Below are 56,372 nucleotides of genomic sequence, written 5' to 3'. Positions count from 1 at the left end.
TGCGCTGGTACTCGCTGGCCTATATTGGCGGGCTCGCTGTCGGCTGGTGGTATCTTAGCCGGCTGATCAAAAAGACGGCGTTATGGCCGAAATCCGGAGCGCCGGTGACGCGCCCGCAGCTTGACGACATTGTCTTCTGGGTCGCCATCGGCGTCATGGCGGGCGGGCGGCTCGGCTATCTGCTTTTCTATGAGCCGCATCTCATTATCGCGCCGTGGGAAAAACTGTTCGGCGTCATCCCCTTTCCACCGGCGCTGATGACGTGGAATGGCGGCATGTCGTTTCATGGCGGGCTTCTCGGCGTGACGCTGGTTGGCGTCTGGTTCGCAAGGAAGCACAAGATCGACATGCTCTCGCTCGGCGACATGTTCGCCTGCGCAACGCCGATCGGGTTGTTCTTTGGGCGCATCGCCAATTTCATCAACGCCGAGCTTTACGGACGTCCGTGGGACGGCGCGTGGTCCATGGTGTTTCCCACCGACCCGCTACAGGTTCCCCGGCACCCGAGCCAGCTCTATGAGGCGGCGCTTGAAGGCGTCGCGCTTTTCATCATTCTGTTTTTCGCCACCCGCAAATTCGGTTTTCTGAAACGCCCCGGCGCGACCATGGGACTGTTCCTCGCCGGCTATGGCGTGTCGCGCATCATCGTTGAAAATTTCCGTGAGCCTGACGCGCAAATGCCGGACTTTCCGCTCGGGCTAACGATGGGGATGATGCTGTCCATGCCAATGCTGGCGCTTGGCGCCTGGCTGATATGGCGAACCTTCAAAACGCCCCAAAAGGCGGCCGCATGAGCAGCGGCATTCCAGAACTGACGCCGCTGGAAGAACGCCTGATCGACCTCATCAAACTGAAAGGGCCGATCACCGTCGCGGACTACATGACCGATGCGCTGACGCATCCTCATGAAGGCTATTACATGCAAGGCATGCCCATCGGCGCAGAGGGCGACTTCACGACAGCGCCCGAGATCAGTCAGGTGTTCGGCGAATTGATCGGCCTGTGGCTGGTCGAGGCGTGGCAGGCCATGGGCTCGCCCGAAGCCTTCAACCTCATCGAACTCGGCCCCGGACGCGGCGTGTTGATGGCGGATATCTTACGCGCAGCGCGGCTGCGCCCCGGCTTTGCGCGCGGCGCGCAGGTCTGGCTGCTCGAAACCTCCGGCAGGTTGCGGGTCGAACAGCAAAAGCGTCTGAAGGTCACGGAAGCAAAACCGCTCTGGGCCGATGACTACGCTGACATCCCGCCGGCGCCGTCGCTGATTATTGCGAATGAGTTTTTCGACTGTTTGCCGATCCGTCAGTTTGAGCGGATCAAGTCGGGCTGGCGCGAACGCCTCGTCGGACTCGACGACGAAACCGGACGCCTCGCCTTTACGCTCGGGAAAACCCCGCCGCCGCCGGATTTTCATCTCCCCTCACTCGAAGAAAGCGAGGAAGGCGATATTTTCGAGATCTCCCCGGAAACAAAAACCTTCACCACCGAAATCTGCAAGACGCTGATGGATCAGGGCGGCCATGCGCTGATTATCGATTACGGCCATATGGCGCGCGGGCTCGGCGACACGCTGCAGGCGGTGAAGAACCATCATTACTGGCCGCCGCTGGCGACGCCCGGCCGCGCCGACATCACCGTGCATGTGGATTTTGAGACGCTCGCCGACGCCGCCATCGAAGCCGGCGCAACCGTGCATGGACCTGTAACCCAGGGACGGTTTCTCGACCGCCTCGGCCTGCCCTTCCGCGTTGAAAGCCTGTGCAAGGGAAAGCCGCAGCTCCAGGCCGACGATATCCGCGCCGCCGCTGCGCGCATTGCATCCCCCGGCGCCATGGGCGAGATCTTCAAGGTGATGTGCCTTTCGTCGCCGAACCTTCCGGTTCCCGCCGGGTTTGAAACCTGATGTCTGCTCCGCACTATCTCGTGTCACCGCTGCTCGATCAGCCAGGCGTCGCGCACGGGTTTTTCTCCCGCGATGGCGGCGTCTCAAAGCCGCCCTATGCGAGCCTCAACACCGGACCCGGTTCCGATGACCGGCCCGAAGACATTGCCGAGAATCGGCGCCGTTGCGCGGTTGCGCTCGGGGTCGCGCCAGACCGGCTGATGACCGCCTATCAGGTTCACTCGCCAGAGGTGCGTGTCGTCGACGCGCCTTGGGAAAACGGTCCGGAAAAGGTCGATGCGCTGGCGACCAAAACGCCCGGCCTCGCGCTTGGCGCCCTTGCCGCCGACTGCATGCCGTTCCTCTTCGCCGACCCCAAGGCCGGGATTGTCGCCGCCGCCCATGCGGGCTGGCGCGGCGCGCTTGCTGGCATTCTGGAGAATACCGTCGCGGCGATGGTTAAGCTCGGCGCGAAACCGGAAAACATTGTCGCCGCAGTCGGCCCTTGCCTGCGCCAGCCGAACTTTGAAGTGGGCCTCGACCTGCTCGAAACTTTCACCGCCAAGCATCCTGAAGCAGAACGGTTTTTTGCTCCCGGCCTCAGTCCGGACAAGCGCCAGCTCGACCTTGCGGGATTTGGCCGCTGGCGGCTGGCGGAGGCGGGTGTCACGCAGCTTGACGATGTCGGCCTGTGCACCCTCGCCGAGCCCGACCGATTCTTCAGCTATCGCGCCATGCGCCGCCGCAACGAGGCCGATTATGGCCGCAATCTTTCGGCGATCGCCCTGCGAGCCTGAACAGACACGGCGGTCGGGACACGCTCCGCGGTTCAGGCTCGCGTTTACTAAGAATCAGCGCCATAGCCGCATCGAGTAGGCGATACGATCTCCCGGCGCCCCGGTTTTCAGAATTTTGCAGCCGAAATTTCACGGTAAGGCGCTGGAAGAAATATGATTTCAAAAAGGCCGCCGCCGCGGGTTGCGCATCCTTCAAGAAACCGTCATGAAACGCGCGCTGTCGATGGCTAGCGAGGGGTCGCTTCATGAAACTGATCGCCGGAAATTCCAACCGCCGGTTAAGCGAATCCATTGGGCGAAAGCTCTCCACTCCTCTGTCTCAGGCCGAGATCAAGACCTTCAAGGATGGCGAGGTCTTTGTCGAAATTCAGGAAAATGTCCGCGGCGAGGATGTGTTCGTCATCCAGTCGACGGCCTATCCGGCGAATGACAATCTGATGGAGCTCCTGATCACGATGGACGCGCTGAGCCGCGCTTCGGCAAGCCGCATCACCGCTGTGATCCCTTATTTCGGTTACGCCCGTCAGGACCGTAAAGCAGGCCCCCGGACGCCAATCTCGGCGAAGCTCGTCGCCAATCTCATCACCACCGCCGGCGCCGACAGGGTGTTGACCGTCGATCTTCACGCCGGACAGATTCAAGGCTTCTTCGACATCCCGACGGACAATCTTTACGCCGTCAAAGAATTCGAGCGCCGCATTCGCGAATTGCATAATGGCGACCTCGCCGACGTCACCGTGGTCTCTCCCGATGTGGGCGGTGTGGTGCGCGCCCGGGCGCTGGCCAAACGGCTCGAAGACCGCCCCCTCGCCATTGTCGACAAACGCCGCGAAGGGCCCGGCCTTTCCGAAGTCATGAACATTATCGGCGAAGTCAAAGGCCGCCATTGCGTGATCTTCGACGACATCGTCGATTCCGGCGGCACGCTCTGCAACGCCGCACAGGCGCTGATGGACAAGGGCGCGTCATCGGTCACCGCCTGCATCACTCATGGCGTTCTTTCCGATCATGCGGAAAACCGGGTGATGAAGTCGGAGGCGCTGACTCGCCTGATCATCACCGACTCCATCGAAGCGCGCGAAGGCGTCGCCGACTGTCCGAAAATCGAGCAAGTCTCCATCGCGACGCTCTTAGCCGAAGCGATCCGCCGCATCGCCAATGAAGAGTCGGTGTCGAGCCTGTTCGACTAAGCCCGACAGGTCTTGGCTTAAAGATTTTCCTCGACCGGAACGCCGTCGCGTTTGTAAACGACGCCGCCCTTCATCACGAAATCCACATGCTGCAAGAGATTGATGTATTCAAGCACATCGCCTTCGACTGCGATGATGTCGGCTTTCTTGCCAGTGGAGACAGTGCCAAGCTCATCATCGACGCCCATCATCACAGCAGGCCAGTAAACCGCCGACCGGATCACGTCCATAACCGGAACGCCCATCACACGCACAAGCACGTCCATCTCGTTCCAGGTGGACTGGCAGTGAAACTTCATGGGAATGCCACTATCGGTGCCCACAAGAAACACGACGCCGGCGTCGCGCAATTGTTGAATCTTGCGCTTTAATGTCGGTTTCCGAAGCGGCGTTAATTGCGTGTAGCCGAGTTGTCCCGGCTGTGAAATCGACTGCTTGATGTCGGCGATGGTGTCGGGCTTCAGCCCTCTCTTCCAGCAATCGGCGTCGAGCTTTTCCGGGTTGGCGACGGTGCGGTCGAAATTCCAGAGCCCTTCGACTGTCGGCGTCCAGAATAGCGGCCCGCCCGCAATACGCCCCGTCGCTGTGCGCTCGCGCAGCGCGGCGATAATGTCGGGCGGATATTCCGGCGCCGTCGTCAGCCCCGTATGTTCGAAATTATCGACACCGATCTGAAGGCCCACACGGATTTCATTAGGCCGGTGGGAATGCGCCACCACTTTCATACCGCGCTTGTGGGCTTCATCAACGATCGCCTGCGCGACACCCTTCGCCATTTTGTCCTGATCGATGAGCTTGACGATATCCATGCCGGCCTCGTCGAGCGTGCGCACTTTCGCGCGCGCGTCAGCGGCGCTCGTCACCGCCCAGCGATAGCTTTTTTGCCAGTCGTCAACATCGGCCTGAAGGAAAGGACCGGACATGAAAAGGCGCGGCGCCGGAATGTCACCGCGCGCTGCGCGTTCTTTCAGACTCTTTGAAGCCTCAAGCGGCGCGCCGAGATCGCGCGTCGATGTCACGCCCGCCAGAAGAAGCTGAACAGCGCTCGCAGGCATGATCTCGTCAGCAAAGCGGTCGCCGTAATTCGCCTGCCAGTGCGGGTAATCCGCATGCCCTGTCAGCTGCAGATGGGCGTGCGCCTCCCAGAGGCCGGGCAGCACATCCATTCCCTCAGTGGAGATAACCTCATATCCAGACGGCACATCCAGCGTATCGACCGTGCCGACTTCGGTGATCGTATCGCCGTCAATCAGAATGACGCTGTTGTGGATCGGCGCGTGACCGAAACCGTCAATCAGACGGCCGCCCACAAGCGCCGTTTTGTCCTGCGCCGCCGCCCCTGCCGTTACAATCCCCAGAGCGGCAACCGTCGCAGCCGCCAGCTTCGCCAAATTCTTCATGAACGCCCCTTACATTTCGCTGGGGACAGTTAAGAGGACGCCGCCTGAGGACGCAAGCCGGGCCGCCTAACCCGGATCTTTCCCGCCCGGCTCCCAGAGCTGGATCGGATTGCCTTCCGGGTCGAAAAGCTGCGCGAATTTTCCGTTCGGATATTCTTCCGGGTCGACTTCAACCTCGATGCCCTTGCCGCGAAGCTGTTTCACCATGGCGTCGAGATTTTTAACGCGGAAATTGATCATCCACTGGTTCTTCATATCGCCGAAATAAGTTGTATCCTGGGCGAACGGCGCGAAGACCGTCGTGCCGGCATTGGTACGCCAGGCGGGCGAGTCGTAATCGCCCGGCACGGTCAGGATTCCGAGAGTGTCCTCATACCATTGCGCGAGTCCGCTCGTATCTTTCGCGCGGAAGAAAAACCCGCCAATGCCGTCAACTGTTTCCATGATGGTGCTCCCTTTTGAACAAAGCACATCATGGCCTGCCTGAGACAGCAAGACTGAAACCGTTGAAAAGTCTTGATTTCACCCTTCCGGGTGATGACGTCACCTGATCCTGTGAGACGTCTTGCGCGCTGAAATTATCAGCCCTTGCCGCGGGTTTTGGTTTTGCCGGGCTTGGCGTTCTTTTCGATCCAGTCGATCAGCAGATCGGCGACATCGATGCCTGTCGCTTTCTCCATCCCTTCGAGACCGGGCGAGGAATTCACCTCCATCACCACGGGTCCATGGTTGGAGCGCAGCATATCGACGCCGCAGAAATTGAGGCCCATGGCTTTCGCCGCGCCCACCGCGGTCGTGCGTTCCTGCGGCGTGATTTTGACCTTCTCCGCGGTGCCGCCGCGATGGATGTTGGAGCGGAAGTCGCCTTCCTTGCCCTTGCGCTTCATGGTCGCAACGACCTTGTCGCCGAGAACGATGCAGCGAATGTCCTCGCCGCCGGCTTCCTTGATGAATTCCTGCACGAGAATGTTGGTGTTGACGCCGCCGAAGGCCTGAATGATTGACTCAGCGGCCTTCTGGGTTTCACCAAGAACCACGCCAATCCCTTGCGTGCCTTCAAGCAGCTTGATGATCACCGGCGCGCCGCCGATCATATTGAGAATCTCGTCAGCCTGGCTTGTTCTGTGCGCGAAGACGGTCACCGGCAGGCCGATGCCTTTCCTCGCCAGCAATTGCAGCGAGCGCAACTTGTCGCGCGAACGTGTAATGGCGACGGACTCATTGACCGGATAGACCCCCATCATCTCAAGCTGGCGCAAGACCGCCGTGCCGTAAAACGTCACCGAGGCGCCGATGCGCGGGATCACTGCGTCAAAATTCGGCAACTCCTCACCGCGATACCGCACGGTCGGTTTGAGCGAGGTGATGTTGATGTAGCACCGCAAATGGTCGACGACATCGATATCGTGCCCTCGCGCTTCCGCCGCTTCGACGATGCGCTGATGAGAATAGAGTTCTGCATTACGGCACATAAGTGCAAGTTTCATCTTGATGGTCCTCTATTCTCTTTCTTTGGGGCCCAGGAGGTAGGATGCGCCCGGGTCGACGATAAATTTCCGGCGCAGCGCGTCACGCCCGATCAGGAGGCGGAACCCCATGGCGTCGCGATTGGTTAAAGTCAAATCGATTTTCCACGTCCTGCCGTTAACACGCAAACGCGTTTCGATGACATATCGTTCCTCTTCCTGACCGTTTGACGACCGGATAACGCGGCGCCCCGCAATGGGCGCGCGGCAGAAGACCTCAGGTTTTTTGCGCCGTTGCAGGGGATGCAGGTAGAACTCCACATGATCGACGCCGTCGAGCACCACTTCACGAATGCGGAAGGCGTGAATCGCGGAGGATTTGGCGCCGGTGTCTATCTTGGCGTTAATGCCCGTGATGTCGAAATCGGGCAGGTCCGCCCATTCACGCCAGCCTATTAACGCTTTTTCTTTTTTCTTTTTTACGCTCTTTTTATTGACGTCGCCGGTCACGCTACAAAACCCCCGCTTCTCGCCAGGATGCAACAAGCCGGTCATCAACGCCGATTTCAGCGAGGATTTCTTCCGCATGCTGGCCCGGCGCCGGAATGGGCCGCGGATCAGCCGGCTCGGCGCCGTCAAAGCGAGGCGCAGCCGCCGCCTGCAACACGCCATTCACATCGCGCAGAATATTACGGGCTTTCATATGCGGATGCGCCGCCGCCTCGGACGGCGCCAGCACCGGCGCAAAACAAACATCACTTCCGTAGAGCAGCGCCGTCCACTCATCGCGGGATTTTGTTTTAAAGAGTTCGGAAAAACGTTTTTTCAACGCCGGCCATTTTGACGTGTCATATTGAGCGGCGAAGTCGGCATCAGCGGAGAGGCCGAGCTTTTCCAGAAGCTCGGCGTAAAATTTCGGCTCCAGCGGACCAATGGAAATCCAGCCGCCGCAAGAACATTGATACGCGCTGTAAAAATGCGCGCCGTCGAGCATGCTTTGCCCGCGCGCGTCGGGCATGCCGCCAATGGCCCGCACCGAATAAAGCAGGTTCATCATATGCGCCGACCCATCGACAATGGCGGCGTCCACGACCGTTCCCTCACCGGTTTCGCGCGCGCGCATGATCCCGGCGAGAATGCCGATCGCAAGATAAAGCGCGCCGCCGCCCACATCGCCCACCAGCGTCGGCGGCGGAACCGGCGCTTCGCCTTCCGCGCCCGCATACCACGCCGCGCCCGAGAGCGACGCGTAGTTGATGTCGTGACCGGCCACAGCGCTCAGCGGTCCGGTCTGCCCCCATCCGGTCAACCGTCCGTAGACCAATTTTTTATTGCGCGCGCGCGCCTCATCCGGCCCGAGGCCGAGGCGCTCCATGACTCCGGGACGCAGACCCTCAATCAGCGCATCGGAATTGGCGACAATGTCGAGGGCGATTTTTCTTGCGTCTTCGTTTTTGAGATCGAGCGCGATAGAGCGCTTGCCGCGTTTATAGATCGCCGCCACGCCCGCATCCGCGCCGCCCTTGCGTTCGATCAGGATGACATCTGCGCCGAGATCGGCCAGCAGCATGCCGCAGAACGGTCCCGGCCCCAGCCCTTCAAATTCGACAATCCTGACGCCTTCCAGCACGCTCATGCGTCACCCTTGCTGCAGAGGCGCGACCATAAGGCGCCCGCCCGCACTAATGCGCATGATCGCCTGCGGAGGCAAGAAAGAAGCGCTGTTATTCGGCTGCGTGGATGTGATGGCGGCGCGCGGCCTTTTCCTTCAGGCGCCCGCCGGTGAAAACAAAGCCCTCGACGCCGGGCACATAGAGCATATTGGTCAGCCGTCCCGACAGCGCCACATATTCTCCGCCCTCGCCTGAACGCATACAGACATGGGGCAGCGCCATGCCCTCGCCCAATTGCGAGAGCGACTTCTCCCCGACAGCGCGGAACAGCGGCATGTCGTCGGGATGAACGATGTCTTTGGTCATGCGCCCCAGCATCAGATAGGCCGGCGCGCCGAACGCCTTTTCCGCCGAAGGACTGGCATAGACAACCTTGCCTTCCGGCGAGAAGATCAACGTAACATCAAGCGAGGATTCCACCAGCGCGCGAAAGCGCTGCTCCGCCGTGTGGGCCGTATCGACCTTGCGGCGCAGGGCGGTCAGCAATTTCTCATTCTTCGTATGCAACAGGATTGAACGATCAATCATGCGCTGGGTGACGAGCGCGAGATATGCGCTCGCCGCGCCGTAAAGAACAACGACGCCTGCAATCGCGAGCCCATTGGCGCTTGACGTATAAGCATAAGTCGCCGCCAGCGGCGCGAGCGCAGGAATGTTGAACGCAAGCACCGCGCGCCACGAAGCGCCGGAGGAGACAATCGCCGCCGCCGTCATCCCGGCAATGACAAAGGGAAGGAAAGCGTGATCGATAACGCCGTGCACAGCGAAAATGGGCGCAAGCGCTCCCCAAGCCATACCATTCAGCGCCATGAAAAAGATGTGCAGCTTTGCAAAATTCGACAAGTGCCGCGCGCCAACACCGCCCATGCGATAATGCAGCCACAAGCCTGCGCGCAAAAGGGCGATGCCGATGACAACGCCAACCCATGTAAACAGAACCGGGTGATCAACGGCGCGCCACGCGACAGCAAGGGTGATCAATGCGTTTATGCTGCTGGCGATAACGGCGGTCGGCGCGCCGCGAAATAAAAGCGCGGCTCTTTCGACTTTGATTTTAACCGCCTCTACCTGCGTCAGCCCTTTCAACTGGGCCTTGCGGCTGGGAACTTTCGAAATGGCGGTCTGGAGCTCCGCGATCATAAGCTCTCCCTCGTTCCCCCGCTGCCCCCATGAAATCACATTCGCGGCCCGGCGCAAAACAAAACTTGCGGCCTGACTGTTTTTCCTCGTTTTCCCCAGCCTGGTAAAAAACCGCCTCACTATGAAGGAGTTAACGGGCACAGCGCCGGTAAATGCTGAAAGAGGCGCCAAAGCTATCCTTAATGTTAGGCATCCTACAGACGCGTCAATTGGCGTTTGAACCGCGCTCAAAATTTGTTGGTTTGCGTCGCAACAAAGCGCTAAACAGCCCCCGCATCAGCCTTGGAACCAGCCATGACCAGCTTTCAGTCGTCGACCGCGCTTCAGCGCATCAAACCTTCCCCGACCCTCGCCGCGACGCAGATGGCGCGCGACCTTAAAGCGCAGGGCCGCGACGTGATTTCGCTCGGCGCAGGCGAGCCGGATTTCGACACGCCCGACTTCGTCAAGGAAGCCGCGATCAAGGCGATCCGCGACGGCAAAACCAAATACACGAATGTGGACGGCATTCCCGAACTCAAAGAGGCGATCATCGCCAAGTTCAAACGCGACAACGACCTCAACTACGAGATCGGCCAGATCAATGTGGCGCCGGGCGGCAAGGCGGTTCTTTACAACGCCTTTGTTGCTACGCTGAATCCCGGCGATGAAGTCATCATCCCGGCGCCCTACTGGGTTTCCTATCCCGACATGGCGCTGCTCGCCGGCGGCCAGCCGGTTATCGTCCCGACGACGCAAGAGCGCAATTTCAAACTGACGCCTGAAGATCTTGAACGCGCGATCACGCCAAAGACGAAATGGTTCGTCTTCAACTCGCCATCCAACCCGACCGGAGCCGCCTATACGCGCGAAGAGGTCAAGGCGCTGACCGATGTTCTGATGCGCCACCCCCATGTGTGGATCATGTCCGACGACATGTATGAACATATTGTTTATGACGATTTTGACTTCACGACGCCTGCACAGATTGAGCCCGGTCTTTATGACCGCACGCTGACGATTAACGGCGTCTCGAAAGCCTACGCCATGACCGGCTGGCGCCTTGGCTATGCGGGCGGGCCGCAGCCCTTGATCAAGGCTATGGCGAAGGTCATGTCGCAATCGACCTCGAACCCCTGCTCGATCACGCAATATGCCAGCGTCGCCGCCTTGAATGGCGATCAGTCTTTCCTGATTGAGCGCAACAACGCATTCAAGGAGCGCCGCAACCTTGTCGTCGACATGCTCAACGAGGCGGAGGGTCTTTCCTGCGCCAAACCGGAAGGGGCGTTCTATGTCTATCCGTCCTGCGCCGGAACCATCGGCAAGACGACGCCGGACGGCGCGAAGATCGCCAGCGATGAGGATTTCACGACAGAACTCATCAAGGCGGAGGGCGTTTCCGCCGTGTTCGGCGCGGCCTTCGGGCTCGCCCCGTTTTTCCGGGTTTCCTACGCGGCCTCTATTGAGGATATGCGCGAGGCCTGCACCCGGATTCAAAGATTCTGCGCGTCTCTGAAATAGGCTCTTTCAGCCGTAAAAGTTCCATCGAAAAATCCGAACAATCATTTTGATATTATCAATTTGATTGTTCTCAGTGGCGTTCCTATGTGTCTGTTGAAGCAGAAATTCAAAGGAGAGGACCATAATGAAAGTTGATATCGGCATCGAAGAAAATGCACGCAACTCGGTCGCGCAGGCGCTGAACGAGACCCTCGCGGACACCTATTCCCTGTATATGAAAACCCACGCCTATCACTGGAACGTGACGGGACCGCAATTCCAGACGCTGCACGTCATGTTCGAAGAACAGTATCGTGAAATGTGGGAAGCGCTCGACGAAATTGCGGAGCGTGTGCGCGCGCTTGGCGTCTTCGCACCCACATCAGGCAAACAATTCGCAGAGCTTTCAGCAATCGAAAACGCCGATACGGCGCCGCCAAAAGCAGCCGACATGATTGAACGGTTATTGTCTGATCATGAAACGCTGATCAAACGCGCCCGCAATGGTCTGGAAACCGCCGAAGAAGCCGGCGACGCGGCGAGCGCTGACCTCCTTACTGTGCGTATTCAAACACACGAAAAAACCGCGTGGATGCTGCGCGCCCTGACCCAGTAATCTCGCGCAGCAAAGCGTCGCAGGAATATAAGGGAACAAACCCCGCGCCGACGCTGTTCACACCCATAAGCGGCAATACGGGTTTCTCTTGTCGCTGGCCGGCTCCTGAGTGTTTAGGGGCCGGTCTTTTTTTGTGGGAAGAGAGAGATGGTGGGGCTAGACGCTGCCAATCAACCGCTTCTTTGTGAACGCCCTGCCTGAATGTGATTTCAAGTATTTTTCAAACGCTAACGCTTTGAGTTTGTCCGGGAAGGCGCTGTACCATAAAATTTCCCATGGAGCATACTTAGCGGTGTGAGAGGATTTGCCCGCATTATGGTCGGCCATGCGTTGTTTCAGATTTTCAGTGGCGCCGGTATATTCTTGCTCGGGTGAGGCCACGCTTCGAATGATATATACATACCACATGCAACCCGTCTTCGCTCTGTGAGCTTCGCCGGGCACTGCTTCGCCCAAGGTTCGCTCTACGCTTGGCTGCGCCACGCGTAGCCCAAAGGGCGAAGCGTGGTGCCCCCAGTCCGACTCGAACGAACGACCTACTGATTACAAATCAGTTGCTCTACCAGCTGAGCTATAGGGGCGTTGGCCGCACCGATACCGGATTGGACGCCGCCTGACTAGAGGGTATAGAGGTCTGATTCAAGTCCCGGGAGTCCCTCATGAAATACGCCATCATTTTCGCCGCCGCCCTCACCCTCGCCGCCTGCGGCGCTGAGAGCGAAAGCGCGGGATCTGGCGAGAATGTCGCGCCGGCCGCCGAGGCGCCCAGCCCAGCCCCCGCCGCAGCGCCGACAACGACGCCAGAGGAGCGCGGGCGCAAGCTGTTTAACGAATGCGCGATCTGCCACACGGCCAAGGAAGGCGATCCCCACCGGGTCGGCCCCAATCTGTTCGGGGTTGTCGGCCGCAGCGCCGGCAAGGCGGACGGCTTCGCCTACTCAAAGGCGTTCACCGATTCGGACGTCGTCTGGACCGAGGAAAATCTCAGCGCCTTTATCGAGAACCCGCAAGCTTTCATGCGCGGCAACCGCATGGCTTATGTGGGCCAGCGCGACGCGGAAAAGCGCGCCGACCTCATCGCTTATCTGAAGACGCTGAAATAACGCCAGAAGACATCTGTATGAGTTCTCCTCCCCCGCTTGCGGGGGAGGTGTCCGCGAAGCGGACGGAGGGGGCATATAGGCCCCCATCGCCTCGCCCTATGGGCTCGGCACTTCCCCCGTAAACGGGGGAAGAGAGACGCTATCTAAACATCATACCCCGGTTTCAGCCTGTTCAGCCTGCGGAGCAATCCGGGCCAGGCGAGATTATCGCCAAGGCCGGGCACAAAGGCTGGCGAGCCTTGCTGCATCACCCGCGCGCTCATTTCCGGGCCTTCCTCGCGCGGCGGTTTGGTGTCCGACTGGGCGAGGATCTGCGCCTTGCAGGCCTGTTCGAGGAAATACATGCGCAAAAACGCAGTCGCGCAATTGGCGCCCACGGTCAGCGTGCCGTGATTGCGCAAGATCACAAAATGATGCGCGCCCATATCGGCGACAAGCCGCTCGCGCTCATCATGGTCCAGCGCGATCCCTTCATAGTCGTGATAGGCGACATCGTCATGCACCACCATGGCGAATTGCGTCAGGCGCTTCAGGCCATCCTGCTGCGCCGACACTGCGACACCATATGGCGAGTGAATATGTAAAACCGCATGGGCGTCTTGGCGCGCCATATGCACCGCCGAATGAATGGTGAAGCCCGCCGGATTTGAGAAATAAGGCGTGTCGCCGACAACCTGACCGTCGACGTCGACCTTGACCAGAGACGACGCCGTCATCTCGTCAAACAAAACTCCATAAGGATTGATCAGAAAACGCGCTTTGCCGTCTTCATCAGGGCAGCGCACGGAGAAATGCGTGAAGATCAGATCGGTCCAGCCATAGATCGACGCAAGACGGTATGTCGCCGCGAGATCGCAGCGCAGCTTCCATTCCTCATCGCTAATCTTGCCCTTCAGCGTCGGCAGGTCGAGCGGATCGGGAATGCTGAAACCGGGGGCTTTGTCGATCCCTGTCGGGGCTTTCATCTGTGCTGTCATGACCGATCCTCCAAGTCTTTTTTGTGAAGGCGATCATATGGGAAGAGCCCGCGCCGCGCCATGATGGAGATCAGTTAATATCCCGGGCGAGACGGAAGCCGGAATATTGCCAGCGCGCATCCGGCGGAAAGAAGTTGCGGTAGGAGACACGCAAATGTCCTGCGGGGGATGCGCAGGACCCGCCCTTGAGCACCATCTGTCCCGACATGAACTTGCCATTATATTCGCCCACCGCGCCGTCCGCGACCGCGAATCCCGGATAGGGAAGATACGCGCTCGCGGTCCATTCCCAGACATCGCCGAAGAGTTGCAACAGCTCATCGCCTTCGGGCTGGGGCGCCGGCGCCGGCGGACGCGGCACGCCCGCTTCCAGAAAGCGGCCTTCCGTCGGAAACAGCGACGCCGCCGCCTCCCACTCGACTTCGGTAGGAAGGCGCGCGCCGGCCCAGCTGGCGTATGCCGCCGCTTCGTAATGGCTCACATGGCAAACCGGGGCATGCGGATTAATTTCGCGTTCGCCGAAGAGAGAATATTGCAACCAGCGTCCGTCTACCTCGCGCCAATAAAGCGGCGCGCGCCATTCTTCCATCCGCACCCTATCCCAGCCATCAGACAGCCAGTGATCGGGCGTTTCATAGCCGCCGTCTTCGATAAAAGCGATAAACTCGGCGTTGGTCACCGGCCGGTTCGCAAGCTCAAACGGATGCAGATAAATCTTGTGGCGCGGGCCTTCATTATCGAAGGCGAACCCGTCTCCATCCCAGCCAATATCGCACAAGCCGCCTTCCATCCGGCGCCAGCGCATTGAAGGCGCCGCATGTGCCACGGCGCCGCCCGCATCCTCATAGATGGCCGGCTTTGTCGGATTGAAAGACATGGCGTGCTGCAAATCCGTCAGCAGCAATTCCTGATGCTGTTCCTCATGGGCGAAGCCGAGCACCATAAGCGCGGCGACATCGAGAAGCTGTTTTTCTTCCGCGTTTTCTATGAAAGCGGTCAACGCCTCGTTCACATGCTTGCGGTAGGCGTAAACCATGTCGAGCGACGGACGGGAGACGAGCCCGCGAATGTCACGGGGATGCCGGTCGCCGACGCCATTGTAATAGGAGTTGAAGAGATAGCTGAAATCCGGGTGAAACTGTTCATAGGAAGGCGCATGCGGCGCCAGAATGAAGGTTTCAAAAAACCAGCTTGTATGAGCGAGGTTCCACTTTGCAGGGCTCGCCGCCTCCATGGACTGCAACAGGCAGTCTTCGGGCGAGAGCGGCGCTGCTAATGCCTCGCTATCCTTCCTGACGCGGCGGAATCTTTCGACTATAGTGGCGCGATCGAGACCTGCGGGCATATCCAGAGGCATAGGCTTCCATGACGTTTGATGACAGACAAGGCGCGTATTGCATCATAACCCGAAAGCCCCAGTGTAATGCAAATTGGGGAGAGGCAAATGCCTGAAGGCGCGCTGACCGCCAAAACGGTGAAAATGTGCTTCATCGGCCATGACAGGCCGGCGGCGCAGGAAACCCTGGCGGAACTTAAAGACCGGTACGGCAATCACGATGTCGAGAAGTGCGATGTAATCGTCCCCGTCGGCGGCGACGGCTATATGCTCGACGTCCTGCGTGCGCATATGCATACGGGCAAGCCGTTTTACGGCATCAATCGCGGCACGGTCGGGTTCATGATGAATGATGCGCGGCTGGAGGAATTGCCGGAGCGGATCGCCGACGCCGAGCCGACCATCATTCACCCCCTCGTCATGACCGCGACGACTATGGGGGGAGAGACCGTCACCGCAACGGCAATCAACGAAGTCTCCCTGTTCCGGGAAACGCGCCAGTCCGCCCGCATCCGCATCTCCGTCAACGGCAAGGTCCGGATGGAGAGCCTGACCTGCGACGGCGTCCTTTTGTCGACGCCGGCCGGCTCCACCGCCTACAATCTTTCAGCCCATGGGCCGATCCTGCCGATCTCCGCCCAGATGCTCGCCCTCACCCCGATCAGCGCCTTCAGGCCGCGGCGCTGGCGCGGCGCGCTTCTGCCGCGCGACGCGTCCGTGACTTTTGAAACCCTCGAAAGCGACAAGCGGCCGGTCTCCGCCGTGGCCGATAATCAGGAAGTGCGTGACGTCATCCGGGTGGAGGCGCGCGAGAATCGCGATATTTCCATGACCCTCCTGTTCGACCGCGGCCAGTCGCTCGAAGAGCGCGTTCTGCGCGAACAATTCGACTATTAAGCTTTTTCCAGACCCGTTAATCAGCGGTTTACCTTGCACCCTGAATCGACGCAGTGTGCCGCCGAATACTTCCGGTTTCTGTTCAGCGAGAATTAACCCGCGCCACGGATTATGGACGGAATGTTAACCGGGGGTCGCAGCCATTTCGGCTGGCGGAAGGGCAATAAGGGATGGGCGCTCAGGCAGTTCGGCTTTCCAATGTCGACATCGACAATGCGTTGAAAAACAAGGACTTCGAAGTCCTGTTTCAACCAGTGTTCGATCTCGGCAACGGCGCCCTCGCCCGGGTTGAATCCTTCGTGCGCTGGCGCCACCCCAAACTCGGCCTGTTGCCGCCGGGCGCTTTCATTTCGTTTTTCGAATCCCAGGGGCGGATGAGCGAGCTCACCCGCTATGTGCTGGCGAGTTCCCTCAAATCCTACATGGAGTGGCGCGGTCCCTGGCCTCCGGGCCTGTCGGTCAATCTCGCCCTTTCGGATCTCAGCGACGAGGCCTTCACCTCGCATTTCGCAAAGCTCTTGCGCGATAATGATTTCCCGGCCGATCTCGTCACCCTCGAATGTCCGATGCCGCCGGTCGATATGTCCATCGAAGCGGCGCAGGTCCATTTCCAGCGTCTAGCCAAAACCGGCGCGCGTCTCGCCATTGAGGTGCGCGGACGCGCTAATGAGTTGTTGCGCTCTCTCGATCCGTTTCCTTTCGACGAAATTAAAACCGGCGGCTCCGCGATCCTCAGATTTGCGCGCACAGTGCGCGGGCCCGGCCTTTCCGCCATCGCCGATCTTCTCGACGTCGCCAACAACGCCAACGCCGCAATCACCGCCGTCGGGGTTGAGGATCAGGCGTCGCTCGCAGCGCTGCGCGGTCTCGGCTTTACGGCGGCGCAAGGCAACCATCTCGCCAAGGTCGGCTCGCTCAAGGAATTCCGGCCGCATCGCATCAACGAGGTGCGCGGCCTTCTCGATCTCGAACCGTTGAGCCAAGCGAACCTCACCGCTCTCTTCCGGACCGAAGCGCCGGCGGCGCAAGCGTCCGAGGCTGAGCCCGCCAAGAAAAAAGAAGGCGCGCCAACCGAAGACGCGCTGATCGAGCGTCTGAACGAACGCGTCGCCCAATATGACGCGCCGGCCCAGCCCGACACGCCAGCCAAGCCCGCATCTGCGGCCAAAGCGGCAAGCCGGACCGACACGGCGCCAAGCGAGGAAGACGCAAAGAAAGCCAAGGCGCGCGAAAAAGCGAAAGCCCTCGCTTTGGCGAAACGCGCCAAGGCGCGCGCCGAGCGAAAAACCGCCGCCATCGAGCGCGCGAAAGCCAAAGCCGCTGCGCGCCCGGCGGACGAGGTCACCGATGTCTCCGCCGATGCGGCAGCCCCTGCGCCGCGAGACATGCAGGACATGCTGACCCGCGCCTTTACGCCGGACGAAAAGCCCTCCGCGCCCGAAACGCAATCACAACCGGAAACGGCGAGCGCGCCAGAACAAACCGCCGAGCCGCAATCACCTGCTGCTGACGCAACGCCTAACGCTGGCGAACCGGCCGAACAGGGAACGCCGGTTTTCATCACGCGCGAAGACATTGCGCCGCCTAAACAAGAGCCGGCGCAAAAGCCGGCCGCCCAAAAGCAAGTCAAAGAAGACGCCGCGAAGCCCTCTATCATCGAACGCGCCATGGCTCAGGAAAGTCGAGCGCAAGAGAGCAGCGCTCAGGAGAATGCGGCGCAGGCTGCAGCAGCGGCTGCGTTCGCCAATCCCGTCTCGCTCGCGGTCGGCGCCTCCGGCGCCTATTTCCAGCCCGGCATTCGCGTTGGCGCGCCAGCCCTGTTCGGCGAACCCGACACGCCGATCGAGCCAAGCGGTCTCAACCTGCCGCCGCAAAGACCTGCGCCGCGCGAAGCGCCTGCGCCACGCGCCCCGGCGCCCGTCGCGCCGCCTGTGCAATCCGCCCCCGCGCCGCAACAGGAAGCGCCAGAAGAAGCGCCGCTATTCGCCGACCCGTCCAGTGAGTCCATGCTCGGCGATCTTAATCGCGAAACCGCAGAAGCGGCCGCGCCTGTTCGCCGCCGCAAGCCGTTCCTCAAGCGCACGGTCGTTCCGATCTCATCGCATTTCTGGCCGAAAAGCTGGAGACGTTCCTGGAAACGGCGCGCCGCCGCGCGCGCCGAACAACGGCGCGAGCAGGAAACGGTCGAGCCGCAAGCCGCGGAATAAGCAGACAAACAACCGATCAAGGCAAGGCGCACATCACACGCCTTGCGCCCATATTCCATGAAACCCCGCAGGGACGCGGCAAGGGAGTTGCACTTTCGCAACCGGCGGCGCGGAGAAATTCCGCGCGTCGATGACATGCGCCTCTGAGTTGCCATCCATGTCCGCAGTAAACGTCACAAGCCAGCCGTCGTCTTCTTCACTGGCGCCAATGCGTGATGCGAACGCAGGCTCTGAGCCGAAAACGCCTTGCGGAAAATCGTGGCGTTCGCTTTTGCCGGTTTGAAGATCGTATTTCATCAGGCCGGAAAAGCGCTGTTCGATACAGTCATCGAAAACTACGTGATAGGAATAGCGCGCTTTGCGTCCGGCATAATCGTTATTGATCACCGGAAACTCCGACAACGCATCATCGATCTGTTGCTCACGCCCCTCGCCGGTCTTCATGTTCATGCGCCAGAGAAAAGGTTGCGCGCGAAGCGCAAGCACATCGGCCATGGCAGCATAGGGCCCGTATTTCGGATCAGGTTTCAATCCATTCGGAACCATCTTGCAGGCCGCCATGACGACTTCCTCGTCCTCCTCCCAACTATTGATGACGTGATAAACATAGCAGGTCGGGAACTCGAACCATTTCGCGTCTCCGCCCTTGCGCGGCACAACGCCGAAACGCGTGGGCTGGTCCGCCACATGAATCTGCCACAAGCGATTGCGGATCGCGCTGTCAGAAAAGATCACCGGCAGGTCATGGAGAATGACGTAGTTCTCGGTCATGCCCATATCGTGCGGCAGGCGCGGACCCGGCAGATCGATTTCCTGAAACTGCGTCAGCGCGCCTTCCGCTGACACCGTTCCTGTCCACATCTTCGGCTCGTAAAGCGCGTAATCAAAAAAGACGAGCTCGCCGGTCACGGGATCGGTCTTCGAGTGCGCCGAAATATTGCGCGGCAGCTTGCCGCCAAAATTTTCAACGCCGACCGTGTCCAGCGTTTCTATATCCACCGCGATCGGCTGGCCCGAGATATACCACAACGCCAACAGCTTGCCGTTATGAACGATGACATCAGTGTTCGCCGTATCACGATAATGGACCTTGCGGCCCGGCGCGTCGCGCGAGGGCTCGAAAATCCCCGGCATGGTCGATGCGCCATTGGCTTTCAGGTCTTGGGTTTGCACATAGCGGTTGCGATAGCGCGCCCTGCCATTCTCGAACCAGATCCCATGGATCATGCCGTCGCCGTCGAACCAGTGATGCATGCCCTTTGGCGGTTCGGCCGGGTTCGGCCCGTTGCGAAAATAAGCTCCGTGAAGCGCGCGCGGAATCTCGCCAATCACCGGCAGATCATCCGCGGTCACTTCATCCTTCACCGGCCCATAAAGGCCGTGGAGATAGGGGTTGAGGTCGTTCAGCGCTTTTCCGCCCATTTGCATCTCCCTGATTGAGGCCACTCTACCGCATCCCGGGCGCACGCAAACCGGCTTTTGCAGCACTCTTTAGGGTGCGCTTTTTCGATCTTTGTACCTGCGCCATTGATTTCGCGCCACCAGCCCCAGCGCCACAAGCGTTATCGGCGTAAAAAACGGAATCATGCTGAGCGCCATCCAGTCTGGCAAAAACAGATCGCTGACATGCGCGTGACTGCCGGTCTGTTGGCGCGCATAGAGTTGCAAGGGGCAATCACCGCGAAAGATCGCGAGACACGCCAGTTCGATTGCGAGTATGACCAGAGAAATATTGAGCCAGAGGCCATGACGGTCGCGCAGACCGCAATAAAGAATGTAAAACACGGCGGATGCATTGACCGCAGCTATGAGCGTGTGAATGAGTTTGAGCCAGAACATATCCACGCCGCACCCCATTTTCACAGCCTGGACGCCAAACCAGCTTGTTCGGGGGGCTTTATATCAGCTTTCGCGGAACGGCCTCAAGTCATGAGATATCATCGAAAAATTAAGCGGCGTCGCGCTGCTTTTTCTTGACCACAAAGGTCTCAAGCGTTTCGTACAACGTGTCGATGATGACCGGCTTCGGCAGGACGGCGTTCATGCCCGCCTCTTTATAGCGAACCAGATATTCACGCGTCACGGACGTGGTCATCGCGATGATCGGAATCTTTGAAAAGGCCTCATCGCTTTCCCGGATTTCACGCGTCGCAGCGATGCCGTCCATCACCGGCATCTGAATGTCCATGAACACCAGATCGCACTTCGTGGTTTTAAGTATTTCAACGGCTTCACTTCCGTTCGCCGCCAACAGGACTTCACCGACTTCCCCCTGGCCGAGCAACTCTTTCATAATCAAGAGATTGATCTTGTCGTCATCCACAACCAGAATCGTTTTGTCAGCCAGGTGCGCTTTCATCCGCTCGACGGGTTTCGCCGTTGACGGCTCCGCCTCGCCAGCCGGCACCTTCGTCATCGCCACCGGAACGCTAAGCTTGAACGCAACGCCGCTGCCAAAGGCGCTCTTGACGGTCAGCGATCCGCCCATTTTTTCAGCCAGCATGCGCGACAGCATGAGCGACAGACGGCGCCCGTCCGTATCCATCATTTCCGCATTGTTTTCGTATTTGTCGGGACGGAAATATGACTCCGTCATGTACTGGTCCATCCCCGCGCTGCTGTCCTTGATATAGGCTTGCAGATATCCCTGCGATTGAGGCCCCGCGGCGGTTAAATCAAACGCGACGCTGACCGCGCCGGAGTCGGTTTGCTTGATGGACTGCGCAATGACCGTAGACACACACTGAATGTAACGCGTCTGATCCATCTCAAAATGCCAGTGAGACAGTTTCCGTGTGTCAAAGCTCAAGGTCAGGCCTTTTTTCTCCGCCCGCTTTGCGAAGCGGCGTTCAAGCGTTCTCAATGTCGCGCGGAAATTCACCTTGGACGCCTCAATATTCAGACGGTCCGACTGCAAATCGAGAATATCGAGAATATCCATCAACGAGCCGCGAAGATTGTAGGAGCCCTCGTTCAGGATGCCGATCAGCTGCTCCTGCTTTTTCGTCAATCCGTTTTTCTGGAAATCGAGCGCCTGAAGAGAGCCGACAATCTGGTTCAACGGCGCGCGCAACTGATGAGCCGACGCCGACAGGAAGGCGTTATTGGCCGCCATCGCGGCGTTGAGCTGTTTGCTGCGCGTCCGCCGGCAGACGAGCCACATGATGGCGACTCCGGCGAAAAATGATAAAATGGCGAGACCGATTGCGAAGATCGTCACCTGTTCCTCCGGCGTTACTCTCCCCCGCCAGTTGCAGAACCCCTTAGGGTACAACCGCTTATAAGGGGAACCGCTTGCGAATAATGAAAAATTGTCCGCACATTTTAGCGAATAAGTAGAGCGTTCTTTTAAGTATGTTTTTTCCAGTCAGGAGCGGCCGCTAATTGTCTTCTGGCCCGGCGTGATCCATTAACCGTGAATGGCCAAACACACCGATACATTCGTCTGCCAGTCCTGCGGCGCGGTCTATGGAAAATGGGCCGGACGCTGTGAAGCGTGCGGAGAGTGGAACACCATCCAACAGGAAATGTCCGAAGCCGGACCGCCCGGATCGCTCGCGGGCGCGGCGGGCGGGACCGCCAAGACCAAAGGTAAGAAGATCGAATTCACCGGGCTGACAGGCTCGACCGAGGAGGCGCCGCGCCTCAACACCGGCAATCAGGAATTTGACCGCGCTTGCGGCGGCGGGCTGGTGCCCGGTTCAGCGCTCCTGATCGGCGGCGATCCCGGCGTCGGCAAGTCTACCTTGTTGTTGCAGATCGCATCTGGCCTCGCCAAAGGCGGCGCCTCGGTCGCCTATATCTCGGGCGAGGAGGCGACGGCGCAGATCCGCCTGCGCGCAAAACGCCTCGGCGTTGAAAAGTCGCCGGTGCATCTGGCTTCCGCCACGTCGCTGCGAGATATTCTCGCGACCCTCAAGGCTGAAAAGCCCGACGCGGTCATTATCGATTCCATTCAGACGCTCTGGTCTGACGCTCTCCCGGCGGCGCCCGGCACAGTGACGCAAGTGCGCGCCTGCGCTCAGGAGCTTGTCAGATTCGCAAAGTCTTCAGGCTGCATCGTCCTTCTGGTGGGGCATGTCACCAAGGACGGACAGATCGCCGGCCCCCGCGTTGTCGAACATATGGTCGATGCGGTGATGTATTTTGAAAGCGAACAGGGACGCGATTTCCGCATTCTGCGCGCCGTGAAAAACCGCTTCGGCGCAGCCCATGAAATCGGCGTCTTTGAAATGGCCGGCAACGGCTTGCGCGAGGTCGCCAATCCGTCGGAGCTGTTCCTTACGGGCGGCGATACGGCCGTTTCCGGCGCCGCCGTCTTCGCCGGGATCGAAGGCACCCGGCCTGTGCTGGTTGAAATTCAGGCGCTGGTCTCCCCCTCCACGCTCGCAACACCGCGCCGTGCTGTTGTGGGCTGGGACAGTGCGCGCCTTTCCATGCTCCTCGCCGTGCTAGATGCCCGTGCGGGTCTCGATTTCGGCCGTAATGACGTCTTTCTCAACGTCGCCGGGGGCCTCAGAATTGCTGAGCCCGCCGCGGATCTCGCAGCCGCCGCCGCGCTCTGCTCCTCCCTGTTTGATTCGCCGCTCCCCCGGGACCGGGTGGTTTTCGGCGAGGTCGCGCTATCGGGCGCAGTCCGGCCCGTCAATCAGACCGAGGCCCGCCTTAAAGAAGCCAAAAAGCTGGGCTTTTCAGGCGCCCTCGCCCCGGCCGGGGCCCAAAGCGGGACATTGAAGGTCGTTGAGGCGGAAACACTGCGCGAATTGGTGCGCTGGGCGCGCAATCCGTGATCGAGAATGGTTGAGAAAAATCCCCATGGCGGCTATGGAATTGGCCAGGGGCTATGAACGACTCGCCCTACTGTTTCGGGGCGACGATAGGCGGGTTCGGTAATGTTTGATCTCCTGTTTCTAGTGGTTGTCGGCGTATCCACCGCCTTCGCCGTCTTGCGTGGGGGCTTGCGCGAAGTCTCGACGCTTCTAGCGCTCGCCGTCGCCGGCGGCGTAACGCTTTTGCTGATTGAGCCCGTTCTCGCCGTAACCGGCCAGGCGGGCAGTTTTTTTGGCACTGCGATCATCGCCGGATTGCTGGTCGGCGTCTTTTTCCTGGCCGCCCATATCGGGTTTCATATCGGCCTGAAACGCTTCCCGCTTGAAGGCCGCGCCAGGACAATCGACCGGATTGGCGGCGGCGTGTTCGGTTTCGCGCGCGGCCTCGTTCTCATCGGCCTCGGCTATCTCGGCTATTCCTATTATCTCGACGAGGCCAAGCAGCCTGAGGAAGTCAAATCCGCCATGACCCGCCCCATCGCGGCTGGCATGGCCCACTGGTTCGAAAGCTTCACTCCGGAAACTGCTGACCTTGACGCGCCAACCGCGCCTTCCCAGATCGACCCTGAGGATGACGCCGCTCTCTCAGGCTATGACCGCAGCGACCGCAACAACCTCAACGAAATCGTCACCACGGTGACCACGACGGACCCGGCCATCGAAGCCACCGCGCCCGGCGCCGAAGATGCAAACGAACCGGCCGAAGACGACGACCCCATAGCCGATATCCTGAATGAGGACACTCCGGAATGACCATTCCATTTGATGAAACAGGCGACGCTAGCCAGAATTTTACCGAACGCGCCGCCAGTTTCCTCAAAAAGGACGGCGCAGCGTTCAAGGCCCACAGGGATGAACTCGAAGCGCTCGTCGGCAAACCGAAATTAGTGGAAGAGTGCGGCGTCTTTGGCGTCATCGGCACCAGCGACGCGGCGGCGCTTACGGCGCTCGGCCTCCACGCCCTTCAGCATCGCGGCCAGGAAGCGGCGGGCGTCGCCAGCTATGACGGCAAGCATTTCCATACCGAGCGGTTTTTGGGCCTCGTCTCCGACAATTTCTCCGATGCGGGCACGCTCGGCTCTCTCGCAGGCGACGCCGCAATCGGCCATACGCGCTACTCGACGCAAGGCGACACGGTGCTGCGCAACGTGCAGCCGCTGTACGCCGATCTCGACCAGACGGGCATCGCCATCGCCCATAACGGCAATCTCACCAACTCGAAAACCCTGCGCGCGGACCTCGTCCGGCGCGGCTGCATTTTTCAGTCAACGTCGGATTCAGAAATCTTCCTGCAACTGACGGCGCGCTCGCAATATCTCTCCGTTGTCGACAAGCTGATCGAGTCCTTCAAACAGATCGAAGGCGCCTATGCGCTGACGGTGCTAACGCCGGAAGGCCTGATCGGCGCGCGCGACCCGGTCGGCATTCGTCCGCTCATTCTCGGCGACCTTAAGGGCGCGCCAATCCTCGCATCGGAAACCTGCGCGCTTGATATTATCGGCGCGAAATTCGTGCGTGACATCAACCCCGGCGAAGTTGTCATCTGTAAAGCCGACGGCACGATCGAAAGCCGCCAGGTTTTTCCGAAAAAAGATCACGCCCGGCCCTGCATTTTCGAACTGATTTATTTCGCCAAGCCGAATTCCGTTGTGGATGGGCAAAGCGTTTATGAATTGCGAAAGCGCCTCGGCGAACGTCTCGCCAAGGAAGCGCCCTGCGACGCCGATCTTGTTTCGCCGATCCCGGACTCCGGGGTTCCCGCCGCCATCGGCTACTCGCAAAAGACCGGCCTGCCCTACGAGATGGCGCTGATCCGCAGCCATCATATCGGCCGCACCTTTATCGAGCCCGAACAGAAAATCCGCGAGGCCGGCGTTGCCCGCAAACATTCGCCAAACCGCGCTCTCATCGAAGGCAAGCGCGTTGTCCTGATTGACGATTCCATCGTGCGCGGCACCACCTCGCGCAAGATCGCCGAGATGCTGCGCCATGCGGGCGCCAAAGAAGTGCATATGCGCATCGCCTGTCCGCCGATCATCCATCCGGATTTTTACGGCATCAACACGCCGTCTCATGATGAGCTTCTCGCGGTCGATCGAACCATAGAAGAAATGCGCGACCTTATCGGCGTAGACAGCCTCGCCTTTTTGTCGCTCGACGGCCTCTACAAGGCGTTCCGCAAAGGCAAACGCGACGACGACGCGCCCGCCTTCACCGATCACTGTTTTACAGGCGATTACCCGACCAAGCTCACAGATCGCGATGCGGAACAACGCAACGCCATGGTGACGCAGCTCTCCTTCCTCGCGGAAACGAGCTAGCATTAACCGTCAATCGGCATAATTCCGCCGGATTTCAGCGCGATGCTCCTCCGACTTGGGAGGAGAAGCATGATGAAATCAACCCTGTCGCCAGTTTTGGCATTTATCTTCGTCACAGGAATTTTAGCATCCTGCGCCGCCGACCCGCAGACAAGACAAACCACCAATCCCAATATCGATTATCCGGGCTTCGCTTCGCTCGTCAGCGAGGTCGATGACTATCGCGCCAGACGCCTGATCGATCTCGATACGTTTCTCACCTATGCGAGCGACGATGACACGATCATTCTCGACACACGCTCAGCGGACGCCTTTGCACGCGGCCATCTGGAAGGCGCGGTCAATCTTCCCTTTTCAGATTTTACGCAGGAAAAGCTCGACAAGGCGCTGGGCGAGAAATCGCGGCGCATCCTGATTTACTGCAACAATAATTTTGAGAATGACGCCGAACCGGTGCCGCTGAAACGCGTGGAGCTGGCGCTCAACATCCCGACCTTCATCAATCTCTACGGCTACGGATACCAGAATATCTACGAGCTTGAGGACGTGTTGTCCGTTGCTGATCAGCGTATCCGGTTCGTCAGCAGCCTCTAGGCCCGTCCTTATCGGCAGCGCCCCGTTGACAACGCTGTTCTTCGACGTAAAAATAACTTAGGCTATTGCCTAACTATTGGATTACGGCCTGAGGAGCGCAAATGGCGCAGGTTTCCTTTACGGACAACCTTCAAAAACATCTGCCCTGCCCTCCGCAGGCGGCGCCAGGCGCCACCGTGCGCGCCGTTATGGAGGCCGTCTTCGCAGAGAACGCGCCCTTGCGGCGTTACGTACTCGACGATCAGGACCGCCTTCGAAAACACGTCAACATCTTCATCAACGATGTTGCGATTTCTGATCGCATAAAACTTAGCGACCCGGTCGCAGAGCATGATCGCGTCTTTGTCTTCCAGGCTTTGTCCGGCGGGTAATTTTCGGGGAGAAATATATGGCTGACGTTTTTTATGTCGCAAGCCGCAAGGGGCTTTTCACCTACCGGCGCAACGGCGCGGACTGGAATACTGGCGCGCCGGACTTTCTCGGCGAACCCGTTAGCGCCGTTTTAAGGGACAAGCGCGACAGCGCCGTCTACGCGGCGCTCAATCTCGGACATTTCGGTTGCAAGCTGCACCGCTCCGACGATGACGGCGGCAGCTGGAAAGAGCTTACGCCGCCAGCCTTTGCTAAAGCGGAAGACGGCGATGAAAATGCGCCTTCGGTCAATCTTATCTGGGCGCTTGAAACCGGCGGCGATGACGAACCCGGCGTGATCTGGGCCGGCGTCAATCCCGGCGCGCTTTTCAAAAGCGAAGACCGCGGCGAGAGCTGGACGCTGATTGAAAGCCTGTGGAACCGCGAAGAACGCGAGGGCTGGTTCGGCGGCGGCTATGACAAGCCGGGCATTCACTCGGTTCTGGTCGACCCGCGCGACTCGAAAAAACTGACGCTGGGCATTTCCTGCGGCGGGGTCTGGAAGTCGGACGATGGCGGAGCAAACTGGCGACTTACTGGCGACGGCCTGCGCTCCGATTACATGCCGCCGGATCAATCGCAGGATCTGAACACGCAAGATCCCCACCGCCTCGCATCATGCGCGAGCGACCCGGACACCATCTGGTGCCAGCATCACAACGGGATCTTTCTCTCCCGCGATGGCGGCGAGACCTTTAGTGAGTTCAAGGACGTCAAACCCGCCGTGTTCGGTTTTGCGGTCGCGGTTCATCCGAACGATCCCGATACGGCCTGGCTGGTTCCGGGGGTGAAAGACGAGTTTCGTGTGCCGGTGGACGCAAAACTCGTGGTCAACAAAACGACGGATGGCGGCAAAAGCTTTACGCCGCAATCGAATGGCCTGCCCGAACCGAGCTTCGATCTTGTCTATCGCCACGCCCTCGATGTGGACGAGACCGGCGAGCGCCTCGTTATGGGGTCGACCACCGGCAATCTCTGGGCGAGCGACGACGGCGGGACGAACTGGCGGCAGTTGAGCGCGCACCTGCCGCCGATCGCACAGGTTGCTTTCGGCTAAGCCCCCTCTTTTTTTCCCTCTTGATTTTCGCTTCGGCCAGAGGCAAATCGCGCCAGATTTTGCGTCCCGGAGTTTTTATGCGTCGCGTCATGCGGTCCTCTGGCGATCTGATCGCCGACCGCCGTTATCAGTACGGCCTCGACCTCGCCAGCGAGGGCGACGCTGCCGCGGCCGCCGATTTATTTGAACAGGCGCTGGAGCGCGCGCCCGGTTGGGCGGACGCCTGGTTTTCCCTCGGCCGCGCCCGCCGCGAGGCGTACGATCCCGCCGGCGCAGCAACGGCGTTTCGCGAAGCCTTGCGCTGCGACCCCACTGACATTCTGGGCGCAAGCCTGGAGCTTTCCCGGCTCGACGCGAGCGTCGATGTCGACGCCGCCCCCATCGCCTATGTGAAGGGTCTGTTCAATTCCTATGCGGAGGATTTCGACGAGGCGCTTGTGGAGCGCCTTGGCTATGCGACGCCGCAAAAGCTCAGCGCCATGGTCGCGGAGATGGGCGGCGTCACGCCGCTTCACTTCCCCCGCGTCCTCGATCTTGGTTGCGGCACCGGCCTTTCAGGCGAGGCTTTCGTCGCCAGCGCCGGTTGGCTCGAAGGCGTCGATGTCGCCGACGCCATGATCTCAGCAGCGAAAGACAAGGGCGTTTACGATGCGCTTTCCTGTTCCGACATCATGTCGTTTCTCGCCGCGAGCGAACATAAATACGATCTCGTCATCGCCGCCGACGTCTTCATCTATTTCGGCGATCTGTCTCATCTGTTCGCCGCCGCGTCGGCGAAACTCGCGCCCGGCGGGCTTTTCGCCTTCTCCGTCGAGCGGTCAGAGACAATAGATGTGGCTTTGCGCGACTCCCTTCGCTTTGCGCATTCGGCAGGCTATGTCGCCGCCACGCTCACCGCCGCCGGCTTTGAACTCGCGAATATGGAAGAAGCAATCTTGCGCAAGGACCGCGGCGCCGATGTCGACGGCCTCCTCGTCGTCGCAAGAAAACCCGTCCCGGCGACGCAAGGCGTGACGCAGGAGGCGCAGTCCGATCAGACCATCGCCTTCAGCAAGCTGAATTAAAGATCGGCCAGACGCGCCAGCGCCGCATCGAGTTTTTCAAGCTGTTCAACGAAATTGGCGCGGCGGGTGTGTTGTTCTTCCACAACTTCCTTTGGCGCCTTGTCGACGAAATTCTTGTTGGCGAGTTTCTTGTCGATCCCGGCGACTTCTTTTTCGGTCTTGTCTTTTTCTTTGACAAGCCGCGCCTTCTCCGCCGCAATGTCGATGAAATCTGCTACAGGGAGCGCCGCCACGGCGCCGGCATGCACAACCTGCACCGCGCCTTTTGGCGCAGCGTCGGCGGTTGAAATCTCCGACAGGCGCGCAAGGCGTTTCAGGGTAACATCATTTTCTTCAAGGCGCTTTTTGTCGTTATCGCTACCGCCAATAAAGACGAGTGGAATCTTTGCTGCAGCAGGTACATTCATCTCCTGACGGACCGAACGAATTTTTGTAATTAGATCTATGACCCAATTAGTCGTTTCAACCGCAGGTGCAAAACCACTTGCGACTGCCTCTCCAATTCCAGCTTCCACAGTAACAGGAATGATTGGCCATGGCGTAACAATCAGGGGCTGCTCACGCTCAGAAATGGCACCCCACAACTCTTCAGTTATGTACGGCATGAATGGATGGAGCAGGACTAAAATGCGGTCAAGAGCCCAAGCGGTAGCCGCGCGGGTTTCGCTTTTCGCCGCTTCGTCCTCGCCCATGAGAATAGGTTTCGCGAGTTCTAGGTGCCAATCGCAGAAAATGTTCCAAATGAATTTGTAGACCGCGCCTGCGGCGTCGTTAAAACGATAAGCCTCAATCTCGCGGGTCACCTCCGCCGCGCACTGGTTCGCCTCGTGGACGATCCATTTGTTCAGCGTCAGCGTCGCCTTGGCCGGATCGAAACTTGGGTCCGGCTTGCACTCATTCATCTCCGCAAAGCGCGCCGCGTTCCAGAGCTTTGTCGAAAAGTTGCGATAGCCTTCGACACGAGGTTCCGAAATGCGGACATTGCGTCCCTGCGCCGCTTGCGCCGCCAGTGTAAAGCGCAAGGCGTCGGCGCCGAACTGGTCGATCAGCTCCAGCGGATCAACGCCATTGCCTTTTGACTTCGACATTTTCTGACCGTTCTCGTCAACGACGAGACCGTGAATGTAAACCTCCGGGAACGGCACTTCTTTCTGGGTGTAGAGCCCCAGCATCATCATCCGCGCGACCCAGAAAAAGATGATGTCAAACGCCGTGACGAGCACAGACGTCGGATAGTGCTTTTTCAGTTCCGGCGTTTCTTCCGGCCAACCAAGCGTTGAGAACGGCCACAGACCCGACGAGAACCAGGTGTCGAGAACGTCTTCGTCCTGATAAAGAAGCGCATAGTCCTCTTTATCAACAAAATCACAAGCCAACGCTTCTTCTTTCGTAGCGATACGCCAGCTACCGGGCGCGGCTTGCTCTGCTAACGACAATGCCTTTTCTTCGCTTTCAGCGACAATAAGTCGATCATCCGGCCCATACCACGCCGGTATCCGGTGCCCCCACCAGAGCTGGCGTGAGACGCACCACGGCTCGATATTGTTCATCCACTGATAATAGGTCTTGGACCAGTTTTCGGGGACGAATTTGGTGTCGCCCTTTTGCACCGCCTCGATGGCGGGTTTGGCGAGCGTTTTCGCATCCACATACCACTGGTCGGTGATCATCGGTTCGATGACGACGCCGGAGCGGTCGCCGAAAGGCTGCATGATCTTTTTGTCTTCGATCTGGATCATCAGGCCTTCGGCGTCGATATCGGCGATGACGCGCTTTCGCGCCTCGAAACGGTCGAGCCCGCGATATTCATCCGGCACCAGGTTGATGCCGTCGACATAGGACGTATCGGGCGTTCCGCCCTTCTCAACCAGCGCTTTCGCCTTCGCCGCTTCTTCCGCGTATGGCGCGCCGTCATCACGCATGGCGCCCTTCATATCCATCAGGCGATACATCGGAATGTCGCCGCGTTTCGCGACCTGATAGTCATTGAAGTCGTGGGCGCCGGTGATCTTCACCGCGCCGGAACCAAAGTCCGGGTCCGGATAATCGTCTGTGATGATCGGAATGAGGCGGCGATGTTCTTTCGGCCCTACGGGAATTTCGCAGAGCTTGCCGACGATAGGCGCATAGCGCTCGTCCGACGGATGCACCGCCACCGCGCCGTCGCCGAGCATCGTTTCGGGCCGCGTCGTCGCAATGGAAATGTAATCGCGGGTTTCGCGCAGCGTGACGTTTCCGTCCTCGTCTTTCTCCACATATTCATAAGTGGCGCCGCCGGCGAGCGGATATTTGAAATGCCACATATGGCCGTCGACTTCGCGGTTCTCCACTTCGAGATCGGAAATCGCGGTTTCGAATTTCGGGTCCCAGTTGACGAGCCGCTTGTCGCGATAGATCAGCCCTTCATTGTAAAGATCGACGAAGACCTTCATCACGGCCTTGACCATCTGGTCATCAGCGGAGCCGTCCTCACCCATGGTGAAACGTTCGCGCGACCAGTCACACGAAGCGCCGAGGCGCTTTAGCTGGTTGATGATGGTGCCGCCGCTCTCATGGCGCCATTTCCAGACTTTCTCGACAAACGCTTCGCGGCCGATTTCGGTGCGCCGGGGCTCCTGATGCTCCATCATCTGGCGCTCGACCACCATCTGCGTCGCGATGCCCGCATGGTCGGTGCCCGGTTGCCACAAGACCGACTTGCCGCGCATCCGTTCGAAACGGCAGAGAATGTCCTGCAGCGTGTTGTTGAGCGCATGGCCCATATGCAGGGAGCCCGTCACATTCGGCGGCGGAATGACGATGGTGTAGGGCTCGCCCTCACCCGCTGGCTTGAAGGCGCCAGCGCTCTCCCACGCTTCATAAAGGCGGGCTTCGGCGGCTTTGAAATCGAAATTCTTGTCTAACTGTTTATCGGACATTGGGGGGGGGTCATTCTGCGGCTGCGAAGGCCCGGTTTATCCGCCGCCGGGCCAATGCTCAACCGCTTTGACCGTCAATCACTTGCCCGGAGGCTCTAACCCGGTGTGGGCGGCGATAAACGCCCACATATCAGCATATTCCTCGATGATTTTGTCCGTGGGCTTGCCCGCCCCATGGCCCGCCCGGGTCTCGATCCGGATGAGATGGGGCCGGTCCCCGATATCGGCCGACTGAAGGGCTGCGGCGTATTTGAAGCTATGGCCCGGCACGACGCGGTCGTCGGTGTCCGCCGTCGTGACCATGATCGCCGGATAGTCCTCGCCATCGCGCACATTATGGTAGGGCGAATAGGCGTAAAGATTCCTGAAATCCGCCTCCTTGGCCGGATCGCCATAGTCGTCGACCCAGAACCGCCCCGCCGTGAACTGGTTGAAGCGCAGCATGTCCATGACGCCCACCGCGGGCAGACCCGCCGCGAACAAATCCGGGCGCTGGTTGATGACCGCGCCGACCAACAGCCCGCCATTGGACCCGCCTTGTATCGCGAGCTTATCCTTTGTGGTGATCCCTTCAGCAATCAGATATTCGCCCGCCGCGATGAAATCGTCGAAGACATTCTGTTTGTGCAACAGCCGCCCGGCGTCATGCCATTCCTTGCCGTATTCGCCGCCGCCGCGAATATTGGCGAGCGCAAAGACGCCGCCCATCTCCATCCACTGAAGCCGCGTCACGGAAAACGCCGGCGTCACCGAGACACTGAACCCGCCATAGGCGTAGAGCAGCGTCGGGGCGCCTTGCGACAGATCCAGCCCCTTTTTGTGTGCGATGAACATCGGGATTTTTGTTCCGTCCTTCGACGGATAAAAAACCTGGCGCACGTCGAAATCTTGCGGGTCGAACGGCGCCTTCGCTTCGCGGAAGATGGATTGTTCGCCGGTCGCGATGTCGAGGCGATAGGTCGTCGGCGGCTGGTTGAAACTTTCGAAGCTGAAAAAGGTTTCCGTGTCGTCCGGCTCGCCGCCAAAACCGCCGGCTGAGCCGACGCCCGGCAACGTCACCGCGCCAAGCGGCGATCCATCGAGTGCAAACATCCGCACCGCCGATTTCACATCTTCCATATAATGCGCGAATACTCGGCCCCCGACGACATTGACGCCGGACAGAACATGCGCGCTTTCGGGGAGAATCTCCTCCCAGGCGGCGCCGGGATCAGTCACCCGGGTCGCGACCAACTTGCCTTTCGGCGCATTTTCATCAGTAAAGAAAAAATGGCGGCCCGCCGCCGTCGCGATATAGCTGTAATCGTGCTTAAAGCCGGAAACGATTTCCAGGGGTTCGGCCGCGAAATGTTGAAGGTCGATCAGCACCACTTCATAGCGGCTGTCGGTTCCCTTCCACACGGTGACGACCAGCGTCTTGCCGTCGCTTGAAACACTCGCGCTGAAGCCGTGTTCCGGATGTTCAGGGCGCGCATAGATGAGCCTGTCATGCTCCGGCGCATCGCCGGTTTTGTGAAAATACACCGCCTGATCGAGATTGAGACTCTGGAACGCTTCGCCTTCTTCCGGTTCGGGATAACGCGAATAGTAAAAGCCGGAACCGTCCTTCGCCCAGGAGACGCCGGAAAATTTCACCCAGTCGATTTTGTCTTCGAGAACATTCCCGCTCGATGCGTCAACGATGCGGATCGTCATCCAGTCGGAACCGCCTTCCTGCACCTGATAGGCGACCAGCGATCCGTCCAGCGACGGATGATAGGTCGACAGCGCCGTGGCGCCGTCCTCGGACCAGCCATTCGGATCAAGGAGAATGCGCGGACGAGCGTCGCTGTCCTGAACATGAAGGACATATTGATTCTGGAGTCCGTCATTGCGGCGATAGAAAATCCGCTCGCCTTTTTTGACGGGGAGAAGAAATTTTTCGTAATCCCACAGCGTCTTCAGGCGCGCCTTGATGGCGCCGCGACCCGGCAAGGTCTTCAGATAGGCGAAGGTCGTTTCATTTTCCGCCGCGACCCAGTCCGCCACCGCCTTGTCCTCGCGCACATCCGCCTCGAGCCAGCGATAGGGATCGGCGACGCTTACGCCGAAAAATTCGTCCGTCTGGTCGACGGTTCTGGTCTCGGGATAGGTCAATTCTGATTTTGGCTGTTTCATGGCTCCGGTTTCCCGCATCGGCTCGCTTGACGCAAAAGAAAAAGCCGGCCCCATTTTTTCTTCGGGGAGCCGGCTTTCGCAAATTCGATGGGGGCGGCCTCAGCCGCCCATCCTTACCCGTCCGCTTAACCGCGGCGGCGGCGCGCGACGCGCTGAACCTCTTCCTCGACCTTTTCCTCAACAATCCCCGGCAGGTTGGCGTCGAGCCAGTCCTTGACCATGGGTTTGAGCATCTCGGTCACGATGTCCTCCAGCGTCCGCCCCGGCCCTTCGGAAATCCGGACGGACTGGGACAGGTTCTGAAAGGCTTGCGAGGCCGCAGCCGCCGCAGACCGGTCGAGAATGTCTTCTTCGGTGTCATGTTGCATCGGAGCCGCCGTTTTTTCTCTAACCATTTCAATGTCGTCAGTCTTGAACCGGTCGTCCGCGCCAAAGCCTCTGGCTTGCCCGGCTGGAGCAGGCGCGGGCGCTGATGGCGGCCGGGCCGCCTCAGGCGTCAGGGTCAGCTCGGGCGCCGCCGGCTCGGCTGGTTTGGGCGCGGCCGGCGCTTGTGGAGCGGGCGCAGGGTCGGGAGCGGCCTTTACGGCCGCCGGCGCTGCCTGATCTTCCTCATCCTCGGAGATAATCCGGCGGATCGAGGCGAGAATCTCTTCCATACTGGGTTCTGGTTGGGCGTTTTCCATGTGACCTAGGGTCCTCTGACGGGGTCAATTCGTCGGAATTGGGCGAGCAAAGCCCTTCACGTGTGGTTTTCAGGCGCTTCGCGCCAGTTATCAAGGCCTAGCTTACGCGAAGCCTAATCCTCGTAAAGCGTTCCTGCGGCTTCGGATAGCGCCTCTTGCGATACGCCCGCCGCCTCAGGGGTTAACATCCCGATCGCCGCCAATAGCGAGAACGCCGCTGTCTGTGCGTCGCGCTGCGCGCTCACCAGCGTCACTTGCGCATTAAGGGCTTCCAGTTCGGCGTTAAGCACATCAAGCGTCGTTCGCGTGCCAACCTGTGCTTCCTGGCGGACGCCTTCAAGGGCAAGCGTGTTGGCTTCTACTGACGCCGTCGCCGAACGGACAATTGCACGCGCTGTGACAAGACGCTCCCAAGCGGCGACAGTCTGCGCCTCGACCTGACGCGCGGCGGCCGTGGCGCGGGAGCGGTCGCTGTCATGCAGGGCCTTCGCCTCGCGCACGCGGGAGAAATTCAGGCCGCCAAGAAAAATCGGCACCGACGCGCGCGCGCCGAACGAGAACTCTTCACTGTTCTCGACGAAAAAGCTTGGTTCTTCCGCATACTGATAACCAGCGGTCAGCGCTACTGACGGCAAGAAAGCGCCGCGCGCAATGTTGACCTGACGGCGGGAAACTTCGGCCTGTTCGCGGGCGGCAATATTGGCGGGGGCGTATTGGTCGGCGATGACAAGCGCGGCCTCAAGCGTCTCCGGCAATTCCGGCAGCGTCTCGACAGGCTCAAGATCGCCCGGCGACTGGCCCACAAGCTCCGCATATTGGGCGCGTGCAATCGCGAGCTGGCCTTGCGACGAAGACAGCCGCGCGCGCGCTTCAGCGAGGCGCGCGTCAGCCTGCGACACATCAGTGCGGGTGATCTCGCCCACATCGAAACGCGCCTTCGCCATGTCTTGCTGACGCAGCAACACAGACACATTGTTTGTATTCAGATTAAATACGGCCATGTTGCGCTGAACATTGAAATAGGCGCCGGCGACCTCAAGCAGCACCTGCTGTTCTGCGGCGGCGAGTTGCGCGCCGCCGGCGCGCACACGGGCGCCCGCCTGTTTGATGGCGTTGTAATTTCGAAATCCGGTGAAGATCGGCTGTTCGGCGTTGACGGCGCCAATAATCGTATCGAGTTTTTCGTCAGACGAACCCAGAGTGGAGGTCTGAGAGACATCGACCTTGTTGTAGGAGCCGCTCGCCGTCACCTGCGGCAAGGCGCCAGCCCAGGCTTGCGCTTTCGACTCGCGGATCGCACGCAGCCTTGCGCGTTCGGCGCGAATATTCGGATTGGTCTGATAAGCGATCGCCAGCGCATCATTGAGGGTTTCGCCATATGCCGGCGCATTCACCCCTGCGCCAAGCGCCGCCAAGACGGCAAAAAGAGAAACTGAAACCCGCACAACCAAAAACTCCCTGACGACCGCCGGACGCAAACGATGACGCCACATCAAGTATCTGCGCCCGCACTGCCTGTCTTCAAGGGGATTCAACAGCTTGCCGCGTGAATATCCCGTTAAAAGACGAAGGATTTCGCCGCAGCGAAACCAGGCAGCACGGTCTTCGCCATGGCGTCGAATTTCTCTGTGGCGGCGAAGGCGTCGCCGCTGCGCCGATAGACGACACCGCGGGAAACGCCGCCGCGGCGCTCGATCGTGGCCAGACGGCCGCGGTCCTTGAGCTGCGCCAACAGCGTGTCCGGCCGAATCTCGATAACGCCATCAATCAAGATAAGGTCGAACGGGCCCTGCCCCGGCGCGCCTTTCGCGCTGTCGCCGGTGATCACGGCGGCGTTGGCGACATCAAGCTTGGTGATGTTTTCCTGAGCCGCCGCCGCCAGCGCCTCATCGCTCTCGACCGCGACCACCATGTCCACCAGACCGGCGAGCACAGCCGTCGAATAGCCGGTGCCAGCCACCGCATCGAGGCAGAGATCGCCGGGACGCGGATCAGCCGCAGCGACGAGCTTGGCGAAATCCCGCGCAGTCAGCATGGAACGACCCGGCGCGTAAGGGAGTTCGCGCTCCACATATGCCTGCTCGCGCAAGGCCGATGGCAGAAACATCTCCCGCGGTATGGTTTCGAGCGCTGTCTGCAACCGCAAATCGGTGACGTCATTGGTGCGCACCTGACTGTCCACCATCCGCCGCCGCGCCGTCTTGAAGTCCATCTTTAAGCCCCTTGTGGCCGGTTCTTTCTTCCCGGGGCATACATCCGGCCGCGTCCGGTTGCAACGCATTGGCCAACGCGGCGCGACAGGCCAAACCGGCGCCGCGCATTTCGCCTTTGACCGCACCCCCGCCCCGCGCTATGAGGACGGCCCTTCGGAGCCGCCCCACACCACAGGGCGGTTGTTTTTCGGCCACGTGGCGGAGTGGTGACGCAGCGGCCTGCAAAGCCGTGTACGCCGGTTCGATTCCGGCCGTGGCCTCCACTACTCCGGCTACTTCGGAGTGGGATTTCCGGGGCTGCGCGACGAATTCCGTAAGAAACATCTATTACATTGATATGCTTCAAGTTTTTTCCGGGCGGCCGCCCTGGCGGTGACGCCGAGCGCGGACCGATGCGCGCGCCCTGGAAACCTGAGCTGAAAAACGAGCCCGCCATTCCATCCGGCCGCGTGAAAAAGATTGGCGAGTGTGAGGTAAAAGCCGCTTTTTTCCTGCGATTTTCGAGGCGCAGTCCCTATTTGTTAACCATCGTGTCAAGATGGGACGGTAGGTTGCGTCACCATTTTAGCCCAAATGTTCGGTGTTTATCGCAGACGCCGCTCATCTGGCCGAAATAGCCTTGCAGTCAGGGCGCGGCGCCGACATGTACGTTTGCAGAACAAGGACAAAGAGGGGCCCGATGTTTTCTGGTAAAGCAATTTTTCGCAGCAGCGCCGCAGCGACCGCAATCCTTATGGCTGCATCCTGTGCAAGCGTGGATCAGGAGCTGCTGGAGGCGAAATTGCCGGACGCGCCTGCCGTGTGGACAGCGGACGCTGACGTCACTGTCGCGCCCACAGGCGACTGGGTGGCGGCGTTTCATGACAACGCGCTGCGCGGCCTGATTGATGAAGCGCTTGAACGCAACAACAATTATCTTGCCACCGCTGCCAATCTTGATCAGGCGCGCGAAGGCGCGCGCATCTCCCGCGCCAACCTCCTGCCGACGCTCGGCGCTTCCGCCCGTTCGAGCCGCAACGCCATTGTCACCGACCCGACATCGGCGGCGCAGGCCGGCGGCAATGCCGATGCGAGTGGGTTGCGCGCGCAAGAGATTGAAGATCGCTTCGGACTCGATTCGGATGGCGACGGCAGGCTAGACGGGCTTGATACAGATAATGACGGCTTTATAGACGCTGACCTTCCGAACCGTCGCCTTTACATCAACAACTTCTCCCTTGGCGCACAGATCCAGTGGGAGCTCGATGTCTGGGGCCGTCTCACAGATGAAACCCGGGCTTCCTATAAAGACGCCGCCGCAGCGTACGCCGATCTAGAAGCTGCGCGCCTTTCTCTGGCGGCGCGCGTTGCGCAAGCCTGGTTTTCGCTGATCGAAGCGCGCCAGCAGCGTGAACTCGCCGAACGCGATACGCAGGCGCGTGAACGCAATTTGCGCGTCACCGAACGCCGCTATGACCGCGGCGTCTCTTCCAGCCTTGATGTGCGCCTGTCGCGCTCTGCGCTCGGATCAAGCCAGGCCAACCTTGCCTTGCGTCAGCGTCTTGAACTTGAATCATCGCGCGCGCTTGAAGTGCTGCTCGGCCGCTATCCGTCCGCAGAGCTTGAAGCGGCCGCTACGCTGCCCTCGCTTCCGCAACTGGCCGGCGCAGGCGCGCCGGGCGAAATCCTCGCAAGGCGTCCTGACCTCGCCGCCGCAGAAGCGCGCATGGAAAGCGCTGGCCTTCGCGCCCGCGCCGCACGCAAGCAAATGCTGCCGCAATTGACGCTGTCCTCGCAAATTTCGACATCGGGTCCAAATCTCGCCGACGTACTCGACCCTGAACGCCTCGCCGGGAATATCGCCGCCGGTCTTTTCCAACCGCTGTTTCAGGGCGGGCGTCTCCTCGCCAATTCCAAGCGCGCCCGCGCCGCCGCGCAAGCCTCTCTTTACAGCTATGTGCAGACGGTGCTGACCGCCTATCAGGAAGCTGAAAATGCAATCGCGGCGGAAACCCTTCTCGCGGCGCGCGAAGAAGCCTTGCGTCTTGCTTATGAAGAAGCCGCCGCCGCCGAAGACCTGACCGAGCGCCGTTATTCCAGCGGCGCCGCAACCATCTTTAACCTGCTGGATGCGCAGACCCGGAGGATCTCTTCGGAAAGCGCCTACATCCAGGCCCAGCAGCAGCGCGTATCGAACCGCGTCCAGCTTTATCTCGCCATCGGGGGCGATTTCCTCACCGAGGAAAAGCTGGCCTCGCTGCAAGCTGAAACCGGAGAGTAAGTAGCCTTCATGTTTCGAAAGTTTTTCACCATTTTCGGCACGATCGGCATTTTTGTCGGGTTTGTCGCCCTGGTCATCGCCATGGGATCGCTGCGCCCCAAGCCGGAGCTGCAGGAACCCGAGATTGCACCGCCCTCGGTATTCTTCACGGTTGCGAAGTCAAAATCCGTAACGCTCGACGTTTCGGCGCAAGGCGAAGTCCGTCCGCGCACCGATATTTCACTGACCGCGCAGGTTTCCGGACAGATCGTTTCGACATCGCCGGAATTCGTGAATGGCGGCGCCTTTGAAAAAGGCGACACGCTCATCAAGATTGAAGACGCGCCTTACCGCGCCGCAGAGGCCGCCGCCCGCGCCAGACTGGCGCAAGAAGAAGCCGAAGCCGCGCTGGCGCGCAGGGATTATGAAGAACTCGGTCTTGATGACGACCCGACGGACCTGACCTTGCGCATTCCGCAGCTTGAGCAATCGAGAGCGGAATACCGGGCCAGAAAACTGGATCTGGATCGCACCACCATCCGCGCGCCTTTCCCCGGCCGTGTGCGTGAACGCATCGTCGGCGTCGGTCAGTATGTCGCCCCGGGGGCACAGCTGGGCCGCATTTTCTCCACCGATGTTGCGGAAATTCGTTTGCCGCTCACCGACAACGATCTTGCAAAGCTTGGTCTGCCCCTCGCCTTCACCGAAACCGAGGACAATCCTGGCCCGGCCGTCTATATGACCGCGACGCTCGCCGGCAAGACCCACAACTGGGTCGGCCGCATCGCCCGCACCGACGGCGCTATCGACGCCGCCACCCGTCAGGTGATCGCCATCGCCGTCGTCGACGACCCCTATGGCGCCGGATCGGATGACGGCGCGCCATTGGCCATGGGCCTGTTCGTGGAAGCGACGATCACCGGCAAGCCTTATGAAAACGCCATCGTGTTGCCTCGCTCTGCGCTTTACGGCCGCGACAGGGTCTACACCATCGCCGACGACGACACGCTGGCCGAACACCAGGTGGCGATTGTTTCCACTGACCGCGACACCATAACTGTCGCCAGCGGCCTTAATGAAGGCGATCGCGTCGTCACCTCGCCGCTGCGCGGCGCCGGCGACGGCGACAAGGTCAGCCCCGCCGATCCGCTGGACGACATCCCCGGCTCTCGCACTTCCGAGGAGCCTGCGCCGTCCGCAACCGCCTCCAACATTACATCCGGAGAATAAACGTGAACGGACTTATTGCATGGTGGGCGCGAAACTCAGTTGCTGCAAACCTGCTGATGATCGCCTGCGTCATCGCCGGCATCATCGCCTTCACCAGGATGGAGCGCGAAGTCTTTCCCTCCGCGTCGTTTAACGGCGCGACAATTTCCGTCGCCTGGCCCGGCGCCTCACCGCAGGAAGTGGAAGAACAGATCATCCTGCGCATTGAGGAGTCGATCTCCGACATTGACGGCGTTGAACATATCAGCTCGACCGCGCGCGAAGGCGTCGCGTCAGTCAATGTTGAAGGCCTCGACACCGTAGACGCCACGTTCTTTCTCAATGAGATCAAAAACCGAGTCGATGGCATCTCAACCCTGCCGCAAGACGCCTTCCCGCCCATCATCCGGCAATGGCGCAACCAGAACCCGACCCAGTTCATCGCGATTTACGGCGACCTTGAACCGCGCGAGCTGAACCGGCTGGGCCGCGAATTACGCGACGAACTCGCGCAAATCCCGAACGGATCGCCGCTTGTGGAGACCTGGGGCGTGCGTAACGAGGAAGTCTCGATCGAGGTTTCGGAAGAAGCCTTGCGCCGTTACGGCCTCACCTTCGACGATGTCGCCCAGGCCATTCGCGGCTCCTCGCTCAACCTTTCCGGCGGACAGGTGCGCACCGACACGGGCAACATCCAGCTCGCCACTCGCAACCTCGCCGACACAGAAGAAGAGTTCGAACGGATCGTTGTGCGCCAATTCGCCGACGGATCGACCATCCGCATCGCAGACATCGCAAATGTCGTCGACGGATTCGAGGATTCAAAATCCATCCGTCAGGTGAACGGTCATCCGGCGGTCAATCTCGCCGTACAGGCGCCCGATACGCTTAACATCGTCACTCTGTCCAAGGCCGTCGATGAATGGCTTGAGGAAAAGAACAAGGAATATGAAGGCAAGACCGAACTTTATATCTGGTTCGACTTCGCCGATCTCTATTTTGAGCGTGTCAATCTGATCGCCTCGAACGCAGGCATCGGCCTTGTGCTCGTTATGATCGTGCTGCTCCTATTCCTGCGCCCGTCGGTCGCCATCTGGGTGACGGTGGGGATCGCAGTGTCCTTCTTCGGCGCCTTCATCTTCCTACCCGCCGTCGGCGTGTCGCTGAACATGCTGTCGCTGTTTGCGTTCCTGCTTGTGATCGGGGTTGTCGTCGATGACGCGATCATTGTCGGCGAGGCCATCCACAATGAAGTCGAAGCGGGCGGCAAAGGCGTAGACGCCGCAACGATTTCCACGCAGCTCGTGGCGAAACCGGTTTTGTTCGCCGTCCTCACGACGATGATCACCTTCATGCCCTGGCTGTTTCTTTCAGGCGGCACGGCGCAGTTCACGAAACATATCAGCTACACGATCATTTTCGCGCTTCTGTTCTCACTGATCGAATCCTTCCTCATTCTGCCGTCGCACCTCGCGCATATGAAAAAGCAGAACAAGGACGGCGTTTACTACCGGCTGCAGAAAGTCTTCGCGGAAGGCCTGATGGGCTTCGCGGACAATGTGTACCGGCCGGCGGTCAAGACCGCGCTTCGGTTCCGCTATTTCACCGTCGCGTTTTTTATCGGCGCCTTCATGATTTCCGCTGCGCTGCTCGCGCAAGGCTGGGTCGCCTTCAAATTCCAGCCTGAAGTGCAAGGCACCTTCATGTCGCTCACCGTGCGCATGCCGGAGGGTTCTCCCTGGGCGCGGTCAGAGCAAATTTTTGAAGAAATTGAACTCGCCGCAGACAAGCTGAAGAAAGATCTCGATACGCCGGAGAGGCAATTCGTCAAATCCGTTTATATCGGCGCCGATGAAGACGATATTTCCGCCTATGTCACGATCCTTCCTGCGGATGAGCGCAAGCAATCCACCAAGGAAATCGCCGAGCTTTTCCGGGAAGAGCTTGGAGACATTCCGGACGCCGAGGAAATCACCATCAGCTATACGCTGAATGACAACGGCCCCGATCTCACCTTCGGGATTGAATCCGACAGCCTTGAAGAGTTGCGTCTGGGTGTTCTTGATTTGCAGAACTTCCTGCGCACCCTGCCCGGGACATATGACGTCCGCAACAATCTGCAGTCGGCGACGCCTGAGCTTCAGGTCGAGCTGAAACCCGGCGCAGAGCGTTTCGGTCTGACGCTCGCGGAAGTCTCCCGTCAGATCCGTCAGGCATTCTATGGCGAAGAGGTGCAGCGCCTGCCCCGCGGCGGACAGGATGTGCGCGTCATGGTGCGTTATCCCAAATCTGACCGGGAATCGTTGACCACCATCGAATCCATGCGCATTCGCACCCCGGACGGACGCGAGGTGCCGCTAACCGTCGTCGCCGACGCTCAGTTCGCGCCCAGCTTTAAGCGTATTGACCGCCGTGATCGCCAGCGTTCGGCGCGGATTACCGGCGAGCTGCGCGAAGGCGTTGACCGCGAAGCCGTGATGAAAATCTATCGCGATGAATTCGTGCCCCAATTCAAGCAGCGTCACCCGAATGTCGAACTCGCCCAGCGCGGCGACGCTGAAGATCAGGCCGATTTCATCAAAGAATGGGCGGGGCTTCAGGGGTTCGCGTTCTTCGCCATGTATATGCTGCTGGCGATCGCCTTCGGTTCGTACTTCCAGCCGCTGCTGGTCATGTCGGCGATTCCTTTCGGCTTTATGGGCGCGGCCTTCGGTCACTTTCTCTTTGGTCTCGACTTCGCGCTTTTCTCGTTCTTTGGGATCGCGGCTGCGGCCGGCGTTGTCGTCAACGACAACCTTGTTCTGATCGACTATGTGAACCGGCTGCGCGATGAAGGCGAAGGCGCGATCTCCGCTCTCGTCAAGGCGGGCGTCGGACGTTTCCGTCCGATCCTGCTGACCTCGCTCACCACTTTCGTAGGCCTGTTGCCGATCATGTTCGAGCGTTCAACCTCGGCGCAGTTCCTGATGCCGACGGTCGTCTCTCTCGCCTTCGGGGTCTTCTTCGCGACCTTCGTGACCTTGCTTTTCGTTCCGGCGATGTACGCTGTCGGCGCTGACATCTCGCGCTTTTATCGCTGGGCATGGAGCGGCGAAAAGCAGCCACCTGTGGGCCACGGCGCATCGGAACAGTCAGATTACGGCGAATCACATGAAGGTCATGTGCCGGGCCTTAGCGGCCGCCGGAATCCCCTCTGGGATCCGGCCGAATAGGCGCGGCTATCTTCGAGAAACACACGGAAACGGGGCCTTTCGGCCCCGTTTCCTGTTAACCATATGTTAAGAACTTGATGAGACGTTAATAGTGTCTTCTCCCGAGAAGATACCCCACCATACCCCACGACAGTGAGTACCGGCCGCGCTTCCCCCAAGCGCGGCCGTCTCTGTTTGTATGCTGTTTATTGTGGCCGGCGGTTTGCCTCAGCCGGCGGCTTCCCTGGCCGCGATGATGCGATTGGAAAGCTCCCAGTCGACAGGGCGATCCACATCAATCGGCCCTTCTGCGTATGGCATCAGCACTGGCGCTGTGCGCACGCCGATGCCGCGCGAGAGCGTCTGTAACACTGTGCGTAGCGTGAACAGGCGGCTCCGGTAGAGAAGAAACGCGAAAAGCCCGAAAGCGCCGATCAGCCGGCGCGGCTTTTTGCCGAACTGACCGCCGGATTTAAACACCTGCGCCCCTTCAATCCCGTGCGGCGTCAGAATCGCATAGAGATTGCACGAAGAATAAGCGCCGTCGCGGAAGCGGTGAAAGGCGCGGTTCCCGTCCGGATATTTTTCAAGAACGTACGTCGCCGGCGTCAGGCCGACAGCAACATCATCTGTCAGACCGTCAAGCGCGTCGCAAAAGAAACCGAACATCTCTCCTGTGTGCAACGCATTATCGCCGGTGGTGATAACGAGCGGGAGCATATCCGGCGCTGCGACCGCCGCAACGCTGGAGCCAATATTATCCTGGCTCGGCATGTAGGTGATATGCTCGGCCCCCGGAAGACCGGCGAGGATCGCTTTCGCTTCCTCAATGCTTTCCTGTTCGATCAGAACGATGGTGCGCTTTGCGCGGCCGGACTCCAGCACGGCGCCGACCACACGGCGGAGCATCGGCTGTCCGGCGATATCGATAAAACATTTATGGGAAACACCGCCAGCCTGCGCCAGCGGGTCAAGACTGCCGCGGCTCGCGGCAAGGACGAGCGCTGTGCAGCGCGGCTCCGTCATGAACTTCTCCCCCTTTTCAACTTCTTCAAGACAGGAAAGGGCCTTTAATCGGCTCTGTTACCGGCGATAGAGACGACAATTCGGACAGATCGGCAAGGGACGCGCGAAGCTTTTCAAGCGCTTGCCGGGAAATCAGGCCAGCGGCGCAGCCATCAAGCTTCGCCCAGTATTGCTCCAGTGTAAATGGCGCGGCAAGGCTTCCGACAGGCATTGGCACGGCGGTTTTCAGCACCTGGCCGTGCTTGAGCGTAATCTCGACTTCGGTGGCGAATTCGCCCTCCGCCTTGTCCACCGGGCGGCGGTGAATGCGGCCGAAAAGATCGCGAATTGCGGGCCTGCGCACAGCCTCGTCCGTAAAATCGGTGAGTGTTGCATTGCCGGTCACAAGGGCGACAGCGACGCCATATTCAAGGGAGAATTTCGCCTGGAGCCCGTCTTGCGGGTTCACATGCATCAGATTGTTCAGATGCGTCACCGGCGCAAAAACGTGGACAGCCTCTACCTGATCAGACGTAAAGCCGTGCGCTCCCTGTAATTCCAGAACGCCGTCCATCGCGCGATGAGCGCTGCCGCAATTTGGAAAGCGTTTCACTTTGAGGCCGCTGGAGAGAATGAGCAGAGGCTCGCCGATATTGTCGGTTCCGAAGCGCAAATTCTGACCGTGCTCCACATGGGTGAGATTGTCGCGGAGCTGTTCATAATCCGGCCCCACCATCAGACGGTTCATGGCGTTTGGTCCGTCAAGCGTGTCGCGGCCTGCATCAATGCCGGCGCGTGCAAAGCTCGCGGCCATCACTCCCGCCTTGGCTGCGAGACCGGCGTGGAGCGGTTTGGTCATGGTGCCGAATTGCGACATGAACCCGCCCGCCATGCTGGTCGCCATAGAGATGGCGTTTGCGGCTTTGTCGGTGTCAAGCTTGAGAAGGCGCGCGCAGGCGGCAGCGGCGCCAACCGCGCCGATAGTGGCCGTCGCATGCCAGCCCCGGTTGCGATGAACGGGGTTCACGCCCTGCCCGACCCGGCCCAGAATCTGAAGACCGGCAATATAGGCGTCAAGGCAATCACATCCCGAGGCGCCCTCGCCTTCGCCAAGCGCGAGAATCGCGGGGACCAGGACAGCGCTGGCGTGGGCTTTGGCGGGGTCAAAATTATCGTCGAAATCGAGCGCATGCGCGGCGGCCCCGTTCACCAGCGCCGCCCAGGGTGGGGCCAAGGACGCGCCGAGGCCGATAGCGGTGGAAGGCCCGGCGCCCCAGGGCGCGGCCGTTTCAAAGACGCGGCGCGTGACCGGTTCTGCGGCGCCGGGGATCGAGACAGCAATCAAGTCGATAAAAGCCCGGCGGGCGGATTCCACGGCTTCTTCCGGCCATGCAGGCGGCGTCTCAGCGATCCAGCGGCCATATGCGAGAATGGGATTTTGCGGCATCGGGTAAAGATAAGCCCGCCCCGGCCCGATGGAAAGCGCGCTCATCGCGCTGCACCGCGAAGGTTAACGCCAACATGGGCCTGCGCCTCAAAAAAATGCCCTTCGTTAAGCAAATGGGTGTAGATTCGAGAATGGGCCTTTGCTATAGCCCGCCTTCCAAGGGCGTTCCCCGATAGCTCAGTTGGTAGAGCAGCTGACTGTTAATCAGCGGGTCACTGGTTCGAGTCCAGTTCGGGGAGCCATTTCTCAAAACGAGCCGAATCGCCCATTTTCGATGACGAGGCTTGCGCCGCAATCATTGCCATTTCTGCAAGAGAATCAAATGGTTGCTTGAATTCTGCGTTCAATTCTCCATGCGCCCAAGTGCAGTTCGAAAGTAAGAAATTCAACATCCTCGACTTCTCTTTTGCCGACTGTTTTTCGAACAGGCGATGGGCGTCCTTCGCCAATTTCAACAGTTCGACACCCTCGTCCATGTAGGAATCGTCGGCCAACTCGTGACGCTCGATGTCCCTTGCACAACGCGCCTGCTCGTCACGCCACTGGGTCCGCATTCGGTCATAAAAGTCCTCAGACACCCGCCCGTCGAGCTTATCGATATACATGGCGTCAATTCGCTGCTGCAGCCGATTTCGCTCTTTCTCAAGCCTAGCGATGGCCTCGGCATGCTCGCGCTTCTCGTCGGCGCAGCTGTCTTTCAGCGCCCGGCTGACCCACTCAAAAACGTCATCATCGAATCGGAGCTTACGCAAAAATGAAGTGAATTTCTCTTCCAACACTTCTTCACGCGTATAGGGCTCGCCGCATTTTCCCTTAAACCCAGTGCAATGATAGTAGACGTATTTTTTCTTTTTCAGCTCTCCGACCATGGCGCAGCCGCAATGGCCGCAGGTGATCAGCCCGGTGAAGGCGAAGTCATGCGCGGATGATCCCCGCAGCTTGGATGTGTTTCTTCCATCCAATACGCCCTGGACCCGCGCCCACAATTCACTGGTTACGAGTGGCTCATGGCTGCCCTGATATCGCTTCCCTTTCCAATCGAACTCGCCCGTATAAATTCGATTGCGGAGAATTTTATGAATGGTGCTGTTGGTTACAGGTTGGCCGCTCTTCCGAAACGTCAACCCGTGAGAACGTGCTTTAACGCCAAGCTGCCGAAGTGAGTAACGGCCTGTTGCATACCATTCAAACATTTTGGCAATGAGCGGCCCAGCAATGGGATCGACTTCAATTATCTTCTTCCCGTTCGGCCCGTCGGTATTGTGATAGCCCAGCGGAGCGCAGGACGGCCAAATCCCCTGTTCCGCCTTTTCCAGCATTCCTTTCCGCGTTTCCTCCGAAAGATTGTCGATGTAATTCTTGGCCATCAAAACTTTGATGCCGTGCATGAATTTTTCGGACGACCGCGAGTCGTAGGAAAGAACCGTTCCCTCTTTTACAAAATGGATCTCGACGTCCAAATCGTCGACGGTCACCCAATCCTTCAGATTCCGATAAAGGCGGTCCGTTTTCTCGACCAACAAAACGCGCACAGTCGGATGGCGACGCAGATAAGTCATCATTTTGTCGAAATGCGTGCGACCGCTTTTCTTGGCCGTTTCAACATCGACAAATTCTTCAGCCACGCGGATACCGTTTATCGCCGCGTATTCGCTTAAGAGCTTCAACTGGGCGGGAATCGAAAACCCTTCTTTTTCCTGCTCTTTAGAGGAAACGCGTGCATAAACTACGGCGCGCGGCGCAGTTTGCTGCTTTGATTGAGTTTTTGCCCAGTTTCGAGAGGCCATGGGTCCGTCCGTTCAGCTTCACGAGAAATATAGATTCTCTAGCATCATTCGGGCTCGGTGCGAATGGCTTGTTCCTAAAATGTTCGACGAATCAAATTTGGGGAAATTGCGGGCCAATCAACCGGTTGGCCGCAATTAGAACAGAACGCGCTTCATTGAAGGACCGCGCATTTTCTAATTGTGCTTCGAATGTCCTCCTTGCGCCTTCTGTTCAGCAATTTTCCATTCTCGAAGAATTCGAAAAAAGCCAACGGCGTTGTCGACGATCTCCCGGGCGTCTTCCTGTGTCAGCCTGTGTGCGTAGTGCGGCTGCCATTCATCCATTGTTCTACGAATCAATTCCGGCTTAGGAAATTTACGAGCCCGAGGAAGGGGCGAGCGGTTGGCGTCTCCCAAATCTGAATTAAGCAACTGCCGTCTTGGAGTTTTCATCGATCTACGCCACCTTACCAACTTAAAATTTATCGATTGCGACTCCACACCAAAGCGCCGGTCCCGTCGTTCACATTTTCAAAAAATGCCGCGCGGACGGGAGCCGCAAAGCTCGGATCATCGAGTTCAACGCTGAGAAACGACTTCTTGTCCTCGCCGGAGCTGTTCGAACGCCAGGCGGCGCCAAGCTCTGCGCCACCGGCGATAATTCGAAAGTCTGGTGCTTTGTCATTTCCGTTCTTGTCGTTGGCGACGATTTTTGCTTTCACGTTGATTGTCATGGTTCGGATCGTTCCAACGTATCCATCCGGGCTTTTCGAAAATGTGCCGATTACGCTCATTTTGAAGTCTCCTTTGTTTTCACGGGTTGATGAAGGGTTTTGCGCGCGCGCCGAAAGGACCGGTCGCTTTCCAGGAAGTTTTCGATCATCAGGGCCGCGACTTCGGGGATCGACGCCTTCGCGCCATAGGCGCGCTCGTGAAGCGCCGCATAATCGACAAGCGCTTCGTGAACAGGGGGCGCGAGCGATATGTTGAGCTTGACCGGGGCGCGTTCAGGAATCGGGCCGAGCTTAAGACTCATCGGATCGCTCCCTCCGCTTCATAGGGGCGAAGAACGAGATCTTTGTGAACAATGATGCGAAATGGCCATCCTGGCCTGATCCTAATTGTCGGCTGGATGTCGAGATTTCGCTGAATAATCCTTTGTCCAGCCTGATTTGCGGATGACTGCGCGGACTCTCGCAGCGCCTCTACCAGATCGCTTTCAGAGTCGCCGAAAGATAATTCCGTTCCGACGCCAAGTAATGTTGAGAGGACGATGCCTTTCAGCAAGCGGAATGTATGAAAGTCCACCTTGTCGGCGAGACCGGCGTAACCGGATACGTCGCTAGCTGGCATGTTTTCGATTACGATGGATGCGCCGTCCGGATAGATTATTCGCGACCAGACCAAAAGCGCTCGGGACTGCCCAAACGCGATGACGCTGTCGTATCGGCCGATAATCTTAGCGCCTTGAGGGATCAGCACATATTGGCCGCTCACTGTGTCGTAAACATTTTGCGTGACCTGCGCGACGACCGTTCCCGGCAAGTCAGAATTGACGCCCGTGATCAGGCTTGCCGGGATAATCGAGCCGGCCATAACTTCGAACGGCGTTTCCGGGTCTTCGAGACGATGGCCGTTGTCAGTTGCGGAATCGAGATCACCCTCCAGAAACTGAAGTTTGCGGAATTGTCGGCTCGGATCGTTTTCCCGTTCGCTGCCGAACGGCGCCGGCGCCGCGGCGGCGCCTTGAAAGGCCGATGCAATATCAAAAGGCGACACGCGCTCCGGCGCGCTCTCACTACTGATCGCCTGGACTGCTGGTGTCGATAGTTGAAAGAACACCCCAGCCTCGCGCGCATCGGCAGCCATTTGCGCTTCCCGGAGCGCAGCCTCCCTCGCTGCATCTGCCTCGGGCGAATTCCGAAACGGCGCGACAGGCGGAGGCGCCGAGAGGTCTATTCCCGACTGGTCCGAGCCTTGCGCCGCCTGCTGTGCGCGAAGAAGCGCTGCGCCAAGATCGCCGGGCAACGGGTCGCCAAGCGGCGGGCGGATATCGGCGTAACTGGATGGCAAGGCCTCCAGACCTTCGGCGGTCGGCTTTGTATCCACATTGTAAAGCTCTTGAGGACGCGCGTCGCTCGCCGCGCGCGGCGGCTTTAACGCAATACTTGTCGCGGCGAAGATGACGAGCGCAGCTCCGCCCGCCGCTAGCATCAGCGCGTTCTTGTTAAGTCGTGTGACCGGCCGCGGTCTGGGCCGCAGTTCGAGCGTCGATGGGTCTACTTTTTCACGTTCGGTCACGACCGCCTCTTCAGGTCGGTTCTTACAATCCGGACGACATCCTGTTTCTTCCCGCCGAGACGCAATTCAGCGGCTGCAAAGAGACGATCGACGACATAGTAGTTGCCGCGCATCCGGTAATTGACGAGTTCAGGATCGCCTTTGCGTCCGAGCACGAATAGCGGCGGCGCTTCGCCTTGCGATATGTTCTCCGGGAACTGAATGAACACCTGACGCCCGTCGTCAAAGACACGAACGGGACGCCAATGGGGTTTGTCGCCCTCGATTTCATAGCGAAACCGCAAATCACCGGGCGATACGCCCGCAGCGACGATCATTTCCTCGCGCTTGCGCAGCTGTTCGTTCTCGTCACGGCGGCGTTTGAACTGGTCCTGCGGATAGGTCCAGGAAATCGCGGCCATGTAGGTTTCACGAAACGAGCGCATTTCAAGGTGATAAGCGCGACGGTCTGTTGTGATGACGAGATTGGTTTTTAGGTCCGGCGCAATGGGCTTTACGAGAATATGCACGCGCTCGCCGCCATTATTTCCATAGGGCCCACCGCTGGTCGTGTTGCCGACAATCCAGCGTACCGTGTCGCCAGCGGAAACCGAATTGAGAATTTCGCCTGGCTCCAGCGCGATATCCGTCACCTGCTCCGGCGCCGCATAAAGGCGATAAAGGGCGCCGTCCATAAAAGGATAGACCTGAACGGCATTGAGAAACCTGTTGAGATCGGGCTCCACCTTGGCGCGGTCGTTTGCGGCGTCGATCCGTTCGAAAGGGGCGAGCGATGGCGGCGGCGCTGGCTCTTCTTTCAGTTTTAACTGTCCAGGCAAAGGATAAGGCCTTGCGGTCTCGACGATCTCGCGTACTGGCTCGCCCGCGTCAAAGGCAATCTCTTGCGCGGGCTTCATTGGCGCAGGATCAAGGGGCGCCTCTAACTTCGCCGTTTCACACCCGGCTAATCCAGCGACGCTTGCCGCTAACAATAAACGCCTCATACCAAGCCTCCTCATGAGAGGTCCTTCGACCAATTGATTCCGTGAACGTAAATTCCGAGCGGGTTTTTATGGATCGCTTCCGCTGTGCGGGGCGGCGATAGGACGATCGTGATATGGGCGGTAAAACGCTCCTGTCTCTCAAACTGCCCGTTGGCGTAAGTTTTTTCGATCCAGCGCACTTCGAAGCTGTCATCGCTGGCGCGCACCACGCTGGTCACTTCCACATTGACGCTGCGACGGCCGATTTCGACGAAGGGATCATTCTCTCGCGCATAATCATTTAACGCGACGGCACCTCGATCCGTGGCAAAGTCATAAGCCTTCAGCCAGTTTTCCCGGACAACCACAGGGTCAATCGAAATAGAACGCACATTGCGAATGAAATTCGCGATGTGATGGGCGATCTGCGCGTCTTTCGGTTTGTAAGTTTCAACCGCTGGGCCGACCGCGCGGACTGTCCCTGCCGCGTCAACCTCGACGACATAAGGCGTCACGATGGATTGCGTCGATCGCCACAAGAGCCCGCCGACTGCTGACAACGCAATAATGAGCGATCCGAAAGCCGCCAATCTCCAGTTCGCTGCCTGTGCACGCGAAGACCCGATCCGCTCATCCCAGATCGCTTGCGCGCGTTGATAGGGAGTCTCCGGCGCCGGGGTTTCGCCGTATTTTACGGAGGAGCGCTTGAACATCATCTCAATCCTCGTCCTGTCGAAGTTTTGGCGCATCTCCGGAACCCGGTCGGTCTCCCGAAGCGACCATATGCGTCGCCGTCAGGCCTGCGTCACGCAATCCCTGTTCGCGGCGCATGCGTTGCGCCCAATCCGGCGCATTATTTACCGCTGCGTTTTTCACGCCTGGCACGTCTTTGGCCGCCGAAAGCGCCTGGTTGATTGATCCGCCAGTTGACGTAAATGCCCGCCGCGCGCCGGACTGAAAGGCTTCGCCTGGCGAACCCATTGCGCGCGATACGGAACTGCGAGCGCGGTCCGCAACGCCAGCGGCGCCCGCCTGAGCGACAGCGCCGACGCCGGCGGCAGTTGAACGCCACCCGCTTTCGCCGGACCCGATGCGACCTAGGGAGTAAGCAGCGCTTGCGCCGCCGGCCATGGACGCTCCCGCGCGAACGGCCGTTTGACCGGCCGCGACGCTCGCACGGGCGCCGGACGCCGCAAGCGCGCCTGCACCTATCACTGCCGCGCCAGTGCCTGCAGCCGTAGCAACCGCTGCGCCTGCGCCGAGTTGCGGCGCGCCGGCGACGAGCCCCGTGGCGATCCCAGGCCCGAAAATTCCAAGCGCCAATAGTGAAAGAGAACCGAGTATCGTCGACGCTGCCTGTTCAAGGGTCACCGATCCGGGCGTGAATGTTGAGGTGACCGATCCGAATATGGTCGAGCCGATGCCGACGATGATGGCGAGAACCATGAGCTTGACGCCGGACGCAACAACATTGCCCAGCACCCGCTCCGCCAGAAACGATGTCTTGTTCCAGAGCGCAAAAGGAACGAGGACAAATCCCGCAAGGGTCGTCAGCTTGAATTCAATGATTGTGACAAAAAGCTGAATGGCGAGAATAAAGAAGGCGAAGAGCACGATCATCCATGACAGTAAAATGATCATGATCGTGACGAAGTTGGTGAAGAAACTGGGGAAGCCGATCAGCGAATTGGCTTCCTCCAGGAGCGGATAAGCCGCGTCGTATCCTGTCGCTGCAACAAAGCCCGGCTTTAGAAGGTCCGCTGCGGTAAGCGACGTTCCCGTCGCGACGAGGCCGAGCCCAGCAAAAGACGAAAAGATGACATTCGCGAGCAACGCGAAGTTGTTAATGATGAAAGCGAACGCGCCGACATAGAGCACTTTTTTGACAAACTGACCCAGGACGTTCTGTTCGCCGGCGAACGCCCAGAACAGTCCTGCAAGGACGACATCAATGCCAATCAGGACAGCGGTTAGAAAACCGACATCGCCGGCAAGCAGTCCAAAGCCTGTATCGATATAGGCTATAAACGTGCTGGTAAAATCGTCGATGACGTTGAGGTCGTCCATGTGCGTGCTCCTTGATTAGGAGGGCGTGTAAGCGGCGCCGTCGCCGAGAAAGCGCCCGCGATGAATGCGGGCGCGTTCTTCCGTTTGCAGCTGGCGCGCGCGATCTAGCGCCTCGGCGCGATACTGAACCGCCAGTAATTGCGCGGTCTGCATGGACTGCTTCGTTTGAAGCGCGAGCAGCTGGTTTCCGGCCTGCTCAACCTGCAGGCCGCCGATCGCGGTTTCGCTCTCCGTTACGATTTCTTCGAGGGTCGACACGTCGAGGGCAATCGTTTCTGTCACCTTCGCCTGCATGACGAGTGCGTCATTCAACGCCCTGCTCGCTTCTTTCCAGTGGGCATTCGCCGCCGCGCCCATGGCGAGGTTGGAAAAGGCGGAATAATCCTCAGGAAAGAGCGTTTTGAAGACGGCATCGATGGTTGCGACATCATAGGCGAGCCCGTTGGCGGTTTGAATCAACTTGTCGATCTCAACGAGTCGCGCCTTCAATGCCGCCTTTGCGGAATAGGGAAGCTGGGTCAGCTCTTTCGCCTGATTGGCGATCATCGCCGCTTCATTCGTCAATTGCTTGATCTGATTGTTGATCATCTCAAGCGTGCGCGCGGCTGTCAGAAGGTTCTGCGCGTAGTTCGTCGGATCATAAACGATCCCGCCCAGGATAAAGGCGTTGGCCTCGGGCGCCTGCGCGATACTCGCCGAGATCGCCAGCGCAAGCGTTGAAACAAGGGTTTTCATTTTGCGTTTCATTCTCGTTCTCCTTTCGATGATGATGGTTCCGGCAAGAGAGCGGCGGCCCAGTCGAGCCCCTTCGCCGCGAGCATTTTCCTTGCAAACGACTCGTCGCTTGCATCGGCAATTATCTTGTCGATGAGCCGGTGATCCTGCGGCGTAGACGCCCCGCAAAAGGCGAGCGCAATATCTCCTAACCGAAGATCAAATATTCGATTGCCCACCGGAGACTGGAAATAATACTCCTGCTTGGGCGTCATGCTTGCGATGATGTCGATTTGCCGGTCGTTCAGCCCAAAATTCGAATATGCTGAATAGATGCTCGACTCTCGCGCCCGCGGATTGGGCAGAAATATTCTCGACGGACAGGATTCGATAATAGCCGGCGCAATCGCGGAGGCTTGCACGTCGCTCAACGACTGGGTCGAAAAGATGACAGAAACATTCTTCTTGCGAAGCGTCTTCAACCAGTCTCGGATTCTTCCTGAAAACATTGGATTGTCGAGAAAGAGCCAAGCCTCGTCCAACAACAACAGCGTGGGATCTCCATTGAACCGCTCTTCCAGTCGATCAAAGAGATAGGTGAGCGCCGGTGCGATAGCAGGCTGCTGCCGCATAAGCTCTTCCATCTCGAAACAGACGAATTTTGAAAGCGAAAACGCCTCTTTATCTGCGTCAAAGAGGTCGCCAAATGCTCCTTCAACGGTGAAAGGCTTCATCGCGTTGCGGAGACTCCGGTCTTGGACCAGGAGCGAAAAGCCGGTGAGCGTGCGCTCGGCGATCGGCACCGCGACAAGACTGGATAGCGCCGACCAAACCGCCTCTTTGATTGGAGGATCGACCGTCACGCCTTCCTGCGCCAGCAACCCGTGCAGCCAGCGTTGGGCGCGCGCCTTGTCTTCCGGCGCCTCAAGATCGCGCAAGGGTTGGAAGGAAAGATCCGCTTTGGACCCGAGATCATAGACGACCCCTTCGAGACCGAGGCATGCAGCGCGGATCGAGCGGCCTTTATCGAATGCGAAAACCTGCGCATTCTGATAACGGTGAAACTGCGCGGCGATAAAAGCGAGAAGCACCGATTTCCCGGCGCCGGTTGGCCCGATGATCAGGGTGTGACCGACATCGCCAATATGGGTCGACAACCGAAACGGCGTATGGCCGCGGGTCGTCGCCAGGGCCAAGGGCGGTCCGTCCAGATGATCGTTACGCGCCGGCCCCGCCCAGACGGAGGACAATGGCGCGATATGCCCAAGGTTTAACGTGTGAACGAGCGGCTGACGGATATTTGCGTAGAGATGTCCTGGGAGGCTGCCGAGCCATGCATCTACGGCGTTCACCGACTCCCGAATGGTCACGAAGCCGCGTTCGTTCAAGACGCGTTCGATTTCCCGCACGCTCTGATCAACGACGCTCCGCTCCTGATCGTGTACGACAACCGTCGTCGTCAGAAACCCGAAAGAAACGTCGTCGGCGCCGAGCTCCTGCAGCGCGGCGTCCGCATCCGCCGTCTTATTATCAGCGTCCGTGTCTACGAGCGTGCTTGCTTCATTGAACAGCGTCTCCTTGATGATTGCGGCGATGGATTTGCGTTTGGCGAACCACTGGCGGCGGTATTTGGCGAGTTCGGCTGACGCCCTCGCCTTGTCCATGGCGATGAACCTTGTCGTCCAGCGATACGGAAACGCGAGCGCGTTGAGGCTATCCAAGAAACCCGGTTCGCTCGCCGGCGGAAAACCAAGGACGGAAATCACCCGCAGGTGCGCTTCACCCAGTTTTGGCTCAAGTCCGCCTGTGAGCGGCTCATCGACCAACAGGGCATCAAGATAGAGAGACGTTTCCGGCGCGATGATATCGTGACGTTTTAACGAGATGCAGGCATGAAGAAACGACAGCGTTTCATCGTCATTTAGCGGGCGACATTCTGGCATCGCCAGCGCCAGAAGGTCGATCGCTTTATCCGTCTCCTGGACAAAATAACCGAGACGGTCGCTCGCATGGTCCGGAGGGGCAAGTTCGTCTTTTTTCAGGAATGCTCGCTCGGCTCGCGCCGTCCTGTCCGCCGGCGGCATATAAGTGAAGGTGAGAAAGTATTCGCATTCGAAATATTCCGCGATCGATTCAAATGCAGCGCGGCGCTCCTCGTCGATGAGGAATGATAACGAGCACGGCCATTCGCTCATCGGATAATCCGCTGCGGGAACCCTGGCCGCTTCGAAATGCAACACCCAGCCTGATCGGAACCTGCGCAAAACATTGTTGATGCGCGCCGTATAACTGAGAAGTTCTTCAGGGCTAGCGCTTTCGAGATCAGGCCCGCGGTAACGGACAGTCCGTTGCAGGGCGCCGTCTTTGTTCAAGACGATGCCCAGCGCGACAAGCGCCGCCCAGGGAAGGTAATCTGCAAGGCGCTTCGGACGCTTTTGATATTCGGCGAGATTCAGCATGAGAGATACGGTCCATGCTTCAAGTGTCTGACGCCCACCTCCAGAAATTTCGGGTCTTTCTTCGCAGCGTAAACCGCGGCGGCATGTCCGATCAGTCCCAGCACAATGCCCGCCAACCACATCTGCATCCCGAGACCGACGGCGGCGGCGATGGTGCCGTTGATGATGGCAATGCCGCGCGGCGCGCCCGCCATGAAGAGCGGCTCCGTCAGGCTGCGATGAATTGGAATGGAATAGCCTTCGATCATCGTCTTGCTCTCAAACCAGCGCGCCGCCGCCGAAAGAGAAAAAGGCGAGGAAAAAGCTCGTCGCGGCGAATGCAATCGAGAGCCCGAAAACAATCTGTATAAGACGGCGGAACCCGCCGGACGTATCCCCGAACGCTAGTGACAGTCCGGTGATAATGATGATGATGACAGCCACGATGCGCGCGACAGGCCCCTCAATCGAGGCGAGAATTTGCGTCAATGGCGCTTCCCACGGCATGCCAGACCCTGCAGCGTGAGCGTGCCCGTTAAAGAACAAAATTCCGATGGCGAGTAATGCCGACAGGTGAAGGGCGCGAGAATAGTTGCGAGCTATCATGAATGGTCTCCGTTATT

At 59.2% G+C, this 56,372-nt stretch carries 50 protein-coding genes and 3 tRNA genes (2 of these 53 cut by a window edge); 21 read left to right on the top strand and 32 right to left on the bottom strand.

Features of this window, described 5'->3' with window-relative positions; all coding sequences use genetic code 11:
* The 4 genes from lgt to ACFOOP_RS11815 all read left to right on the top strand — a co-directional run.
* On the top strand, positions 1-794 hold the 3' portion of the coding sequence (gene lgt / locus ACFOOP_RS11830; protein WP_379881160.1) for a prolipoprotein diacylglyceryl transferase. It extends 58 nt beyond the left edge of the window; 794 of the gene's 852 nt are visible here — the last part of the coding sequence; the start codon falls outside the window, past its left edge; it ends in the stop codon at positions 792-794.
* The gene (locus ACFOOP_RS11825; protein WP_379881159.1) at positions 791-1,900 is read left to right on the top strand and encodes a class I SAM-dependent methyltransferase; all 1,110 of its coding nucleotides are present in this window, start codon (positions 791-793) and stop codon (positions 1,898-1,900) included. Before lgt ends, ACFOOP_RS11825 begins: the two co-directional genes overlap by 4 nt.
* The gene (pgeF, locus tag ACFOOP_RS11820) at positions 1,900-2,676 is read left to right on the top strand and encodes a peptidoglycan editing factor PgeF (protein WP_379881158.1); all 777 of its coding nucleotides are present in this window, start codon (positions 1,900-1,902) and stop codon (positions 2,674-2,676) included. Before ACFOOP_RS11825 ends, pgeF begins: the two co-directional genes overlap by 1 nt.
* 245 nt (positions 2,677-2,921) lie before the next feature.
* A complete protein-coding gene (locus tag ACFOOP_RS11815) occupies positions 2,922-3,866 on the top strand; it encodes a ribose-phosphate pyrophosphokinase (protein WP_379881157.1) in 945 nt (314 codons plus the stop codon).
* Positions 3,867-3,883: 17 nt separating this feature from the next.
* Here ACFOOP_RS11815 and ACFOOP_RS11810 read toward each other — a convergent pair whose 3' ends face one another.
* From ACFOOP_RS11810 to ACFOOP_RS11785, 6 genes are all read right to left on the bottom strand, one after another.
* Positions 3,884-5,266 carry an amidohydrolase family protein gene (locus ACFOOP_RS11810; RefSeq protein WP_379881156.1) on the bottom strand — a complete coding sequence of 461 codons (1,383 nt, stop codon included), beginning with the start codon at positions 5,264-5,266 and terminating at the stop codon, positions 3,884-3,886.
* Between the two features lie 66 nt (positions 5,267-5,332).
* Positions 5,333-5,710 (bottom strand): VOC family protein, encoded by a 378-nt coding sequence (locus tag ACFOOP_RS11805; RefSeq protein WP_379881155.1) that lies wholly within the window; start codon positions 5,708-5,710, stop codon positions 5,333-5,335.
* A gap of 137 nt (positions 5,711-5,847) precedes the next feature.
* On the bottom strand, positions 5,848-6,753 hold the full coding sequence (rimK, locus tag ACFOOP_RS11800; RefSeq protein ID WP_379881154.1) for a 30S ribosomal protein S6--L-glutamate ligase: 906 nt from the start codon (positions 6,751-6,753) through the stop codon (positions 5,848-5,850).
* Between the two features lie 12 nt (positions 6,754-6,765).
* Complete coding sequence (locus tag ACFOOP_RS11795; protein ID WP_379881153.1) at positions 6,766-7,242, bottom strand: ATP-dependent zinc protease family protein; 477 nt, start codon at positions 7,240-7,242, stop codon at positions 6,766-6,768.
* 1 nt (position 7,243) lies between these two features.
* Entirely contained in the window at positions 7,244-8,368 is a 1,125-nt protein-coding gene (locus tag ACFOOP_RS11790; RefSeq protein ID WP_379881152.1) for a CaiB/BaiF CoA transferase family protein, read from the bottom strand.
* 88 nt (positions 8,369-8,456) lie between these two features.
* A complete protein-coding gene (locus ACFOOP_RS11785; protein ID WP_379881151.1) occupies positions 8,457-9,545 on the bottom strand; it encodes a PAS domain S-box protein in 1,089 nt (362 codons plus the stop codon).
* 294 nt (positions 9,546-9,839) lie between these two features.
* On the opposite strand from ACFOOP_RS11785, the gene ACFOOP_RS11780 reads away from it, so the two are divergent.
* Positions 9,840-11,048 (top strand): pyridoxal phosphate-dependent aminotransferase, encoded by a 1,209-nt coding sequence (locus tag ACFOOP_RS11780; RefSeq protein WP_379881150.1) that lies wholly within the window; start codon positions 9,840-9,842, stop codon positions 11,046-11,048.
* A 124-nt stretch (positions 11,049-11,172) separates the two neighbouring features.
* On the top strand, positions 11,173-11,643 hold the full coding sequence (locus ACFOOP_RS11775) for a Dps family protein (protein WP_379881149.1): 471 nt from the start codon (positions 11,173-11,175) through the stop codon (positions 11,641-11,643).
* 156 nt (positions 11,644-11,799) lie between these two features.
* Here the strand turns inward: ACFOOP_RS11775 and ACFOOP_RS11770 are convergent, their stop codons facing one another.
* Positions 11,800-12,051 (bottom strand): GIY-YIG nuclease family protein, encoded by a 252-nt coding sequence (locus tag ACFOOP_RS11770; protein ID WP_379881560.1) that lies wholly within the window; start codon positions 12,049-12,051, stop codon positions 11,800-11,802.
* A gap of 97 nt (positions 12,052-12,148) precedes the next feature.
* A tRNA-Thr gene (locus tag ACFOOP_RS11765) sits at positions 12,149-12,224 on the bottom strand.
* A gap of 78 nt (positions 12,225-12,302) precedes the next feature.
* Between ACFOOP_RS11765 and ACFOOP_RS11760 the strand changes: the two genes are divergently transcribed.
* A complete protein-coding gene (locus ACFOOP_RS11760) occupies positions 12,303-12,746 on the top strand; it encodes a c-type cytochrome (protein ID WP_379881148.1) in 444 nt (147 codons plus the stop codon).
* Between the two features lie 143 nt (positions 12,747-12,889).
* On the opposite strand, the gene ACFOOP_RS11755 is transcribed toward ACFOOP_RS11760, so the two are convergent.
* Positions 12,890-13,723, bottom strand: coding sequence for a class II aldolase/adducin family protein (locus tag ACFOOP_RS11755; protein WP_379881147.1), 834 nt, complete (start codon positions 13,721-13,723; stop codon positions 12,890-12,892).
* Between the two features lie 70 nt (positions 13,724-13,793).
* Positions 13,794-15,080, bottom strand: coding sequence for an ergothioneine biosynthesis protein EgtB (egtB, locus tag ACFOOP_RS11750; RefSeq protein ID WP_379881146.1), 1,287 nt, complete (start codon positions 15,078-15,080; stop codon positions 13,794-13,796).
* Positions 15,081-15,167: 87 nt separating this feature from the next.
* Here egtB and ACFOOP_RS11745 point away from each other — a divergent pair, with 87 nt between their 5' ends.
* Together ACFOOP_RS11745 and ACFOOP_RS11740 are read left to right on the top strand one after the other, a co-directional pair.
* Positions 15,168-15,956 carry an NAD kinase gene (locus ACFOOP_RS11745; RefSeq protein WP_379881145.1) on the top strand — a complete coding sequence of 263 codons (789 nt, stop codon included), beginning with the start codon at positions 15,168-15,170 and terminating at the stop codon, positions 15,954-15,956.
* Between the two features lie 170 nt (positions 15,957-16,126).
* Positions 16,127-18,163: an EAL domain-containing protein gene (locus ACFOOP_RS11740; RefSeq protein ID WP_379881144.1), complete on the top strand. Its 2,037-nt coding sequence runs from the start codon at positions 16,127-16,129 to the stop codon at positions 18,161-18,163.
* 33 nt (positions 18,164-18,196) lie between these two features.
* On the opposite strand, the gene ACFOOP_RS11735 is transcribed toward ACFOOP_RS11740, so the two are convergent.
* From ACFOOP_RS11735 to ACFOOP_RS11725, 3 genes are all read right to left on the bottom strand, one after another.
* Entirely contained in the window at positions 18,197-19,585 is a 1,389-nt protein-coding gene (locus tag ACFOOP_RS11735; protein ID WP_379881143.1) for a carotenoid oxygenase family protein, read from the bottom strand.
* A 69-nt stretch (positions 19,586-19,654) separates the two neighbouring features.
* Positions 19,655-20,002 carry a hypothetical protein gene (locus ACFOOP_RS11730; protein WP_379881142.1) on the bottom strand — a complete coding sequence of 116 codons (348 nt, stop codon included), beginning with the start codon at positions 20,000-20,002 and terminating at the stop codon, positions 19,655-19,657.
* A gap of 109 nt (positions 20,003-20,111) precedes the next feature.
* Entirely contained in the window at positions 20,112-21,383 is a 1,272-nt protein-coding gene (locus ACFOOP_RS11725; protein WP_379881141.1) for a response regulator, read from the bottom strand.
* 199 nt (positions 21,384-21,582) lie between these two features.
* Between ACFOOP_RS11725 and radA the strand changes: the two genes are divergently transcribed.
* The 7 genes from radA (at position 21,583) to ACFOOP_RS11690 (ending at position 28,439) form a co-directional block, all read left to right on the top strand.
* On the top strand, positions 21,583-22,953 hold the full coding sequence (gene radA / locus ACFOOP_RS11720) for a DNA repair protein RadA (protein ID WP_379881140.1): 1,371 nt from the start codon (positions 21,583-21,585) through the stop codon (positions 22,951-22,953).
* A gap of 102 nt (positions 22,954-23,055) precedes the next feature.
* A complete protein-coding gene (locus ACFOOP_RS11715) occupies positions 23,056-23,745 on the top strand; it encodes a CvpA family protein (protein ID WP_379881139.1) in 690 nt (229 codons plus the stop codon).
* Positions 23,742-25,313 carry an amidophosphoribosyltransferase gene (gene purF / locus ACFOOP_RS11710; RefSeq protein WP_379881138.1) on the top strand — a complete coding sequence of 524 codons (1,572 nt, stop codon included), beginning with the start codon at positions 23,742-23,744 and terminating at the stop codon, positions 25,311-25,313. The genes ACFOOP_RS11715 and purF overlap by 4 nt, the downstream gene beginning before the upstream one ends.
* A 69-nt stretch (positions 25,314-25,382) precedes the next feature.
* Positions 25,383-25,907, top strand: coding sequence for a rhodanese-like domain-containing protein (locus ACFOOP_RS11705; RefSeq protein ID WP_379881137.1), 525 nt, complete (start codon positions 25,383-25,385; stop codon positions 25,905-25,907).
* A gap of 101 nt (positions 25,908-26,008) precedes the next feature.
* Positions 26,009-26,278 (top strand): MoaD/ThiS family protein, encoded by a 270-nt coding sequence (locus ACFOOP_RS11700; RefSeq protein ID WP_379881136.1) that lies wholly within the window; start codon positions 26,009-26,011, stop codon positions 26,276-26,278.
* A 17-nt stretch (positions 26,279-26,295) separates the two neighbouring features.
* Entirely contained in the window at positions 26,296-27,375 is a 1,080-nt protein-coding gene (locus ACFOOP_RS11695; protein WP_379881135.1) for a WD40/YVTN/BNR-like repeat-containing protein, read from the top strand.
* Positions 27,376-27,452: 77 nt separating this feature from the next.
* Complete coding sequence (locus ACFOOP_RS11690; RefSeq protein WP_379881134.1) at positions 27,453-28,439, top strand: class I SAM-dependent DNA methyltransferase; 987 nt, start codon at positions 27,453-27,455, stop codon at positions 28,437-28,439.
* On the opposite strand, the gene ACFOOP_RS11685 is transcribed toward ACFOOP_RS11690, so the two are convergent.
* The 5 genes from ACFOOP_RS11685 to ACFOOP_RS11665 form a co-directional block, all read right to left on the bottom strand.
* Positions 28,436-31,357: a valine--tRNA ligase gene (locus tag ACFOOP_RS11685; RefSeq protein ID WP_379881133.1), complete on the bottom strand. Its 2,922-nt coding sequence runs from the start codon at positions 31,355-31,357 to the stop codon at positions 28,436-28,438. The two genes, ACFOOP_RS11690 and ACFOOP_RS11685, sit on opposite strands and share 4 nt — an antisense overlap.
* Before the next feature lie 78 nt (positions 31,358-31,435).
* Entirely contained in the window at positions 31,436-33,514 is a 2,079-nt protein-coding gene (locus ACFOOP_RS11680; protein ID WP_379881132.1) for a prolyl oligopeptidase family serine peptidase, read from the bottom strand.
* Positions 33,515-33,639: 125 nt separating this feature from the next.
* Positions 33,640-34,197 carry a DUF2497 domain-containing protein gene (locus ACFOOP_RS11675; protein ID WP_379881131.1) on the bottom strand — a complete coding sequence of 186 codons (558 nt, stop codon included), beginning with the start codon at positions 34,195-34,197 and terminating at the stop codon, positions 33,640-33,642.
* Between the two features lie 113 nt (positions 34,198-34,310).
* Complete coding sequence (locus ACFOOP_RS11670; protein WP_379881130.1) at positions 34,311-35,642, bottom strand: TolC family outer membrane protein; 1,332 nt, start codon at positions 35,640-35,642, stop codon at positions 34,311-34,313.
* Between the two features lie 113 nt (positions 35,643-35,755).
* Entirely contained in the window at positions 35,756-36,409 is a 654-nt protein-coding gene (locus ACFOOP_RS11665) for a protein-L-isoaspartate O-methyltransferase family protein (RefSeq protein WP_379881129.1), read from the bottom strand.
* A gap of 190 nt (positions 36,410-36,599) precedes the next feature.
* On the opposite strand from ACFOOP_RS11665, the gene ACFOOP_RS11660 reads away from it, so the two are divergent.
* The 4 genes from ACFOOP_RS11660 (at position 36,600) to ACFOOP_RS11645 (ending at position 43,070) form a co-directional block, all read left to right on the top strand.
* Positions 36,600-36,673: transfer RNA gene (locus tag ACFOOP_RS11660), tRNA-Cys, on the top strand.
* A 416-nt stretch (positions 36,674-37,089) separates the two neighbouring features.
* Positions 37,090-38,670: an efflux transporter outer membrane subunit gene (locus tag ACFOOP_RS11655; RefSeq protein WP_379881128.1), complete on the top strand. Its 1,581-nt coding sequence runs from the start codon at positions 37,090-37,092 to the stop codon at positions 38,668-38,670.
* Between the two features lie 9 nt (positions 38,671-38,679).
* Positions 38,680-39,879, top strand: a complete 1,200-nt coding sequence (locus ACFOOP_RS11650; protein WP_379881127.1) for an efflux RND transporter periplasmic adaptor subunit — start codon at positions 38,680-38,682, stop codon at positions 39,877-39,879.
* A gap of 2 nt (positions 39,880-39,881) precedes the next feature.
* Positions 39,882-43,070, top strand: coding sequence for an efflux RND transporter permease subunit (locus tag ACFOOP_RS11645; protein WP_379881126.1), 3,189 nt, complete (start codon positions 39,882-39,884; stop codon positions 43,068-43,070).
* A 207-nt stretch (positions 43,071-43,277) separates the two neighbouring features.
* Here ACFOOP_RS11645 and ACFOOP_RS11640 read toward each other — a convergent pair whose 3' ends face one another.
* A complete protein-coding gene (locus ACFOOP_RS11640) occupies positions 43,278-44,075 on the bottom strand; it encodes an NTP transferase domain-containing protein (RefSeq protein ID WP_379881125.1) in 798 nt (265 codons plus the stop codon).
* 25 nt (positions 44,076-44,100) lie between these two features.
* Entirely contained in the window at positions 44,101-45,546 is a 1,446-nt protein-coding gene (locus ACFOOP_RS11635; protein ID WP_379881124.1) for an MmgE/PrpD family protein, read from the bottom strand.
* 121 nt (positions 45,547-45,667) lie between these two features.
* Here ACFOOP_RS11635 and ACFOOP_RS11630 point away from each other — a divergent pair.
* Positions 45,668-45,743: transfer RNA gene (locus ACFOOP_RS11630), tRNA-Asn, on the top strand.
* Here ACFOOP_RS11630 and ACFOOP_RS11625 read toward each other — a convergent pair.
* From ACFOOP_RS11625 to trbB, 12 genes are all read right to left on the bottom strand, one after another.
* On the bottom strand, positions 45,714-47,288 hold the full coding sequence (locus tag ACFOOP_RS11625; protein ID WP_379881123.1) for a recombinase family protein: 1,575 nt from the start codon (positions 47,286-47,288) through the stop codon (positions 45,714-45,716). The genes ACFOOP_RS11630 and ACFOOP_RS11625 overlap by 30 nt on opposite strands.
* A gap of 461 nt (positions 47,289-47,749) precedes the next feature.
* A complete protein-coding gene (locus ACFOOP_RS11620; RefSeq protein WP_379881122.1) occupies positions 47,750-48,061 on the bottom strand; it encodes a DUF736 domain-containing protein in 312 nt (103 codons plus the stop codon).
* Positions 48,058-48,303, bottom strand: a complete 246-nt coding sequence (locus ACFOOP_RS11615; RefSeq protein WP_379881121.1) for a DUF2274 domain-containing protein — start codon at positions 48,301-48,303, stop codon at positions 48,058-48,060. The genes ACFOOP_RS11620 and ACFOOP_RS11615 overlap by 4 nt, the downstream gene beginning before the upstream one ends.
* Positions 48,300-49,568 (bottom strand): TraB/TrbI/VirB10 family type IV secretion system protein, encoded by a 1,269-nt coding sequence (locus ACFOOP_RS11610; protein WP_379881120.1) that lies wholly within the window; start codon positions 49,566-49,568, stop codon positions 48,300-48,302. Before ACFOOP_RS11610 ends, ACFOOP_RS11615 begins: the two co-directional genes overlap by 4 nt.
* Positions 49,565-50,551, bottom strand: a complete 987-nt coding sequence (trbG, locus tag ACFOOP_RS11605; RefSeq protein WP_379881119.1) for a P-type conjugative transfer protein TrbG — start codon at positions 50,549-50,551, stop codon at positions 49,565-49,567. Before trbG ends, ACFOOP_RS11610 begins: the two co-directional genes overlap by 4 nt.
* 11 nt (positions 50,552-50,562) lie before the next feature.
* Positions 50,563-51,246, bottom strand: a complete 684-nt coding sequence (gene trbF, locus ACFOOP_RS11600) for a conjugal transfer protein TrbF (RefSeq protein ID WP_379881118.1) — start codon at positions 51,244-51,246, stop codon at positions 50,563-50,565.
* Position 51,247: 1 nt separating this feature from the next.
* Positions 51,248-52,597 (bottom strand): P-type conjugative transfer protein TrbL, encoded by a 1,350-nt coding sequence (gene trbL, locus ACFOOP_RS11595; RefSeq protein WP_379881117.1) that lies wholly within the window; start codon positions 52,595-52,597, stop codon positions 51,248-51,250.
* A gap of 15 nt (positions 52,598-52,612) precedes the next feature.
* Complete coding sequence (trbJ, locus tag ACFOOP_RS11590; protein WP_379881116.1) at positions 52,613-53,344, bottom strand: P-type conjugative transfer protein TrbJ; 732 nt, start codon at positions 53,342-53,344, stop codon at positions 52,613-52,615.
* The gene (trbE, locus tag ACFOOP_RS11585; protein ID WP_379881115.1) at positions 53,341-55,770 is read right to left on the bottom strand and encodes a conjugal transfer protein TrbE; all 2,430 of its coding nucleotides are present in this window, start codon (positions 55,768-55,770) and stop codon (positions 53,341-53,343) included. The genes trbJ and trbE overlap by 4 nt, the downstream gene beginning before the upstream one ends.
* Positions 55,764-56,018, bottom strand: a complete 255-nt coding sequence (locus tag ACFOOP_RS11580; protein ID WP_379881114.1) for a VirB3 family type IV secretion system protein — start codon at positions 56,016-56,018, stop codon at positions 55,764-55,766. The genes trbE and ACFOOP_RS11580 overlap by 7 nt, the downstream gene beginning before the upstream one ends.
* A 10-nt stretch (positions 56,019-56,028) precedes the next feature.
* A complete protein-coding gene (locus ACFOOP_RS11575) occupies positions 56,029-56,355 on the bottom strand; it encodes a TrbC/VirB2 family type IV secretion system protein (RefSeq protein ID WP_379881113.1) in 327 nt (108 codons plus the stop codon).
* Positions 56,352-56,372, bottom strand: partial view of a P-type conjugative transfer ATPase TrbB gene (gene trbB / locus ACFOOP_RS11570; RefSeq protein WP_379881112.1) — the 3' portion only. 984 nt of this gene lie beyond the right edge of the window; the window shows 21 of its 1,005 coding nt (coding positions 985-1,005); the start codon falls outside the window, past its right edge — the gene reads right to left on this strand; the stop codon is at positions 56,352-56,354. The genes ACFOOP_RS11575 and trbB overlap by 4 nt, the downstream gene beginning before the upstream one ends.

Origin of the sequence: Hyphococcus aureus (assembly GCF_042643165.1) — a bacterium.
GTDB lineage: Bacteria > Pseudomonadota > Alphaproteobacteria > Caulobacterales > Parvularculaceae > Hyphococcus > Hyphococcus aureus.
The sequence above is the reverse complement of the archived record's forward strand: the minus strand, read 5'-3'. Positions and strand labels throughout refer to the sequence as shown.

What these genes read in the sequence shown, in the direction of transcription:
- ACFOOP_RS11770 (WP_379881560.1), bottom strand. Translation starts at nt 12,051, where the DNA reads ATGTGGTATGTATATATCATTCGAAGCGTGGCCTCACCCGAGCAAGAA.
- ACFOOP_RS11705 (WP_379881137.1), top strand. Translation starts at nt 25,383, where the DNA reads ATGATGAAATCAACCCTGTCGCCAGTTTTGGCATTTATCTTCGTCACA.
- trbL (WP_379881117.1), bottom strand. Translation starts at nt 52,597, where the DNA reads ATGGACGACCTCAACGTCATCGACGATTTTACCAGCACGTTTATAGCC.
- ACFOOP_RS11690 (WP_379881134.1), top strand. Translation starts at nt 27,453, where the DNA reads ATGCGTCGCGTCATGCGGTCCTCTGGCGATCTGATCGCCGACCGCCGT.
- ACFOOP_RS11655 (WP_379881128.1), top strand. Translation starts at nt 37,090, where the DNA reads ATGTTTTCTGGTAAAGCAATTTTTCGCAGCAGCGCCGCAGCGACCGCA.
- ACFOOP_RS11575 (WP_379881113.1), bottom strand. Translation starts at nt 56,355, where the DNA reads ATGATAGCTCGCAACTATTCTCGCGCCCTTCACCTGTCGGCATTACTC.
- ACFOOP_RS11715 (WP_379881139.1), top strand. Translation starts at nt 23,056, where the DNA reads ATGTTTGATCTCCTGTTTCTAGTGGTTGTCGGCGTATCCACCGCCTTC.
- ACFOOP_RS11775 (WP_379881149.1), top strand. Translation starts at nt 11,173, where the DNA reads ATGAAAGTTGATATCGGCATCGAAGAAAATGCACGCAACTCGGTCGCG.
- radA (WP_379881140.1), top strand. Translation starts at nt 21,583, where the DNA reads ATGGCCAAACACACCGATACATTCGTCTGCCAGTCCTGCGGCGCGGTC.
- pgeF (WP_379881158.1), top strand. Translation starts at nt 1,900, where the DNA reads ATGTCTGCTCCGCACTATCTCGTGTCACCGCTGCTCGATCAGCCAGGC.
- ACFOOP_RS11620 (WP_379881122.1), bottom strand. Translation starts at nt 48,061, where the DNA reads ATGAGCGTAATCGGCACATTTTCGAAAAGCCCGGATGGATACGTTGGA.
- ACFOOP_RS11810 (WP_379881156.1), bottom strand. Translation starts at nt 5,266, where the DNA reads ATGAAGAATTTGGCGAAGCTGGCGGCTGCGACGGTTGCCGCTCTGGGG.
- trbJ (WP_379881116.1), bottom strand. Translation starts at nt 53,344, where the DNA reads ATGAAACGCAAAATGAAAACCCTTGTTTCAACGCTTGCGCTGGCGATC.
- ACFOOP_RS11790 (WP_379881152.1), bottom strand. Translation starts at nt 8,368, where the DNA reads ATGAGCGTGCTGGAAGGCGTCAGGATTGTCGAATTTGAAGGGCTGGGG.
- ACFOOP_RS11805 (WP_379881155.1), bottom strand. Translation starts at nt 5,710, where the DNA reads ATGGAAACAGTTGACGGCATTGGCGGGTTTTTCTTCCGCGCGAAAGAT.
- ACFOOP_RS11650 (WP_379881127.1), top strand. Translation starts at nt 38,680, where the DNA reads ATGTTTCGAAAGTTTTTCACCATTTTCGGCACGATCGGCATTTTTGTC.
- ACFOOP_RS11635 (WP_379881124.1), bottom strand. Translation starts at nt 45,546, where the DNA reads ATGAGCGCGCTTTCCATCGGGCCGGGGCGGGCTTATCTTTACCCGATG.
- rimK (WP_379881154.1), bottom strand. Translation starts at nt 6,753, where the DNA reads ATGAAACTTGCACTTATGTGCCGTAATGCAGAACTCTATTCTCATCAG.
- ACFOOP_RS11755 (WP_379881147.1), bottom strand. Translation starts at nt 13,723, where the DNA reads ATGACAGCACAGATGAAAGCCCCGACAGGGATCGACAAAGCCCCCGGT.
- ACFOOP_RS11680 (WP_379881132.1), bottom strand. Translation starts at nt 33,514, where the DNA reads ATGAAACAGCCAAAATCAGAATTGACCTATCCCGAGACCAGAACCGTC.
- ACFOOP_RS11785 (WP_379881151.1), bottom strand. Translation starts at nt 9,545, where the DNA reads ATGATCGCGGAGCTCCAGACCGCCATTTCGAAAGTTCCCAGCCGCAAG.
- egtB (WP_379881146.1), bottom strand. Translation starts at nt 15,080, where the DNA reads ATGCCTCTGGATATGCCCGCAGGTCTCGATCGCGCCACTATAGTCGAA.
- ACFOOP_RS11615 (WP_379881121.1), bottom strand. Translation starts at nt 48,303, where the DNA reads ATGAGTCTTAAGCTCGGCCCGATTCCTGAACGCGCCCCGGTCAAGCTC.
- ACFOOP_RS11580 (WP_379881114.1), bottom strand. Translation starts at nt 56,018, where the DNA reads ATGATCGAAGGCTATTCCATTCCAATTCATCGCAGCCTGACGGAGCCG.
- trbG (WP_379881119.1), bottom strand. Translation starts at nt 50,551, where the DNA reads ATGAGGCGTTTATTGTTAGCGGCAAGCGTCGCTGGATTAGCCGGGTGT.
- ACFOOP_RS11695 (WP_379881135.1), top strand. Translation starts at nt 26,296, where the DNA reads ATGGCTGACGTTTTTTATGTCGCAAGCCGCAAGGGGCTTTTCACCTAC.
- ACFOOP_RS11640 (WP_379881125.1), bottom strand. Translation starts at nt 44,075, where the DNA reads ATGACGGAGCCGCGCTGCACAGCGCTCGTCCTTGCCGCGAGCCGCGGC.
- purF (WP_379881138.1), top strand. Translation starts at nt 23,742, where the DNA reads ATGACCATTCCATTTGATGAAACAGGCGACGCTAGCCAGAATTTTACC.
- ACFOOP_RS11730 (WP_379881142.1), bottom strand. Translation starts at nt 20,002, where the DNA reads ATGTTCTGGCTCAAACTCATTCACACGCTCATAGCTGCGGTCAATGCA.
- ACFOOP_RS11745 (WP_379881145.1), top strand. Translation starts at nt 15,168, where the DNA reads ATGCCTGAAGGCGCGCTGACCGCCAAAACGGTGAAAATGTGCTTCATC.
- ACFOOP_RS11735 (WP_379881143.1), bottom strand. Translation starts at nt 19,585, where the DNA reads ATGGGCGGAAAAGCGCTGAACGACCTCAACCCCTATCTCCACGGCCTT.
- ACFOOP_RS11625 (WP_379881123.1), bottom strand. Translation starts at nt 47,288, where the DNA reads ATGGCCTCTCGAAACTGGGCAAAAACTCAATCAAAGCAGCAAACTGCG.
- ACFOOP_RS11815 (WP_379881157.1), top strand. Translation starts at nt 2,922, where the DNA reads ATGAAACTGATCGCCGGAAATTCCAACCGCCGGTTAAGCGAATCCATT.
- ACFOOP_RS11825 (WP_379881159.1), top strand. Translation starts at nt 791, where the DNA reads ATGAGCAGCGGCATTCCAGAACTGACGCCGCTGGAAGAACGCCTGATC.
- ACFOOP_RS11760 (WP_379881148.1), top strand. Translation starts at nt 12,303, where the DNA reads ATGAAATACGCCATCATTTTCGCCGCCGCCCTCACCCTCGCCGCCTGC.
- ACFOOP_RS11675 (WP_379881131.1), bottom strand. Translation starts at nt 34,197, where the DNA reads ATGGAAAACGCCCAACCAGAACCCAGTATGGAAGAGATTCTCGCCTCG.
- trbF (WP_379881118.1), bottom strand. Translation starts at nt 51,246, where the DNA reads ATGATGTTCAAGCGCTCCTCCGTAAAATACGGCGAAACCCCGGCGCCG.
- trbE (WP_379881115.1), bottom strand. Translation starts at nt 55,770, where the DNA reads ATGCTGAATCTCGCCGAATATCAAAAGCGTCCGAAGCGCCTTGCAGAT.
- ACFOOP_RS11665 (WP_379881129.1), bottom strand. Translation starts at nt 36,409, where the DNA reads ATGGACTTCAAGACGGCGCGGCGGCGGATGGTGGACAGTCAGGTGCGC.
- ACFOOP_RS11740 (WP_379881144.1), top strand. Translation starts at nt 16,127, where the DNA reads ATGGGCGCTCAGGCAGTTCGGCTTTCCAATGTCGACATCGACAATGCG.
- ACFOOP_RS11700 (WP_379881136.1), top strand. Translation starts at nt 26,009, where the DNA reads ATGGCGCAGGTTTCCTTTACGGACAACCTTCAAAAACATCTGCCCTGC.
- ACFOOP_RS11780 (WP_379881150.1), top strand. Translation starts at nt 9,840, where the DNA reads ATGACCAGCTTTCAGTCGTCGACCGCGCTTCAGCGCATCAAACCTTCC.
- ACFOOP_RS11685 (WP_379881133.1), bottom strand. Translation starts at nt 31,357, where the DNA reads ATGTCCGATAAACAGTTAGACAAGAATTTCGATTTCAAAGCCGCCGAA.